Origin of the sequence: Sphingomonas sp., from assembly GCF_035944535.1 — a bacterium.
In the GTDB taxonomy this organism is placed as follows: domain Bacteria; phylum Pseudomonadota; class Alphaproteobacteria; order Sphingomonadales; family Sphingomonadaceae; genus Sphingomonas_B.
Genome location: NZ_DASZBC010000006.1, coordinates 225,200 through 282,870, shown reverse-complemented (window position 1 = coordinate 282,870; position 57,671 = coordinate 225,200). Strand labels below are relative to the sequence as shown.

The following is a 57,671-nucleotide window of genomic DNA, read 5'->3' as shown; positions in this document are numbered from 1 at the left end:
CGACCCGCGCGCCGCGATCACGCTCGATCAGCTGCTGCGGATGGCAAGCGGCCTGCATAGCGACACCGCGGGCAACCGTACCGACGCGCTCTACACCGGCGCTACGACCGTCACCCAGGAAGCAACCCATTGGCCCTTGGAGGCGGCGCCCGGCTCGCGCTTCCGCTACGCCAACAACGACACGTTGCTAGCCGTCCGTGCGATCCGTGCCACGCTCAACGACGACCAAGCCTATCTGAGCTTCCCCCGTGCAGCGCTGTTCGAGAAGATCGGTATGCGCCACACGGTCGCCGAGACTGACTGGCAGAACAACTTCATCCTGTCCTCCCAGGTCTGGTCCACCGCCCGCGACCTCGCCCGGCTCGGCCTGCTGTGGCTGAACGACGGCGTCTGGGCTGGCAAGCGCCTGCTGGCCGAAGGCTGGGTTAAGTACATGGCGACGCCCTCTGGTCCGCAGCCGGCGCAAGGGGAGGGTTATGGCGCCACCCTCTGGCTGTTCGGCCCCAAACAGGGCCTGCCGGAAGGCAGCTATGGCGCACAGGGCAATCGCGGCCAGTACATCATGGTCGTCCCGTCCAAGCGCCTCGTCATCGTCCGCCGCGGCGAAGACCCGGCCGGCGGCGGCTTCGACATCGAGAAGTTCAGCGCGGATGTGTTGAAGGCGATTGAATAGGTTCACCCACTTCGCGGCGATCGATTGGTCGGGAGCGGCAGGGCCGCGCCAAAAGGGCATCGCGGCCGCGACTTGTTCGTCGGGCACCGGAGCGCCGGAGCTGGTGCGGCCGGGACATGTCTGGTCGCGGCTGGAGGTGCTGGAATGGATGTTGGCGCTCGAAGGAGATTGGCTGGTCGGCCTGGACCTCTCGCCTTCCCTTGCCTTTGCCGACTGCGGCGCCTTCTTCCCTGGCTGGGACCGGAGCCCCTCTGACGCAGCCGGCCTCTGGGCGCTGGTCGAGGACATCGCGCGGGACGAACCGCACTTCGGCGCCAACAGCTTCGTCGATCACCCCGAAGCGAGTCGACATTTTCGACGTCATGGCGGACGATGCGGCGACCTGTTCCCGCCCGGCGCGGGCCGCTTCCGCGTCGTGGAGGACGTCAGCCGCGAACAGGGCCTCTGCAATCCCTATAGCAACTTCAACCTGGTCGGAGCTGCGCAGGTCGGCAAATCGAGCCTGACCGGCATGCGGCTATTCTATCGCCTGGCCGGGCGGCTGCCGATCTGGCCCTATCAGCCGATCCCGGATAGCGGGCCGCTGGTCATAGAAATCTACACCAGCATCGCCGCAACCGCTGCCGGCCTGCCGAAAAGCCGGACCAAGGTCCGCGATGGCGCGAGCCTGGACGCGGTTCTCGCCGCATTGGGCAGCAGCCCGCACACGCCCCTCCACCGTTACGACGACCATGCCACCGACGCCATAATGGCGGCAGCCTGGCTCCGTGCAGTGGCGCACGAGCCGAGTTACTGGGCTCCGGAACGGCTCACGCCCGAACTCGCCGCCACCGAAGGCTGGACGTTCGGCGTTCGCTGACGCAATGGGGGAATCGGCGCCGGGTTAGCTCAGCTGGTAGAGCAGCGGTTTTGTAAACCGAAGGTCGCGGGTTCGATCCCTGCACTCGGCACCACGCCCCCTCAGGCCAGAACCTCGCCGTCGTCGCCGCTACCGCCGGTGATTGCTTTCGAGTTGCTCAGCCTTTCTTCGGCTTCCCCGATCATGCGGGCGCTTTCCGCAATGTGGTTCCGAAGCTGCTGATGCCCGCGCTCCATCTCGCCGAGCACGTCGCCTTCGCCGTCCATTTCCGTCACACCCGCCGTCTTCTGGTCCTTAAACGTCTATCCCTGTGTGCGGTCGCCGACATATGCGGCCAAGTGTCCGTTTGTGAAGCCAAAACGGAACAGTGAGCGGCTAAAAAATTGCGATGCAACCGCCATTTTCTTTGCTATCACCGCCATCCGGCCGGGGGGCCAGTACAGCTTTTGTCATGGGGCGGGGGGAAGCCAGGAGCCGTCCTTGAACATCCAGACTTCGCGCGAGTTCACCGATCGTCGCCAGCTTGTCAGCGCGCTTCGTGCCTTGAGGCGCGGAGATTTCTCCATCCGACTGCCCGAAGACGATCCGGACTTCGATCCGGAAGTCGCGACGCTGTTCAATGAGGTCGTCTCGCTCAATCAGGAGATGACGCAGGAATTCTCGCGCCTGTCGATGGTGGTCGGCAAGGAAGGCAAGATCACCCAGCGCGGGCGGCTGAAGAACGCGACGGGCGACTGGGACTCCGCGATCCGCTCGGTCAACGAACTAATTGACGACATGGTGCAGCCGACTGCCGAAGTCAGCCGCGTCATCGGCGCGGTGGCCAAGGGCGACCTTTCTCAGACAATGGCAGTCGAGATCGACGGCCGCCCCTTGCGCGGCGAGTTCCTGCGCATTGGCAAGGTCGTGAACACGATGGTGGAGCAGCTCGCCAGCTTCGCCTCTGAAGTGACGCGCGTGGCGCGCGAAGTCGGCACCGAAGGGAAGCTCGGCGGTCAGGCGCAGGTGCGCGGCGTCGCCGGCACCTGGAAGGACCTGACCGACAACGTGAACGCGATGGCGACCAACTTGACGGGCCAGGTCCGCAACATCGCCGAGGTGACGACCGCCGTGGCGTCGGGCGATCTCTCCAAGAAGATCACCGTCGATGTGAAGGGCGAGATCCTCGAGCTCAAGAACACCATCAACACGATGGTGGACCAGTTGAATTCCTTCGCTTCGGAAGTGACCCGCGTGGCCCGCGAAGTCGGCACTGAAGGCAAACTCGGCGGCCAGGCGCGGGTGGAAGGCGTTGGCGGCACCTGGAAAGACTTGACCGACAACGTGAACCTGATGGCCGACAACCTGACCGGCCAGGTCCGCAACATCGCCGAAGTGACGACCGCCGTGGCGTCGGGCGACTTGTCCAAGAAGATCACCGTCGACGTGAAGGGTGAGATCCTCGAGCTGAAGAACACCATCAACACGATGGTGGACCAGCTGAACGCCTTCGCGTCCGAAGTGACTCGCGTGGCCCGCGAAGTGGGTACCGAAGGAAAATTGGGCGGCCAGGCACAGGTGCCGGGTGTTGGCGGCACCTGGAAGGACCTGACCGACAACGTCAACTTGATGGCCGACAATCTGACTGGCCAGGTGCGTAACATCGCCGAAGTGACCACCGCTGTCGCCTCGGGCGACTTGTCCAAGAAGATCACCGTCGACGTGAAGGGCGAGATCCTCGAGCTTAAGAACACCATCAACGTCATGGTGGACCAGCTGAACGGCTTCGCCTCCGAAGTGACGCGCGTGGCGCGCGAAGTCGGCACCGAAGGCAAGCTCGGCGGCCAGGCGCAGGTGCCGGGTGTCGCCGGTACCTGGAAGGACTTGACCGACAACGTGAACCTGATGGCCGCGAACCTGACCGGTCAGGTCCGCAACATCGCGGAGGTGACCACGGCCGTCGCCCGCGGCGACTTGTCGAAGAAGATCACGGTCGAAGTGCGCGGCGAAATTCTCGCGCTCAAGGACACCATCAACGTCATGGTGGACCAGCTGAACGGCTTCGCCTCCGAAGTGACGCGCGTCGCGCGCGAAGTGGGTTCGGAAGGCAAGCTCGGCGGCCAGGCGCAGGTGGAAGGCGTTGCCGGCACCTGGAAGGACTTGACCGACAACGTGAACCTGATGGCGGGCAACCTGACCGGCCAGGTTCGCAACATCGCCGAAGTGACCACCGCCGTGGCCCGCGGCGACTTGTCCAAGAAGATCACCGTCGATGTGAAGGGCGAGATCCTCGAGCTGAAGAACACCATCAACGTGATGGTGGACCAGCTGAACGGCTTCGCGTCCGAAGTGACGCGCGTGGCGCGCGAAGTGGGTTCCGAAGGCAAGCTCGGCGGCCAGGCGCAGGTGCCGGGCGTCGGCGGCACCTGGAAGGACCTGACCGACAATGTGAACGCGATGGCGTCGAACCTGACCGGCCAGGTCCGCAACATCGCCGAAGTGACGACCGCAGTGGCCTTGGGCGATTTGTCCAAGAAGATCACGGTGGACGTTAAGGGCGAAATCCTCGAGCTGAAGAACACCATCAACACGATGGTCGATCAGCTGAACGGCTTCGCCTCCGAAGTGACGCGCGTGGCGCGTGAGGTCGGCACCGAAGGCAAGCTGGGCGGTCAGGCGCAGGTGCGCGGAGTCGCCGGCACCTGGAAGGACCTGACCGACAACGTCAACCTGATGGCCGATAACCTGACTGGTCAGGTCCGCAACATCGCCGACGTGACCACCGCCGTGGCGAGGGGCGACCTTTCCAAGAAGATCACCGTCGACGTGAAGGGCGAAATCCTCGAGCTGAAAAACACCATCAACGTCATGGTGGACCAGCTCAACTCGTTCGCGTCCGAAGTCACTCGCGTGGCGCGCGAAGTCGGCACCGAAGGCAAGCTCGGCGGCCAGGCGAACGTGCCGGGCGTTGGCGGCACCTGGAAGGATTTGACCGACAACGTCAATCTGATGGCCAACAATCTGACCAACCAGGTGCGCGGCATCGCCGACGTCGTGACCGCCGTGGCGCAGGGCAATCTGAAGCGGAAGCTGACGCTCGACGCCAAGGGCGAGATCGCCGCGCTTGCCGAGACGATCAACTTCATGATCGAGACGCTGTCGACCTTCGGCGACCAGGTGACCAACATGGCCCGCGAGGTCGGCATCGAAGGCCGCCTGGGTGGCCAGGCCCGCGTGCCGGGCGCCGCCGGCCTGTGGCGCGACTTGACCGACAACGTGAACCAGCTGGCCGCGAACCTGACCAACCAGGTGCGCTCGATCGCCGACGTGGCGACGGCCGTGACCAAGGGCGACTTGACCCGCTCCATCGCCGTCGAGGCGTCCGGCGAAATGGCGGCGCTCAAAGACACCATCAACGAGATGATCCGCAATCTGAAAGAGCAGACGCTCAAGAATGCGGAGCAGGATTGGCTCAAGACCAACCTCGCCCGGTTCAGCCGCATGCTGCAGGGCGAGCGCGATCTGACAACGGTGTCCAACCTGATCATGTCCGAACTCGCGCCGCTGGTGAATGCGCAGTACGGCGTCTTCTACGTCACCGAGCGCGAGGAGAATGAAACGCGGCTGAAGCTCGCCGCCAGCTATGGCGCCGAGAACAAGGGCGCGCTCAAGGATGAGTTCGAGCTGCGCGAAGGCCTGGTCGGACAGGCCGCCGCCGACCGCCGGCCGATCGTGCTGAAAGACGTGCCGTCGGACTTCATCCGCATCGGCTCGGGCCTTGGTCATGCCAAGCCGGCGACCGTCGCGGTGCTCCCGGCACTGTTCGAGGATGATGTGAAGGCGGTGATCGAGCTCGCATCGTTCGGCGAGTTCAATGAGACTCACCAGAGCTTCCTCGACCAGCTGATGGAGTCGGTGGGCATCGTGCTCAACACGATCGCGGCCACCATGCGCACCGAGGGACTGCTCAAGCAGTCGCAGCTGCTGACCCAGGAGCTGCAGGCCCGCCAGACCGAGCTCACCACCAAGCAGGAAGAGCTGCACGCGACCAACGAGGAGCTGCAGGAAAAAGCGCAGCTGCTCGAAAACGAGAAGAAGCAGGTCGAAGCGAAGAATATTGAGATTGAGATGGCGCGGCGCGCCGTCGAGGAGAAGGCGGAACAGCTCGCCCTCACCTCCAAATACAAGTCCGAGTTCCTGGCGAACATGTCGCACGAGCTGCGGACGCCGCTCAATTCGCTGCTGATCCTGTCGAAGCTGTTGGCGGACAATCCCCAGGGCAATCTGAACGAGAAGCAGACCGAGTTCGCGCGCACCATCCACTCGGCTGGCTCCGATCTTCTCAGCCTGATCAACGACATTCTCGATCTGTCCAAGATCGAGTCCGGCACCGTTTCGATCGAAGTCGGCGACATGCCGATGTCGACGCTCAAGCAGCATATGGACCGCACCTTCCGCCAGCTGGCGCAGGACAAGGGGCTGCGGTTCGACGTCGATTTCGACACCTCGCTGCCGCTGTCGATCCGCACCGACGAGAAGCGGCTGCAGCAAGTGGTGCTCAACCTGCTGTCCAACGCCTTCAAGTTCACGGCGCAGGGCGGCGTCACTCTGTCGGTCAAGACCGTCAAGCAGGGCTGGAGCACCAACCATCCTGTGCTGCGCGGCGTCGATCGGGCGATCGCGATCGCGGTGACGGACACCGGCATCGGCATCCCCGAGGACAAGCAGAAGCTGATCTTCGAGGCGTTCCAGCAGGCCGACGGCACCACCAGCCGCAAATATGGCGGAACCGGCCTGGGCCTGTCGATCAGCCGCGAAATCGCGCGCTTGTTGGGTGGCGAGCTGCAAGTGCAGTCCAAGCCGGGCGAAGGCTCCACTTTCACCTTGTTCATCCCGCTCGAGGCCGGCGCCGTCGCCAGCACCGGCGAAGGCACGCCGGCGCGTTATGAGAATAGCGGCGCGACCGTCCCGAGCGCGATTGCCGTCACTGCCGAGGTGGTCGATGACCGTGAGAACCTCGGCCACGACCCGTTCGTGCTGATCGTTGAGGACGATGTGACCTTCGCCTCCATCCTGCTCGATCTGGCGCGGGAGGCCGGATTGAAGGGCGTGGTCTCGACCGCGGGGGCCGGCACGCTCGCGCTGGCGCGTAAGCTGCAGCCCGATGCGATCACCCTGGACCTGGGTCTGAGCGATATCGACGGCTTCGTGCTGCTCGACCTGCTCCGTCACGATCCGCAGACGCGGCATCTGCCGATCCATGTGATCTCGGGTGCCTCGGACATCCAAGCCGTGTCGCGGCTGGGGGCGTTCAGCATCACCGAGAAGCCGGCCGACCAGTCGGATCTGGTGAGGGTGTTTGAGTCCATCCACCAGCACATCCAGCGCGCCGAGCGCCGGGTGCTGATCGTGGGCGGCACTGCCCCGGACCGCAAAGCCATCGGCGCGCTGATCGCCGATCCGCTGGTCGAGGTCGAAACCGCATCCAGCTTTGCGCGGGCGCAGGAGAAGTTCGGGCCTCAGCGGCTCGACCTGATCGTCGTGGCGGGCGGCGAAAGCGCGGCGGCGGCCAAGGAACTGGCCGCGGTTTCCGCCGCGCACACGCCCTTGCTGGTCGTCAGCCGCGGCGAGGAAAGCGCGGCGGTGCGGGGAACTGTCGCCAAGCTGTCGGACAAGGTGGAAGTGCCGGTCGTGCACAGCCTCGAGGCGCTGCCCGGCGCAGTTGGGCCTGCGCTGCGGAGAGCGACACGCGTGGTCCGGCAGGCCGAGCCGAACCCGCCGAGCCGTCAAGTGCCCGAGCTTGCCGGTGCGAAAATCCTGATTGTCGACGACGATATTCGCAACATCTTCTCGCTCACCAGCGTGCTCGAAAGCTATGGCGTCGAGGTGCTGCACGCGGAGCGGGGTCGCGACGGCATCCGAATTCTCGAGGAGGTGCCGGGCATCGATATCGCGCTGATCGATATCATGATGCCGGAAATGGATGGCTATGAGACGATGCAGCAGATCCGCAAGCGCCCGGCGCTTGCCGATGTGCCGCTGGTCGCGGTCACGGCCAAGGCGATGAAAGGCGACCGGCAGAAGTGCCTCGATGCTGGCGCCTCCGACTATATCGCGAAGCCCGTAGACCTCGACCTGTTGCTGGCCCTGCTTCGCGTGTGGATCGACCGCTCGCGCAGCCGGACCGGCACATTGCTCGCAGAGTCGCTGCCGGCCGGGGCGTGAGAGTGGAAACGCAGAACACGATCGTGATGGAAGTTGTGCCCGATACGGCGTTATTGCGCTCCACTGCTCTATCGGAGCCGGATCGGGCGCGCGTGCTCGTCGTCGACGACGACGAGCGCAATCTTCTGGCGATTGAGACCGTGCTGGAAGATGTCGCCGATATCGTTGTGGCGCGGTCCGGCGAGGAAGCGCTGCGGCACCTCCTCAAGGACGAGTTCGCCGTCATCCTGCTCGACGTCTACATGCCGGGTATGGACGGCTATGAAGTCGCGCAGATCATCCGCGGCCGCGAACAGTCCAAGCGCATACCGATCGTCTTCCTGTCGGCGGTCAACAAGGAAGCCGAGCACCTGATCCGCGGCTATTCGATGGGCGCGGTCGATTACGTGTTCAAGCCGGTCGAGCCGCTGGTGCTCCGCTCCAAAGTCGCCGTGTTCGTCGATCTTTACCGCATGCGTGGGGAAATCCAGCGGAAGGCACGCGAGCAGGAGGAACTGCTCGAAGCCAATCTGAAGACCACCGCCGAACTTATTCGCGCAGAACAGGAGTTGCGGGCGGCCGAACAGCGCCAGGCGGCGATCATCAACTCGCTGCCGATCGTGCTCTATCTGGAGCCGTTCGATCGGAGCCCCCGCTGGCCTGCTTTCGTCAGCGGCGACCTGGTGGCGATCACGGGTTTCAGCTTCGACGATATCGCCGCGAATCCAACGATCTGGCAGGACCGCCTGCACCCTGAGGACCGCGACTACGTCCTGGCGGCATTGGAGGAGCGCCGCCGCACGGGCCGCTTCTCGATCGAATATCGCTGGCAGGCAGGCGACGGCAGCTACAAGCATTTCCTGGACCAGGCGGTCCTGCTTCCGGATCCGGACGGCGGGCCAGGCAAGTTCGCCGGCACCCTGCTCGACGTGACCGAGCGCAAGGCGTTGGAAATGCAGCTGCTTCAGGCGCACAAGATGGACGCGATCGGCAAGCTGACCGGCGGCATCGCCCACGACTTCAACAATCTGCTCGCCGCCGTGTTGGGCGGCATCGGCCTGATCGAGCGGCGGATCACATTGGCGGAGGATCAAAAGAAGATCCTCGGCATGACCCGCCACGCCGCCGAGCAGGGGGCGGAACTGGTCCGCCGCCTGCTCGCCTTTGCGCGGCGGCAAAAGCTGCAGCCGGCCCCGATCGCGCTCAAGGACCTGTCCCATAGGCTGGACGACCTGCTGGCCCACACGCTGGGCGGGTTAGTCGAGATCCATTGGAACGGCATGGATCGAGGCTGGCCGGCCTTCGCCGACGAGACGCAGCTGGAGCTGGCGCTGATGAACCTCGTCATCAATGCGCGGGACGCCATGCCCGATGGGGGGACCATCAGCATCACTGCTGAGAACCGCCAAGTCCGCGCCGGCGAGCCGCTCGCGCTCGCGCCAGGCGACTATGTGACCTTGTCGGTCAGCGACACCGGCGAAGGTATTGCGCCCGCGATGCTCGAAAAGGTGATGGAGCCGTTCTTCACCACCAAGCCCGCAGGCAAGGGCACCGGCCTTGGCCTGTCGATGGTCTATGGCTTTGCGCGCCAATCGGGCGGAGCGGTCGAGATCGAAAGCGCAGTGGGGCGCGGCACCTCCGTCACCTTGTGGCTGCCCCGCGCCCCGTTCGGGTCCGACCTGCTGCCCGGCATCGGCGAGAACTCCGGCGAGGCGGAGCGCGGCGCAGCTTTGCGCATCCTCCTGGTCGACGATCATGAAGGCGTGCGGGCGATGACGGCGGCCATGCTCGAGGAGCTGGGGCATGAAGTCGTCTCGATCCGCGACGGCACGACAGTCGTAAAGCGGCTGAAAAACTGCGCCAGCGCCTTCGATCTGCTGATCAGCGACTATGCGATGCCGGCTATTTCCGGCTCTGAAGTGATGGGCCTGGCGCGCGCGCATGCGCCGAACCTGCGCGGTCTGCTGATCACCGGCTATGCCGATCCGGACTCGATCGGCAATCGGCCGAAGGATGTCGAAGTGCTGACCAAGCCCTTCACCATCGATCAGCTGCGCGCCGCTATCACACGCTGCACCGCTGGCTAGGCTTTGGCGTTCTTGCGGACGATCGCGACGATGATCAGCAGGAAGGCGACCAGCCGGATGAGGTAGAGCGGGCTGCGCTCCTCCACCGGAATGTTGGTCAGCACCAGCAGAGCCTGGGTGAGACCGAGCAGGGCGAAGGCGGCGGCGAAGGCTAGGAAAAGACCGTCGCCGGTCCGCCGCCAGAAACGGGCGAAGAACAGGCCGGCGACCAGAAAGCCCATGGTGATCGCGCCAGCCAGGAAAGCGTACAGCTGCTCGCTCATGCCTCTTCCCCGCGCCAGATGAAACCGAACAGCAACAGGCAGACGGCGGCAAGCGACGCCGCCACGCGCCAGGGCAGCAGGTCGGCAGACCGCACGATCAGCAGGTCGAAGATGACGATCAGGTTGTTCAGCGCCAGCAGGAGGAAGCAGCCTGCGCTCCAGAACAGCAGGCCGCTTCTAGACGCCAAATAGGCGCGCAGCAGCAGCCATGTGCAAGCCGCGCTGGTCAGGAAGCAGAGCGTGTAGACGATGCCGGGAAACCACTGATCAGTCATACCCCTCCCCCCTCAATCCCGCCGGAACTTGAATGCGTCGGCGAAGCGCTCGACGGAGTCCTGCGGACCGCCGACGATGAGCCGGCGCACGAATGTCGGCCGAGACTCGTACAATGCCACGGCTCTCCCAAGCTGCACCTCGTGTGGCGCGCCTGGAGCATAGCGCACGTTGTCGCCCTCTTCCTGGACCAGTTCCATCGCGCGAAGATCGGCAAGGCTTCGCGACAGGACATGATCGCTGGCCCTCAATGATGCGATAAGCTCGGCTCTCGTCCAGTCCCGATCCGGTGCCTCGCGCAGGATCAGCAGCAGCTCCAATGCCCAGACCGAGCCGAACGCCGCGCGAATGAAGGCTTCGGTCTCGCTATCGCTGCTCATGCGTCCCCGATCGCCCCATCGCGAGGGGGCCTACAAGAGCGGTCGGCGAAGTTCCAGCTATGCGGCCGCTCGATCGATGCGGCTCAGCTGCAACGGCAAACGGATTGTCGCGACAAAGCCGTCGTCAACCGCGCGCGTGTCGAGGCTTGCCCGCTCCCCATAGCTGATACGCAAGCGCTGGCGAATGTTCATCAGCCCGATGCCCTTTCGTCCATGCCCGCCTGCGCCCGCCGGGTCGGGCGAATCCCCGGTCGTGGCGCGGTTCACCACGCTCAGCACGAGCTCCTCGCCCTCCGCCACAGCCGAGACACGCAGGGTCGCCTCGCCGCGCTGCGCGGCGACACCGTGCTTGATCGCATTCTCCACCAGCGGCTGAAGGATGAAGTTCGGCACCATCGCGGCCATCGCCGCATCGGCGACGTCCACCTCGATGCTCAGGCGCTCGCCAAAGCGCGCGGCTTCAATGCCGAGATAGGCCTCAATCGTGTCGAGCTCGCGTGCCAGCGGCACGTCGGCCATCGGGTCGGACTCGAGCGACGCCCGCAGGAAGCCGGCGAGCTGGTCGATCATCGTCTCGGCTTCGGCCTTGCGATCCAAAGTCACGAGACTGGAAATGCTGTTCAGTGTGTTGAACAGGAAATGGGGGTTGAGCTGCAAGCGCAGTGCCGCCGCCTCGGCGCGTTGCTTCTCGGCCTTGAAGAGCGTCGCGCGCGCGGCTGCCCTTTCGGCTGCACCGCCGACGCCTGCCGCCCAGAGGAGAGTCAGCGCGAGACAGAAGGTCCAGAGATAGAGCAGGCCGACGGTGAAGATTCGCTCGGGCGTGATATCCATCGCCCAGCGCTGCCAGTCGGGCACGACGGCAATGGCGAGCCACTTGAAATAGTATAGGTCGAAGAACGAGTGCACCGCAGTCGCAAGCATCAGCGCAGCACCGAGGCCACCCCAGCGAATCCAGCTCGGCCGGTCCCGCAGTCGCTGACGCGTCCACTCCAGCAACAGAGTGTAGGTAACGCCGAGAATGAACAGTGGAATTGACGCGACGCTACTGACGCCGAGCGGCATTCGCCCCATCAAATAGACGAAGATATCGACCAGCAGATAGCCGAAGCCCCAGATGACCAGGACCGGCCGAAGGGCTGCGTTGCCGAGCAAGGCGCCGAGTGGCTTCATCAATCCCCTTCCTCACCCGTTCTAGCGTCGATCAAGGCGGGGAGCGAGGCGGTTTTCAGTCGATCAGCGCGCGGATTCGGTCCCGTACCGCCGCGATGCGGCTCGCTGCTTCCTCAAAAGTCTGGACGTCAGCGCGCTTGCCATTGGCGCGTGCATCCTTGGCCGCCTCGACATAGCCCTCTATATCGGTTTCGAGCGCATCGACCAGGATCTCAGCCTCATCCTCGGTCAGTTTCAACTGAATCGTCTTCGCCATGTGATCACGTCCATACCTTGCAAGCCCGCGCCATAGCGGCGCCAGCGGCAAGGCGGAAGTCAGTTCACCTTGGCGCTGTCCATGATCGCCTGCGCCTTGGGCAGGTGCGCGTCGAAATAGTGCAAGGCGGGCGCCATGTAGCTGATCAGATACAGCTTGCCGCCGATGATCGCGCCCCGCGCCTCGCCCTTGCGGGTGAGTTCCTCTTCCGGCTTGGTGAAGTGGAAGGTGAACTTGACGCCCTGATGCCCGGCAAAGGTCACCGGCTCCATGGAATCGACCGTGAAGTCCGGCGACCGGGTGATGATCCGCTGGGTCTGCTCATAGACTTGCGCGATGTCGGTCGGCAGCATCTTCGGGTTGAACTTCGGGAGCGGCTTGTCCTTCTTGTTGCGCTCCTTGGCGAGCGGCTCGCCGGCGGCAATGCCGCCGATGAACTCGATCTGGTTCAACACCGGCCCGTCATAGCTCCACAGCTCTGCCTTTTTGCCTGGACGGAAGGACCAGCTATTCCATCCGGCTCCGGGCACGACCTTCATCTGGCTCTTGGCGACCGCGACCGGCATGGTTTCCGGCAGCAAAGTCCATTTCGCGCTGGCCGAGGCGGCGAGGCTGGCGAGCGCCAGGCCAAGGATGAGCTTCTTCATTGTGATCCCCCACTGATCATGGCGAGCATCGCCTTGTCCGATGCCTGCGGATTGCGTTTCAGATATTCGTCGATGGCGGCGCGAGAGCCCGCCGCGTCGCCCGTGCGGGCAAGCGCCAGCCCGAGCCCTCGCCAAGCCGCGGACGGCGCATCGGGCTTGTCGATCGCTTCGCGATAGAAGGCGGCTGCCTTGGTGAAGTCGTCGCCGTGTCCCCGATACCGGTGCAGTTCGCCGCGCGCGTAGAGAAGCGGCCCGGTCCAGCCCCCGCTCGCCAAGCCCGTGAGCAGATATTCGCTGCCGCCAAAGTCATTGAGCTTCACCTGATCGTCGATCAGCGTCGGCCAGAGCGGCGAGATGGCCGCGCCGTATTCGGCGACACCGGCAGAACCTTCCGGATCGGACGCGGCGCTGCTGGTCAAATAGGCGAGCCGCTCGGCCGTCGCGGGATGCGTTTCGAACATGCCGCGCTTGTCCTTGCGGCTGCGGACGTTGCGCGCCGCGGCCGTGGCGTCCATCTCTGCGCGGAGATGACTCCACACCTCGCCGGCCGAGCGGGTGCGGTAGCCGGCGGCTCGCATCACCTTCAACCCGTCCATGTCGGCGTCGCGCTCCTGATCCTGTGAGAAGCTGAAGACGCTGCCGATCAGCGCCAGCTGCAGCGGCAGGCCGCCGGCTGCGCCGAGAAACGCCGCCAAGCCCGTCGCCGAGCGCGCCTTTTTCAAGAGCGCGAGCGAGTGGCGCCGCTCAAAATGCGCAACTTCATGCCCAAGGATCGCGGCAAGTTCCGCCTCGCTACGAATGCGCAGCAGCAGCCCGCTGTTGATCAGCATCATGCCGTTGGCGGTCATGCTGGCATTGAAGCGCGGATCGCGGACGACATAGATGCGGATCGTCTTGCACGGCCCTTCGGGCGCCACCCGGCAGAGCACCTGCCGCAAATAGCCAAGCAGCGCTTCGTCGCGCAGGATCAGCTTCGATGCCTTGAGCTCACGTTCGGCTTCTTCGAAGGCGTCCCAGAGTCCCTGCTCGTCAGCTCCGAGCGGCTGATAGCCAGCAGCAGCCGGAGAGCCGGTCGGCACAGTTTCGGCGGCTGGCGCGGTGCCGGTCAGGGTCACCGCGGCGGCCGCAGCCAGCACGGCACGGCGCATTACTTCGCCGCGGTGCGGGCCGACGCTGCCGAAGCGCCCGGCTGCGGAAAGTCTTCGAGCAGCTGGACGACGCGCTTGGTCGCGCCCTCCGCATCACGCACGTCGCCGCCCATCTTCAGATCGGCATTGAGCCAGACGAGGTCGCCGGTGCGCAGATCGACCAGCCCGGCATAGCCGGCATGGATGCCGGAGCTGACCATACCGCCAAAGCCGGTCGCGGCGCTCATCAGCAGCCCGAACACCTGCAGCGCCTTGCGGCCGGAGTCGCCGAACGCGTCGTTGGTGACGACGAAGAGGCCGTAATCGCCGCCGCCAATCTCACCGAGCTTCGCGGTACCCGATCCCAGCGTATATTCGAAGCCGGTGATCTTGGTCGGCAGCCGGTCGCCCTTGAACAGCCGGTGCTGCAGCACGGTTGCGGCCACGCCCTTGAACAGCGAACGATATTCATTGAGCAGAGTCGCGTTCTCGCCATCGAGTTCGGGCATGAATACGACTTCACTCGCGCCGCCGGGCTTGGCCAACACCAGAGCGTCGGCGAGGTGCTTGCGCGCGTTGGCCGTCCACTCGGCGTTGGGCGTGACGACGCCGCCCGCCGATTGCGAACCGACCTTCACGTCGGGCCGGAAGACGAGGATGCGGACCGGCCGGTCGACCGGCATGGTGAAACCAGGCTTCACCGCGGCCTTTTCCTGCCCGAGCGCCGGCGCGCTCGACAAGGCAACACTGGCCAATGCCAGCGCGTGCAAAATCTTCATTGGTAAGCCCCCGCTCCCCGATTGGTGCCCGAAAGGCTAGCCGGGGCGATGATTCCCGGCAAGCCAAAATCGGAGCGTTCTTCGGAGCTTACCTGTCGATAATCAGTGAACGCTCAGCGCGCCCGCGCCATGCCCCGACCGCGAAGCGTGTTGAGCAGAGCCATGCCGACCACGCCTGCCAGGGCAGCGGTTGCCCAGGGCCGCTGCTTGGCGAACTCGGTCGCCTTGCTGGCCATCTGATTGTTGCCGATCGCGTTCTTCAGCGACCCCATCGTGCTGTTTGAGCTGTTGGTGGTCGAACTTTGGTTCTGGGCGGTGCTCGCCATCCTGACTCTCCTTCATGCAAAGCTACGGGAACGAGGCCAGTTCAACGCCCGTCACGCGCTCCAGTGCCAGACGATTTGCTGTGGGCAAAGCAAGGAACGCCCTTGAAGCTGCCACAGGGGTGATTCAAAGCTGCCGTCGAGAGGGCGGACCCATGAACTATATGACGGCGGAACCGCGGCTGGCGCTGGGGGTCAGGCGCTCGATCCTGGGCCAGCCCTGGCATTGGCGGGGCGCTCCAGCGGACAATCTGGACGCCAGCTTCTCGCCCGACGATCTGGTCACCCGGCTTCTTCTGACCCGCGGCTGCCCGCGCGATGCACTCGATGCGCATCGCGCGCCCACCATTCGCGGCTTCATGCCCGATCCGTCGATCTTCCGCGACATGGACAAGGCCGCTTCACGGCTGGCCGACGCTGTGCAGGCACGGGAGCCCGTCACGGTCTTCGGTGATTACGATGTCGACGGGGCGACGTCCGCCGCGCTGCTGATCCGACTGCTGCGCCAGCTCGGCCTCTTGCCCGCTTACTACATCCCCGACCGGCTGATGGAGGGCTATGGGCCATCGGGCGAAGCGCTGGTGCGGATTGCGAACTCCGGCACGCGGCTGATCGTCACCGTCGATTGCGGCGCCCAGGCTTTCGAGGCGCTCGACACGGCGCGTGCTGCAGGGGCGGACGTGGTCGTTGTCGATCACCACAAATGCGCTGCCCAGTTGCCCGCCGCTTATGCGCTGGTGAACCCTAACCGCCTCGACGAGGAAGAAGGCGCGGCGCACGGCCATCTGGCGGCGGTTGGCGTCGCCTTCCTGCTCGGCGCGGCCCTGCTGCGCGAGTTGCGGCGGCGGGGCTGGTTCGCTGCCCGGCCCGAGCCTAAGCTGATCGAGCTGCTCGATCTGGTGGCGCTGGGCACCGTTGCGGACGTGGCTCAGCTGAGAGGCCTTAATCGCGCCTTTGTGGCCCAGGGGCTCAAGGTAATGGCGGCGCGGCGCAATATCGGCCTCGCCGCACTGGCCGAGGCGGCGCGGCTCACTCGCGCCCCGCTCTGCCACGATCTGGGCTTTGCGCTGGGCCCGCGCATCAATGCCGGCGGGCGGGTCGGCAAGTCCGATCTCGGCGTGCGGCTGCTGACCACCGAGGACGCGGACGAAGCGCGGCAGATCGCCGAGGAACTCGACCGGCTGAACGAGGAACGCCGGGCGATCGAGGCCGAAGTGCAGGAAGCGGCGGAAGCGGCGTGCCGAGTCTGCGCGAACGCGATGATCCATGTCGCGGCAGGCGAAGGATGGCATCCCGGCGTGATCGGCATCGTCGCCGGCCGTCTGAAGGAGCGCTTCAACCGCCCCGCCATCGTGATCGGCGTGGACGAGACCGGCATTGGCAAGGGTTCGGGCCGATCGGTGCCGGGCGTCGATCTCGGCGCCGCCATCCTCGCCGCAAAGGATGAGGGGCTGCTGATCGCCGGCGGTGGGCATGCGATGGCGGCGGGCCTCACCGTCGCCGCCGACCGGATCGACGCTTTGAAAGCCTTTCTCCACGACCGGCTCGCCGAGGGCGTGAACGCGGCGACCGCCTCGCGCGCACTCCAGCTCGATGCCGCCCTTGCGCCGCGTGGCGTAGCGCCCAGCCTTGTCGAGGCGCTGGAACTCGCCGGGCCCTACGGCATGGGCTGGGCGGCGCCACGCGTCGCTGCCGGCCTAGTACGCGTGGTCAAATGCGATGTGGTCGGCAACGGCCATGTCCGCGCCATCCTGTCGGGCGATGACGGCGCGAGCCTGAAAGCGGTGGCGTTCCGCTCGGCGGAAACGGAGCTCGGCCAAGCGCTTCTTGCCGCGCCCAAGGACCGCAAGCTCTGGGTCGCCGGCCGGCCCAAGCTCGACGACTGGGGCAGCCGTCCGGCCGCCGAACTGCATCTGGACGACGCCGCCTGGTGCGACTGACTTGACCACCGCCGCGCGACCGAATAGGGCGCCCGGACCCACGGACGGCCCCTTCGTCTAGCGGTTAGGACGCGGCCCTTTCACGGCTGAAACACGGGTTCGATTCCCGTAGGGGTCACCAAAACCGGCGGAAACGGCGGAAGTCCCGCAAAACTGCCATTTTCACGATCGCTTTACCCGTCCTTGCGTACAAAGGATGCGTACAAAGTGATCAGAATGTCAGCACCCTTCAAAGACCCTCGCACCGGCATCTACTACTTCCGGAAGGTCATCCCTTCAGAGCTTCGGGCCGCCTTCGGGAAGCGCGAGTACAAGGTCAGCCTGGGCACCCGCGATCCGGCCGATGCCCGCTCCAAAATGGCCGAGCCCGCGGCAGCATATGAACGGCTGCTGGCGCACGCCAAGGAGTTTGTACGCGGCGGGGTGACCGGCCAAGCTCGCCACTATGTAGAGCAGTGGCTCCAAGAGACGGACCGCGGCGGATCGTGGCTCTGGTATAGCTCTCGCTACGTAACATCTTACACACGCGTCGCCTCGGACCGGCAGATATCAGGCCCGCTCCCGGATTATGTTTTCGAGCCGGAAATCCGGCGTCAGGACGACGATCCGATCATGCTTCGCACCTTCCAGGGGAGTCGTCGTCTCCCTCTGCCCACCTGCCTGCAAACTGTAGCTCAGCTTCCGGCGACGGCCTTCGCGTGGCCGGCCGGACAGGTTCTCGAACACCATCAGCTCATTAGGGCCGAGAACATGTTCAAGGCGATCGCCCACTCAGTTCAGCGCCGGATGATGGAGAGCATCGTCGATTTCATGCAGGAGCAGAACTCTAAGACGGCACCTGAGCTTCCCAGCCCGCCTCTGATCGTTATCAACGGCGGTCTCAGTTCCTATGGGCCGAGCCGGCGTGCCCAGCGGGAGGTGCAGGTTGGCCTTACTATCACCCAGGCCTTCGAGGCTTGGCGAGATTATACCAAGGGCCGCGCCCGCAGCCCTCAGCTCGTACAGGAATGGGATCTCGCGGTTCGACGCTTTGTCGCCATGTTCGGCGACATTGACTTGGGGGACATCCTCCCGCAGATGGTGCGCGACTTCCGCGAGAAGCTTCTCGAACTGCCGGGGCGCACCAAAAAGTCCATCAAGGCGCTGCCCCTCGACGAGCAGGCGGCGATCGCGGCGAAAGAGGGACTTGCGACCCTCGCGCCCGCCACCGTCAACAAAGCGCTTTCGGCGCTCAGGTCCGTGACCGAGCATGTCATCGACAAGATGTCGAACGTGCCTCTCGAGATCAACGCCGCCAAGATGGCCAAGTTCGTCGAGGTCGAGGATAGCGAGGACAAGCGGCTCCCGTTCGACGAAGCGGACATGAAGGCCATCTTCCACGACCTCATCATCAAGGATGCAACGGGCATCAGCGAGGCGACCTTGTTCTGGATGGTCCTGCTCGCACCGTTCACTGGCTGCCGTCTTGAGGAGATCGGTACACTCCGCCCCATCAACGTTCGATCAGAGCAAGGAATCTGGTTCATCGCCGTCGAGCGGGACCGCGCTCAGGTACGCGCCGGTCAGGATCAGGCGCAAAAGAGCCTCAAGTCATCGAACTCGGACCGGGACATTCCCATTCACTCGGTCCTTATCGAAGCCGGCTTTCTCGACTATGTGGAGCGGCGCCGATCCGAGGGGGAGGAGTGGCTGTTTCCCGATCTGACGCCGAACAAATTCGGCAAAAGAACCTACCGCGTCTCGCGCTTGTTCGCGCGCTATCTCGAGGATCTCGGCATCACCGACGACGAGAAGGTCTTCCACTCATTCCGCCATTCCATCCGCCGCAATCTCCGCGGCCGCGCGAAAGAAGAAATGGTCGACCTCATCTGCGGCCATTCCGATGGCAAGGTTGGAAGACGTTACGGCCGCGGCGCCGACATGCGCCCGCTCCGGGAGGTCATTGAGCTGATCGATTATGGCGGCCCCAACTGGGCGGATGTGGTGGCACAAGCGCGCAAGATGAGCGGCTTCGGGCCAGAACGCGCTCAGCTTGCCCCGGATGTCCAGCTGCGCCCTCCCGTCTGATACGAGCTCCTGCCCCGGTGGCTGTGCCCACCGGGGCGACCGCTGTTGGCCCGTTGCGGACGGTCGGCTCTCTGGGAACGAAGGTTTAGAAGCAGACGAGCGCTCGCGTGTCAGGGCTTGGCCGCAAAATGCTGCGCGAAATAATCGATGACCTCGGCCGCCTGCGTACCCTGTCGGAATTGACGTTGGGCTTCGAAATCGACGTCCGGGATCAAGTGTATGAACTGCTCGTCCTTGTAGAGCGCGATCACCGCTTCGGGGTCGAGCCCCCCCGCCTTTAGCCCGGCGAACCGGTTGGCCGCATCGAGCGCCGCGCCGACCATAACATCGGCAAGCTGCACTGCCGCGCTGGCCTTCGAATCGACCTGCGTCACTGCAGTGAGCTTGAGCGGGAATTTGAAGCTCGCGATCGCGGTCTGGCGCAGCTCGATCGAATCTTCGTGGGCGATGAGGCGCTGCAGCAGATCATGATATTTCTCGAGGTTCTTGGATTTGTCGTGCTCAACCCGATAGGGTTCTTCGCTCATGGCTTCCATGCGGGAGATCAGCGACTGGAGCACCACAATCGCGATATCCGTGTCCACGCCGGGCGTTGCGATGGCGGTGAGGCATTCCGGCGCGGCATCGCGCGCCAGGGGACCGAAGGCCTCGGGTAACTCACGCCACCGTATGCGGCGGACGCCAGCGACGAGATCGGCGAGCGCCTTCGGAGTCTTTTCCTTCACCGCCCGCTGGAAGGCGGCCAGCATCGCCTCGAATTCCGCTTCCCCGAAAAGCGTCGGGCCGACTTTCGCTATCAGGGAGGCCATCGCGTAGTTCTGGCCGTCCGCATAGAAGTTGAAGCCCCGCTCATAATACCATGGTTCGACGGCATAGTCGCAGAACATCAAGATCAGGAGGAAACGCTTCTCGCAGACATAGGTGACGCTCTTATAATCCCGCAAAAGGTCGGTAAGGAGCGCCAGCAGCCGAGGATGATTGCCTGCCCGGCGCGATAGGGCACTATATTTGAGTTCGGTCGCCTGAAGCCGGGGGAAGTGTTCCTTAATGAGCCTCTTCGCGTCGTCGTTCTCTATGGCGATCGCCGCGGCGCCCTGAAAGCGCTGTTCGCGATTGAGGAGGTCAAAGCCGGTATAGCCGCTCTCGTCGATCCGGTAGCAGTCCATCGTCCGCTATTCCCATGGCGGTGCGCTGTCCGGCGCGGCGGTAACTACTATGGCGGGCGCCAACGACACATTGGCAGCCGTTATACCGATAATGGTCAGCTTTCGCGTCGCTGTCCAAACGCGTTCATTCGTTTGGCCGCTCCGCGCCCCTCGGTCGAGCTTGGCCGATAGGTAATGTGTCCCGAGGGCGCTGAGAAGGCGGTCGATGTCGTTCGTACGCTCAGCGTAGTGACACTGGCCACGAAGAACGGGCGCGCCGCCACGCCCGCCCACAGGCGCTAGAATGCGTGGCTGCGGCTGTCGACCAGCTCGCCCTCGACATATTCCTCGATGAGGAAGGCGCGCCCATTGATGTCGAGCTCGACATAATAGCCGAGCGTGTAACCGCAGACATATTCGGGAAGCGTTACGCCGTCGGCGGACCAGATGCCGTCATAGGATAAACGCGTCAGCGTGCGCAGCCGCAACCGGTCTTCCGCTTTTTCGCGCTCCGGCCGCGACTTGCGCTTCATCTCGACGGCGATGAGATTGTCGCGTGCCGGAATTTTACCGCGGCTGTGCAGGATCAGGTCGCAAGTGATGCGGACCTCCTCCAGGCCATTGGCGAGCATCACCTTCACGCGACGGTCCTGCATACGGTTGTAGTCGGCGTCAGCGCGATAGCCCTGGATGCCAGCCGAGATAGCGGAATGTTCCAGCAAAGGCGCCCAGCATGCGCAGAGATTGCGCTCGGCGGTGCCATTCAGGATGTTCTCCGTCTCCCGCTCGAGAAATTGCGCGAACGATGCGGCGAACACCACGCGCAGTGTTTCAATCATGGCGCATCTTCAAGTGGCATCACTCCGCTCGCGGCTGTCAGGCCGTCCCCCCGGCATCATGGTCACTTGATCGAGGCGATCAATGGGAAACGCGTCCACGATGTGCCGCACCCGCCGCGATCCCCTTCCACGGCCCTGCCGCAAGCAACGCCGAACGAGTTCTATAGGGTGGCAAACCGAAATCGGCCTGAACGAGCCGATGGCGACCCGGCTGAGCTTCGAATCCGATAGTATGGGCGCGATCGTGCACTCGTCCTGACGGACGCTAGAGAATGCCGCGCATAGTGCGCACATCGTCGTCGATACGGTCGGCGGTCAGCGCGTAAGTCCCGCGTGCGGACGAGACCACATCGACCGTGAATTCGGGGCGGGCCGCACGGACCGCGAGCGCTTTCTGGATCAGCGGCTCCGAGACTCGTGCACCTAGGACCACCCCTGCGATTAAGTCCGGATCGACAGTCTGGTACAGCGCGTCCTTGCCGGCCGGCCCCGACAGCACGACGCGGTGCTCGGCCTCATGCTTCCAGTCGGGCGATTTGGTGAAAATCACCGGGAGTGGGATCTCATGCGGTGGTGCTGAGCACCAGCGCAGCTCGGCGACGGTTTCGCTATAAATCACATCGCCTCGCATCCCGAAGTCGGGCAAGGCCTCCAGCGCGGCCAAGAGTTCCGGCTTGTAGCGGATGGCGAAACCGCGATGCATGTCGGCATAGTGCGACCACATCAGATGATTGTCCCACCGCCGGGCGAGGCAAAGGACATACAGACCCTGAAGCAGGTTCATCCGCGGCACCAGCCCCGCATTCCAGGAGGACTGAGCGCCGGTCAGCGACTCCCAGCCGCTCTCCAGTTGCTCCGGCGTCAAGTCCGGCATCCAGGTCCGGTGCCACGCGTCGAACATATCGCGGGTAGGCGCGACGGAAGTGAATTTGAATTCGAACGGGTCGTTGAATGTCGTCGCTGAGCTCAGTTTGATCGAGCCTAGCACGACGGCCTTGTCGAACACATCGAGCACCGCATCCCCGGCGGCCCCCACAAATTTGTAGAACATCACCCCTCCACCTCAAGACCGGATCATCTCCTGCATGAGCGACGGCTTCCAAGAGCGCCAAAGAGTTGGCAGAACCTGAACGATTAGGACACATTCCCGACCGGCAGGTTGCACTGAGAGCCGCCAAGCAGCTCAGGACCGTAAACGGAATGTCAGTTTAGAGTATTCGGACTAGAAAAGCTGCCGCTAGCTAGCCGCCCAAGAGCGCTGCACGCCAAACCGCTTACGAGAGGCCCGCGCCAGTCTACGGAATGTGGGTGCAATGACTAGCGGGAGAGAAACTCGTGTAGAGATGTCCGGCGCCGGGCAGGCCGACGCCGGACCATCGATCAGGCGGCCACTCGGACCTGCCGGTCATCGACCCATATTTCCAGGGTCCGCGCCGTCATCACCAACTCAAGGTCTAGGAGGAACCGGTCCAGCAAGCCCGTCCGGATTCGAACCTTGAACCAAGCGCCCGTATGCGCCCTCCGGTCGGTCCAGCCTTTCAGCCCGCCAAACCCGCAGCCGCGCTGGATCGCATATTGCGATTGCCATCGCGTCACTTTCGCCAGCATGCGATTGGTCACGCGGATGAATACCGTGTGCCGCTCCCGATTGTTGATGTGCACCCGGCGAATACGCGTGGGTGCCCTGAACGTAAGAACCTTTGCCATACTCAGCCTTTCTGCGGCGGATTGAGAAAGGTGAGGTTCGCAAGCCGCATACCGAGCCTCACCCGCCAAGACGGGTTCGGTCAACGGCCGCCATTTCGGCGGTTCTGCCTGCGCGCTGAAAGCGCGGGCTGCTCTTGTCGCGCGTTCCTGCACGACGGCTTCGATCCGCCAGTCACATACCAAACGCAGGCGCGAAAGTCACGCCCGAGGTACGCGGAATTCCAGCGCCGCGCAGCCGTCACGACCGGCGGTCGAGCTGCTCCCCCCTCTTGGTCAGTGCGTTCTTGCGCTTGACCAGGGCCTTCTCGATCCAGATCGCGAAAATCTCATCGAAGCCTTCGACGATCTCGCCGATCGCCAGTCCGTCGTTGTCCAGCTCAAGCAGATACGGGTCGACCAGGTCGACCAGAGCGTAGATGCGGGACCAGCGCCCGAGATGGTCTGCGTCGGCGAGCTCGCCGATGAGTACTCGGCCCCATCGCTCCGTCTCGGCCCGGGTTTCCGCCTCGAGCGCAGCATCGGACACCTCAGTCACCGGATCTTCGGCCAGCGCGGCGAGCAGCGCTGCGCTCTCGGGGCCCGGGATCCAGCCTAGCAACTCCGCCGCCGAGGTCCGCGCCGCGACCGAGTTCCGCCCTGCGAGCTGCCTGAGGCGCTCGATGACGAGCGCTCGATTACCATGCCAGCGCAGGGTCCTGGCGATCAGCCACCGGACCTCATGGCGTTGATCGTCGAGATAGGCCCGGATGAGGTGGTTGACGCCATCGGCGGCCAGTTCGAGGATCTGGCGGGCCCCGCTGGCCGAGGCCGCCTGGGCGAAGCGACGCTCGGCGATCGCCAGAGCCTCCTCCGGATCGAAAGCCTTGATCCGGTCGATCAGCCAGAAAGTGCAGTCGCTCGACACGCGCTTCGCCGAATAGGCGAGATCGATCATCGCGTCGTTCGAGAGCAGCTTGTTGTCGTGCAACCGGCGCGCGATGGCACCGATCGGATAGATGCCGTGGTGGCGATCGACGAACGGCAGAAGCCGGTTGCTGGCCGGCCCGCCTTCGGGTTCGTGTTCGCTCAGGGCATAGCCTGCGCGCAACGTCGCGCGGTCAAACTCGCCGACCGCGCCGGATGCTAGCGCGTCGCGCGCGGCTTCATGTGCTGCCTGGTCGCCATGTTCCGCCAAGTAGGGGAGCACGGCCTCTCGAATCCCCGGCGCCGGCAGAGCCAGCATCCGGCGCAGTTTCGGCAGCATTGTCGGCGCGTAGAGACCGAGGAAGCTGCTTATGCGAACGACCGTCAGGGCCGACGGATCGTCGTCCGGGCAGCGATCGAGCGTGTCGGCCAACAGGTCGCCGGCATCTTCGGGGGGCGCCATCGCCAGGGCACAGGCGGCTCCGCTGCGGGTGGAGCCATCCGGGCTGGCGAGATCTGCGCGCATGCGCGCGGCGACGGCCTCGCACCACGGGCCGTTCTTGCGCCTCACGTCGATGGCATCCTCATAGGCTGCCTGCGTATCCATCACGAGGGCGTAAAGAGCCTCGTCCGCACCATGGGCGGCGAGCGCGACCGTTAGGTCGTACCCTTCCTGCTTGTGGCGTTCCTCGCTTGCGGCGGCTGTGGAGAGAGCGGGCGCAGCGGTCCCGGCTGGGAGATGGATGGCCGCCTGATATCCGTCGCGCCGCGCGATCGTGCCCTTGCGCGTGATCGCGTTGACCACCGCGTCGCCAAACCCCTTCCCGCCGATCATGAGCAACAGCCGCTCGATATGATCGGCATGCGTGTCGACGCATAGGCTGTTGCGTCCGTCACCCCGCATCGCGCGATCGCGCAGAAGCCGCTCGAAGTTGCTCCCCCTATAGGTTTCGAGAATGGCAAGCAGATCGGGCCGTGTCGTCTCGGCGAGGAATTGCACCAGCGACCGATCGCGGCCTGGCTCCCATGACTTGCCCGCGAGCTCGATCAAACGCTGCTCGAGCGCTTCGATCATCGCGACGAAGGTCCGTGTATCGATCGCGAGCCGATCGAACCAATAGGTATTGGCCAATTCGGCCATGCCTTGCCACCCGGCCGGGTGGCGAGCGAGCAGCGCTTCTCGAACGCCGGCGCCCCCATTGCGGACCAGCCTTCGAACCGAGAAACGCGAAAAGGTGCCGAGTTGGTCCGGCGTCAGTACTTCGACACCTGCGGCTGCCCGGTCGGGCGCGATCCGGATCAGCGCGTCGAAGCGCTGGACGGGCTCAAAATACTCGGCGTTCTCGCTGGCGCGCTCAAGGCGTTCGGTCTCACTCGCGTCGCCGAAATGCTTGATGGCTTTTGGCAGGATGCTCTTCCCCGGAGTGATCCGCGCGAGGAACGCCGCCTTGCTCGCGGACCAGATGTTGCGACCGGCGCCGTGCTCGACCTCGAGCAGAAGCTCGAGCAGGAGAATAGCCGGCAATTCGCCGGTCGTTTGGCCGAGCTGGGCCTCGATCCATGCGGGAGCGGCGATGACCGCCGATTTGATGGCCCGGAAGCTTGTTTGCGCGCGGTCGGACAGCTGGAAGCGTTCATCACTATCCTTCTTGTCGACCGCCGCTTTGTCGGCTGCGGCCGCTAAAGCCTCCCGCCGCGCGAGATGAAGGCTCCACAACCGTTGCAGCACGTCCGGAAGAGGCATGTCGGCGGCGGCCACGAGGCCCGAGCGGATTGCCTGTTCGGAAGAGTCATCGGCCAACAGACCGATGATCGTGGCATCCGCCGCTCCCTTCTCGGCATTGCCGATCATGGCGATTGCCTTGGCCGCGTGCAGGGCGTTGATCCGGTCTTTCTCACCCGAGCGCCGCGCCAGCCGCGCCAATGCCGGCAGGATGGGCGCGCCGAGTCCCGCCAGATGCTCCTGGATGAAGCGGCGCTGATTAGATCGGTTCTCGGGCCGGGCCAGCCACGCGACAATGAACCCCGCCACGATATCGGGGTCAGCCGTCCGACAGATCAGCCAGAGAAAGTCGAGCAGCACATATCCCAGACGGTAGGACAACCCCGCCGCGACGTGACCCGCATCTTCGAGGTTCGAAAGGCGTTCGGCGGCCCGGATCGCGTCGATCGCGCCGTTACGCAGATCCGCTGCGACGGCACGGGCGATGACCCAGTTGAGCACGCGATCATGGATGACCACAATGCCACTGTCGCCTTGGCGAAGGATTCCGCTTTTCACGAGCCGCTGCCGGGCATCCTGCTTCAGGTCGGCGGCATAGGCTGCTTCGACCGGCCAAGGGTAACTGCCTTGGCTCCCGAGCAGAGTGCGTGCCAGTCGCTCCAGCGCCAGCGCATCGTCCTGATAATCCGCCATCCCCTTGGTCTGGTAGGTGGTATGCTTCCAGAAGCGGTCGATCAGCGCGTATTCGTCTACGGGGGCCCAGTCCGCCGCACCGACACGGCGGTACAGGTCCGCGAAGATTGGTGTCTGCAGCAGCTCGATGACGTCGTCGGGCAGGTCGCGAAGTCGCCGGTCGTGCGAATCGAGGAAACGGCGAAGCTGCGGCAGGTTGAACCGCTCGACGGGTATGATCGCGGGCGGCAGCGGTCCCTGCTTGGCCTCCTCGGCGAGCAGCTGCGGGACGGTTGCAACCACCCGGATCCCGTATTGAGCCCAATTGGCGGCACGCATCGCCTTCACGAGCTCGCGATCCTGGACGTCGTCGACGCCGACCGTCAGCCAAGCCCCGTCCGCATCGACGAACCGGTGGCCGAGGCGCCGCGCCAATCCCGGCACGCTCTGGTCGGAGTCGAAGGAGGAGTGCCAAACGAGTTCGACCACCCGCTGACGGATCGCGTCGACCGAAGTAGCGCCGGAAACCAGTATCGCGAGGTGGCCGGCACGATCGAGGTTGCTCAGCATCGCAGCCATGCGCCAGCTCTTGCCGTAGCCACTCTCGCCGGCGATCAGCACCAAACCGGCACCAGCCGATCGCGGCGCTTCGCGCACGTCATGCTCGGCCTGATACCCCAGCAGCGCCAGATCATGGTTGAGCGCCTTGCCGGTGACTGTCGGCACCTTGGCATAATGGAGCGCGCGTTCGACCGGCAGGTCAGCCCTTTGGAGCAGGTCCTCGACCGTGATCCTCGCGCCTCCTGCCGCCAGTTCCATCATGAGCAGGATGAGATGCGCGCGCTTCCCGGGGATGTCCTCGATGCAATCGACGATATCGAAGAGGAACGCGTCGATCTGCTCGATCATGTTCTCCTGGCTGAGATTGCCTTCGACCTCGAGGTTGGCGAGGAGGCGCCAGAACTTGTGCGGGTCCTCGCAGCCGGCGCGTTTCGCGAGCGCGGCGAAGAAGGCTCGCTCGGACTTCCAGCCACTGTAATGGAAGGCAACGGCATCGGTCTCGTCGAGCGCCGCAAGCGGGTCGGTCGGCACGGGCCGCCCCTGCAGACGCTGGCTCAGCTCGATCAGTGTCGCACAATTGAGCGCCCCGTCGGTCGCGAACCGATAGCGCGTTGGCAGCGCGTCAGCTTTCACGGCCCGCAGCAAATCGGGAAGAACCTCGCCTGCGATCTCGCCGCTAGTCCACGCGGCGTCATTGGTACGAATCTTTACCTGTTCGACGACCCGCTCATTCGCGGTTTCGGCCTGATGATCGCCACCGTTCGCGGGCTCGAGGGTGAGCGTTACCGATCTGAGCGCGTTGCCATCGAAGCGGCCATGATCGAGCACGAGTGCGGTGCCGTACGCGAGGCCCCGCAGCATCTGCTGCAGGATTCCCCTGACGCAGAGCTGGCCGCCTGTTGGCGTGTCGCCGCTCACCGATTAATCCTCATGGAGTCGATATAGTCGGTGGGCGATGGTAAAACACGCATGGACTATCGGCACGCGCGCCTAATTGCCTGCGGATCGCGCCCGACCTGAGCGGCGTCGGCCACGATCGACACCTACAAATGCTGCGAATGACGGCGTATGAACCCTCCCGTGCGCCATTCCCAGGGATGGTGCCGGCTCAAGCATATGCGCAACGAGGACAGCCTCTACGGCACTCGCATCGCCCGAGGCCAATGCCTCTTGGTAGATCGTCACAGCGAGAAGCGGAAGGTCACATTCAATATCGGCGCCCCGCAGGGAGCCTACTGTTATTGCTCCGCCCGAAATGCATTCGACTTTTCCGAAACCATCCATTTCATAGTGGCCGATCAGCAACCCTATGCAGCTCTCAAGAGAGTGGGCGACATTGTAAACAATGGCCGCGCTTCCGTATGCTTCATGCCTTTCAGTCAACGATGACTTTCGTGAGCTTTTCGCCAACAAGCCGCCACTTACGTGGACTATGTGAACGCCGCTTTCGGGCGGTGTAGGTGTTGCGCTGAACGACCGGATTTCGCGCTAAGCAGAAGGTACGTTTTCACAGGCGTGATCCGAACAGGGCCAGCGTTGATCCACGCTGCCCCCGCCCCTGGTCGACGGCTTCGGTCTAGAGCCGACCGGCCTTGAACGCCTCCCATGCTTTATAAGCTTCGAGACAGCCCGCATCGGATGCCAGCTCCCGTGCCGGAGAAACGAACCCAAACTTGCCGAGACGTTTAGGGAAAATCGCGGCGTGGAGATGCACGGGATTGTCGCTGCCAACGCGGCAGGGCGCATGCAGAATCGCAAGAACCGGGGCTCCCTTCCCAAGGACGTAGAATTCGCGGAGCCAAGTTCTAGCGACCTCATACGGATGATGAAGGTTCGCGATCGTGCTGGGGAAGCGAAGCGTGACCTGCGCGTAAGCGGTCGTCTCGTCCGCGGCGAGCGTCTCCTCGTAACGACGCGCCAGAAAATCGGGATCAGTGTAGTCCTCGGGAGCGTCCGAGGGGACCAAAGCCTCAACCCGCGCGGCGGTGTCGATCTCGGACTCGGCGGCCGCCGGCCGGCGCTTCTTAATAAGGCGGAGCAGGATGCTCTCCCTGGGCCCGGTGCCGACCGGCCAATAGAAGCGAGCGTAGCCGAAATCCGGCATTTGGCCGGCGCCGTCGTAGAACGCCTTGAGCTCGCGCACCTCAGAAGCAACGATTGTCGGCTGGGTGACCGCCTTCAGGCGGGGCTTCCGCGGCTTCTTCGTGCCGGCCATCAGAACCACCCCTTCGTGGCAATCGACAGGAATTGGCGGCCCCGGATCAGGCCGAGGCGGCGCTCGTCTGCGTCGGCAAACGGTGCCCGCTCGACGACTTCGAGGCCGAGCGGCGTCAGGCGCAGGAAGCGGTCTTCGCTCGCGCTGGGGATCAACCAAGCCGCTTCGCTCGGGCGCGGCATCCACATGCGGTAGGCGCAGAGGGGACGGTCGGCGCCCATGGCCTGGAAGTCGAAGCTCACCTGATCCGGGTGGTCGCCCGTCCGGACGATGAGCACGTCGAGCTCTGCGGCCGCGCTCATTTCGACCGCTTCGCGCAGGAGCAGCGGCCGGCCGCATCCGGTGCCGCCGATGAGCAGGCTGGCCTGCGGCATGTAGAGGCAGTTAGCCAGGCGCGGGTCGAACCGCTCGGGCTTGGTCTCCAGAGGACCGTCGACGACGAGCGACGTAGCGAGCATCAGCCGACGAATCACGGTGCGGGGCTCCGGCACCGGGTCGAGGGGAATGCCGGGCCGGAGAACGGGCTGGTAGTTCATGTTGTTACTTCCTGTTTCAAAGCGCGCGACGGCCGAGCTCGATGGTCGCGGGCGGACTCTTTCATCCTTCCGCTCAGCCAGTTGGCTTCTCTCGTTCTGTTGAGGCGCCGCTCCCCGGCGCCGTCACACGTGCTCGCCGTCCGAAGGCGGCGGCGCTTGCGCGATGATCCTTCGGATCTCGGGCGAGGCTGCATCGGGCCGCGCACGGAGGATCGCCAAGACTGCTTCTACCTGAGCGTCCGTGGGGATTAGTTCGGCGGGGCTTTCCCACCACCAGCCCAACAACCAGGCTCCCAACGTAGCTGCGGGGGCCTCAGCCACCTCGCCCCGGGTCGGCACATAACATCCGTCGCGCCATATGCCGCGATGCGCACGGATCACGTCGATGATGAGCTGGGCAGGGATGTCAAACCGATCCTCAAGATCGCTCTTCGTCATTTCATTCTCCATGCAAGCACTGCCTGCATGGCCACCCCTTTGGGTGAAGAGGGCCTCCGCTTTGCGTAACAAATCGCCTGCCGGTGCCGACGTCGAAGCGTTGGCTGGAGGCCCTGGCGCGTAGGCGTCATCGGCGTTCGGGTCGAACGACGCCTCCGCAATGCTAAGTTGCCGCCTTGCGGCAGCTTAGCGGTATTGCGCCTGACTCAACCTTGGTAACAAATCGCCGTATCTGTTACCGGCATTTCGCTGGAAATCGGTCGGTTTGTCCCCGATCTGTTACCGATCCAGCCTTCCGGGCCATCGGGCACAACAGGTAACAGTTCCGGACTTCGGGCGCCTCATCGGTTGGACTGGCAGCCCGGGGCCGCTGCGAACGCGAGCGGGAAGCGCATGCTAAAGTGGGTTCCACACTTTAGCGGTATTGCGCCTGACTCAACCTTGGTAACAAACCGCCTCATCTGTTACCGGCATTTTGCCGGAGATCGATCGGTTTGTCCCCGATCTGTTACCGATCCAGCCTCCCGTGCCATCGGGTACAACAGGTAAGAGTTCCGGACCTTGGGTGCCTCACCGGTAGGACTGGCAGTCCGGGGCCGCTGCGAACGCGAGCGGGGAGCGCATGCTTGACCTACTGCTCGGCCCGCGAATCCACAATGACGTGCTCGAGCAGAGGTATCATGGAGTGGCGAAGCGCGACGTCGGCGCGCATGCGTGCTCGATAGCCGTCCGACCAAGGGGAGCGCGCGACGCTCACGTCATGTTGAAGCGCCGCTGTGAAGATTGCGGCATCAAGTCCGGACGGTCCAACCAATAGGCACCGTTCGATCAGCGCGCCAAGTATTTCCGCGCGCTCAGTCGGCCCAAGGCTGTCGAGCAGCACCAGTCGCTCACCCAAGGCTGCATAAAAGGCTTCGCGCGGCTGCTCGGCAATCGCCCGTGGATCGAACGGAGCGCCGTCGAGGCTCGTGCGCACGGCTCGAGCTGTCTGCATCGCGTCACGAAGCGAGCCATTTGCTTCGGCCTTGGCTAACGCGGCTTCGATCGCTTGGCGGCGACCAATTGCCTCGGCAAAGGCAAGCGAGGCGAAAGTCCAATTGTGTACGATGACTCGGTTGGGCTCGGTAGGAGGCGGCAGTGCGAACCCGTTGAAGATGGCCGGCTCCCCAGCCGCTCTCGCCCAAAGTGCCACGATCGGTGCCTCCAGCGCCTGCATGCGCGCGAGAAGATGGGTCGGCTTCAGATTGGCCGTCCTTGCGATCTCTTCATGATTTCGGGCGAGCTGTAGCAGCGGATCATAAGCGTCAGCTGCGCCGAAGGCGAAACGCTGGCGAGCTGCGTTATCAAGAATGGCCGTGAGCCCATCGAGCGCGGCCTCGATACCGAGGGCGCCTGAGACGGCGGGCGCGACGAGCAGCGCTGATACGCATTCTGCGGCCCCGCTCGAGCTGACCTGGAGCGCCCCCTCAGCGAGTGTAGTGACGACCTGGTCGAGCCGCGAACGGTCTATAGGATCGTCGATCAGCTCCGGTCCGAGGAAGCGCAACAGGTACATCAGCCGGCGATGCTCCGCGCCTGTTTGGAGTGTCAGCTTCACCATAGTCCGCGCAACGCGGCGTCCGATGGGATCCTCGGGATTTCTCGCCATGGAGAGTATGCGGTTATGGCTGAGTAGGTTGAGAGCACTGCGGAGTAAGGGTGAGCCGTCGTTCGTCTCCGACCCCTCGCCGATCAACGCGAGAACTTGCTCAACCAGTGCCGTGAGCGTCTCGGGCGACAGTTCCGCGATGAAGGGCTCGGCTGCGTCTAATCCTTCCATGACGGTAAGCCATCCGGCATCCTTGAAATGCGGAAGCACCGCCTGGAGCACACACTCGGCACCCACTGGCGCGAATTCCGGGCGACGCCTGCCGATCAACCCCAGCGCCTTCGTAGCCTTCGTTCGCAAATCGCCACCTAACACCCGCGCGTGCCCGTCCCTTCCGGCGATCTCGGCGAGAATGCCGATGAGGCTGAGGGCCAAGTCGCTACGATCGGGCGCCAGTTGCTCTGCCCAACCGCGTGTCAGCGAGACCAGCACGCGCTGACGTTCGCCGCTCGCTCCTTGATGGCGACTCGCTATTGCCCTGGCAGTCTCGATCAGCGGTGCCGTGACGTACGTCTCGACTAGCCGCGCGTCCCATGGCACGGCGTCAGCTGCGCGTTCGCGCCCGCTTTCCAGCAGCAGCCGCACTGCCAACGCGAAATTCTCCTCGCTATGGTGTTTACCTAATTCCGTCGTGATCTCGTCGAGCAACGAGCGGGCGTAGGCCGCCTTGGTATCGCGGCTGACCGCCGCCGAGCCTAGTGCAATCTGGCGTCGCAGCACCGCCCAAAACCAACGATGCGCATCACGGTGACGGCCCTCCAAGGCATTCCCTAACCCATTTCCAGGTTGGTGTGCGCCGATCAGCTGCGGGGCCAGCAGCACTGAGCCACGCTCAAGTCGAAGCGCGCCGATGTTATCAGCGGCCAAGTGCGCAGCCAGCGCGTCGAATCCGGCGTTCAGCATTGGTAAGGGATTGCCCTTATCGGCCGCCGCGATCAGCTGATCGAGCATGGCCGCTGCCGCGTCGGGGCCTTGCGTCATTAACACCGCCGCGGCCTGTGATTGCCCGACAACGGTTTCCATCGAGGTGAGCAGCATTTCCCAGCCATCTTGCTGGTTCGCATGAATCAGATCGCCGGCGCGCTGATAAAGCGCTTCCGCGACCTCCCACCGATCGGCATCTCCTGCGAGGTCGCCCAGATGCTTGAGCACCAAGATCGCAAGCGGCGAGTCTTGATAGGCCCCAAGCGTCGCCTCGACTGCGGCAATGTCCGAAACCGACGTTTGACTTGCCACCACCTGCATCGAGTGCATGATTGGCGCGAGCTCGTCGCCGGGTGAGAAGCGTTCGCCCCATAGCTCGATTCTCGTCAGATCCTGATGGCTGAGCAGCAGGGCGGCTTCGAGCGATGCTAAATCGTGCGGATCCTCGCCAGACTCGCCCAGCGTCGGTGATAGCGTCTGGTCGCCCTGCCAGACAATCAGCTGGATGAACTGCTTGAGCGCGCGCGGCAGTGGTTCAACTTGGGGGTGCGGGAGGAAAGCGAGGCTGGCGAGCACCGGCTCGCCCGCCGACATTCTGAACTCCGCTAGGTCATTGAGCGTCAGATTATCTTTGCTCCAGCGGGCCACGATAGCCCCCATGAGCTCGAGCAGCAGCCCTGCAGGCAGCAAGTGCCGCACGACTAGCCAGGCGAGCGCATCGCGCTTGAAGGCCTCTCTGCGCATCTGCTGGTTATCCATAGGACGCTCCTTGTCGCCGGAAGGTGAGGACACCGTCGCTGAGGCGGACACTTTCACGTATTTCCAACTGGCCAAGCGGCGCCGGACGTTCCCAAGGCGACGCTTCGCGCGGGAGGCGTTGGATCGCGAATCCGAAGATTCGGGCCGCGTTCTGCCCATCGGGCTTAAGGCTGGCTAGAAAACCGCGCGCCTGCCAATCCTTCAGGCCTGCTTCACCGGCCCGCGACCAGCGGTTGTCAGGTTCGTCCTTGCTGGGCCGGCCCCATAAAGAGACCGTCACGCCGGGACCGAGATCGACCGGGTCGGCGGGGACCGGCAGGAACACGCCCGACAATCCGGCCGGCTTTGTTCCGATGCCCTGAAAATTCGCGAGCACGATCGCAGCGAAATGGTGCCTTGAGCAGGAAGGTTCGCGTGCTGCCGCGATGAAGGAGGTGCGGAACCGCTCATGCCAGATCCGCGCTTCCGTCTTCTCGCTCAGCGCGATGACCGGTTGCGGGGTGCAAGTCGCGACGGAGACCACGTCTACATGATCGGGCGGTGCTTCGCCCAGACAGTCAGCGAAGCGGCCAACTGCTGGCATTGGCGCATCTCGCCCACTGTCGGTTTCCAAGGTAAGGGCATCCGAGCAAATGAGCGGCTGGAGCGTGATCGTGCCAAACTGCTTCTGCCGCGGCTCCAGCGTGACGAGTGTAAGCAGGTTTGCTTCACACAGGCTGTCTTCCCGAAACGGACTTGTTTCGAATTTTGAGCGAACCAGCTTTGGATGAAGGCAAATACGAGTGCGACCCTGAGCGTCGTTCAGGAACAGGCAGCCCAAATTGAAGCCGTCGCGAGGGTCCTGTTCGGCAAGCCAGGTTGTGAAGGCGGTGAGGTCCTCACGGGCCGCAGGGACCGCCGCTTCGAGAGCCGTCTTCAGCGACCTGACCTCTTCGAGACGGAATAGATGACGCTTGCCTTCGTCCGCGCGCGCTCTGAGGCCAGTGTGTACGCAGCCTGACGGGCCGCAGAGCTGGAAGCTTTCGAGCGCCCGGCACAGCGTCTCCCCATCAATGAATGCTTCCGGAAAGGTGATCAGGTCAAATTGGCGTGGCTCGGGCATGAACGCCGCCGAGGCGTAGGGGTCCAGCGTTTCCCGTGGTCGCTCGATCATTGCTGTCAGCGCGGCGTTGAACAACTCCGTATGGGCTTTGGGCTCATACGTTTGCGGCTCTACTACCCGCACGACGAAAGGCCTTTGATGCCGGCTAAAGGACCAGCGAAGATGCGCGCCTCGGAACGTCTGTGCTGTCACTTAATGTCTCACGATGCGCCTACCACAGACCCGCTGCGATTTCGCGGCTTTGGCACGCATGCCCTTCCCCACATAGCGAGACACTAGTCGCGCTGATTCAGCAGCGCCAGCTCATCTCCGCTTATGGCTACCTCGGCATGCATATGTCGTTTGGCGAGGGCTTTGGTGTTCTTCTGCGTCCCCGGCCCCCGCACCGTATGTTTCGCTTATGCCGAAGCCCAGGTTCTACCGGACGATCAGGACGCTTGGTGACGAAATCCGGATCATAAGCCCTGATCGACCCAGCAGCCACCTGCCCCCGGGGCGATGCCGGGCAGCGGCATGCCTCCACCTTCCTCCCGGCGTCGCGAAGCCCATCAGGAATGGGGGTTCTGCGCCGAGGGAACCGCAGCGGCCTCGATCTGTCGTTCGATCTCATGGGCTTCGGCGATGCCGGCCGACACCAGCTGCCCGATCACACCGTCGATGCGGGATCTATAGGGATGCGCCGGCTCCAGAATCGCCGGCTCCTGCAGCTTGGTCGCCTCGAACCATTGGACCACCATCCTTCCGACCCCTGCGGTCACCCACAGGCTTGCGTCACTGGAAGACCGCTCGAACCAGGCCTCGACGGCCGTCAGCACGAAGTCGAGGTGGCGGGATCGGGGCGCGACGAGGAGCATGTTCATCGTGCACATCGCCACGAACGTCGTCGGCCCGCCCATCTGAAGCGCGCGCAACGGATCGAGGAGCGGATCTAGGCGGTCGGCGACCGCAGGGACGAGGTAGCTGCGCGTGCCGGTAAACGGATTGTGCGTGTTGAGGAGCATCCTCGCCACAACGCCTCCGGTCTCGTAGTCGATCGAGAGCTCTCCCGGCGCGTAGTTGTTTCGCCACCGCCGCAGCGCCATCGTGCGGGCGGCCAACTGCTCGCGCAGCTCAACGGGCCGGACGGGCGAACGGGTCGCATCGTTGAAGTAGAGCACGTCCGCCGCGAGGATCAGCGTCTCCGCCACGTCACCGAACGACTTGTCGGGAAGACCGGTGACCTGCTCGACAAGTGGCCCGAACTCGGCGGGACCCGCATCCAGCAGAACGGCCGCAAAGAGCGCGTAGAACTGGTCGTTCCACTCGCTCGGCGAGCGATCCACCTCGGCATCGGCCGAAAGCCCCGCGCCGTTGATCCTTCCGCTCCAGCCGGCGTAGGCTGAGACGACCTCCCCGCCCCAGTCCAGATCCTTCGCCTGGGGGTCGTTCAGCAGCTGCAACCAGGCTGCCGCGGCATTGCTGTTGACGTGCAGGACGGAGCCGTCACCGGCGTTCTCGTCCGCGATCGCCTTGTCGTCTTGGCCCTCGTCATACTTCGGGACGCGGATGCGATGGGTCCTCCGCAATATCGGCTTCTCGTCAGGGAAGGGGGGCCAAGCGGGTTCAGCGCCGCCGTCAAGCCATGCGAGCTCGGCCGCGACGGCCGCGCGCGTCGTCGCGTCGCGCTCCTTCTCGAACGCCTTCTGCAGCTCCTCGTCCTCGTCATACCGGTGCCAGCGCCATACCATCCCGGCAAAAGCCGCGCGCATGCCCGCCTTCAGCAGACGAGGATCCGTCTGCGCGAGCATCGCGACCGCGGCAGCGAAGGCTGGGACCGCTGCGCGGTCCCGGCGCGCTGCGATCGCGACGAGCTCGTCCCGGTCGGACTTCAGACCGCGACGACGCCAGAGATGAAGCAGCGCGAGCGCGCCGAGCGCCGGTCGATTGTAGCCTAGGTTCTCATTCGAGACCGAATAGCGATCCACTTGCTCGGCGAGTGCCCGCCGCACCACCTCGCGGACCCATTCCTCTTGCGCGTTCAGAAGGGCATCATCACCATCGCGCGCGACCAGCAGGGCCGTCCTTATCAACCGCGTGGAGGTGGATCCAGGATCGTCGGCATCGGTGCCGTCCGGAAGTGCGCCTGAGGCATGCTCCACAGCGTCCCACGCCGTCTCCGGCGTGGCGTGCTCGCCGCCGCCCGTTGCCAGATGGATGCGCGCGTCCATGTTGCTCGCGCGGGCGAATGAGGCGTGCCGCTCCCCAAGCCGTCGCAGATGCTCCTCCTCTTCGGCGGGTGCCCGATACATCCGCCCGCCCTCCACCTCGACCCAATTCCCGGGTGTGACGAGGTTGAGTGCATGGCGGCCCATGAAGGCAGGATCGCCGAAGTCGGCGCGGTCCCCGTAGGGTTCCATGCCGTCGATCACAGCTTGAAGACGTTCGCGCAGCTTCGCGGAAGCAGCGTCGTCATAGATGTAGCGGGGAAGCGCGTTCTCCAGCATCACGCTCCGCGACGGCCTGCCACGCAGGTCGGCGAGCGACACAGCGCCCTGCGGCTCGTCGCGCATGGCGAAACGGCCGGTGTCCATCTGATCGTAGCTGGAGCGGCCCCGCTCGGTCGCAAGGAGTTCCGGATTGGCCAGGAATGGGACCATGGCCGATCGGGTCGCCGGGAAGTGTGAGAGCAGAATGTCCACGGCGACGAGAAGGAACGCGGCCGGCGTGCCGGGCGGACCCAACACGTCGGCAAGCACCTCCTCGAGGGGCTCGCCCGCGTCCAGCCGCCGGTGGCCCCATGCCTCGAGCGCCTTCAGGCCTGACGCCGCCGAATACTCGCGGGCCTGATCCCGCGACCAGAAGTAGGTGTTCTTCCAGGGAAAGAAGCGCGGGCCGTCGTCGAAAACGATGGTGTATCCGTTCTCTCCCGGATCGCGCCCGTCGCTATGCACATCGATCGCGGCGGCGACGAGGCGCCGCACCAATCCGAGCCCGACCTCCTTCGCGTGCACCAGCAGGTCGAAGAACGGAGGCTGGGCGGGCGACGCCGGAAGATAGTCGCTGTCCGCATGGCTGAACGCGCGGCCGCTCGAAACGCCGTAGGAGGACTCCCGCCGGCGGCGCGGTTCAATCAGGCTGTTCGCCACGAGATCGGCCAGCTCCGTTGGCACGACCTGCGCCAGGACCGTGCCGAACTGGCGAACCGCCTTAGCCTTGTAGGAGTCCCGTTCGACATCAATGTCGCGGAGGTATCGCCTTGCGGCCTCGGGCGCCTGGGCGGCGAGCAGAAGCGCCATTGCGCGAAGGTCCTCTATCATGCGTCGCCGTGCGCCGCCGTCCAGCCGTTCGGACCCAGGGTCCGAGGGGATCGTGACGGCCGCATGGCGCACGTCGAGCTGGCGAAGCCAGCCGAAGAGCATGTCCGCCGTGGCGGTGCCGAGCGCAGGAAGAGCTAGAAGGACCTGAAGCTCGATCTGGACGAGATTAACGACGGCGTCGAGCGCCTGGAGGGGGATCGTGTCCCGATGGGCGAGCGCCCAGCGGAGCAGCCAAAGGCCCGTCCCATTCGTGTCGGTCCGCAGGGACTTCGGCAGCGGCTTGTCGGTCTTCACCTCCAACTTCGCGTAGAGCTCCGCGATGGAGACGGTGTCGACGGCGGCGATCGTCGTCACCAACTCGACGAAGAGCGCACCGCCGCGTCCCAAAAGCGCCGCGCTGCAGCGCTCTAGCAGGTCGCCCGCGATTTCGGACCGCACGATCGCCAGAAGGGCGTTCCTCCGCCACGAGCCATGGGCCCCCGGCGCGGAGAGCCGCCCCAAAAGTCTCAGCCAGGAAGCGCCGTCGTCCGACCTTTCAAGCGCCAAGCGCGCGGCGAACTCGATCCCACGGGCGACGCGCGGTGACGCCGGGACGGTCAGGTCGACCCCCGAGAGCCTTTCACCGTCCTCGTGAATCAGGCTCCCGATGCCCCAGTCCCGCAGGACGTCATGGTAGAAGGCGAACTGGTCGCGCCGGACCTCAGTCAGCGTCAGAGACCGGGCGAGGTGCGTCAGCGCGTCAGAATTCTCCCGGACGTCCAACGTCGATCCGCCCGTCAGGGCGATGCGCGCCAGCTCGGCGATGATCCTCTGGCCCGCGCGGGGATCGCCGGGCGAGTAGTCTGCCGTCTCCCACCACCGTGTCGCTAGCTCAGCCTCCGTGCGAATGTCGGCGGATCCCGGCAGCTTCACCAGACGCGAAAGCCGGTAGAGGTTTCGCGCGATGCTTGATGCCGGATGACCAGGCGCTAGGAGCGCCCTCAGCTCCGGCGTCTGCTCGGAAAGGACCTCGACCTCGTCTTCGGTCAGCTCACCGACGGTCACGGGGTGAACACCCCCGAAGGCCTCGATCACATCGTCGCGGATCCACCGGTTCCCGCCGTCCGCCTCGGCGCCCCTCGCGGTCGCGAGCACCGCGAAGCCGGGGACTGCCGCCGCCTCGCGCAGCAGCTGATTGACGGTCAGCTGCGTGCCGGGATCGGTGAACATCTCCAGACCGTCGACGACGACGAGGCCGCCGCCGCTGGCGGCGAGGTCGTTGAAGAACTCGCGCGCCGTTCCGGGAATGCAGTGCCTCTGAGCGAAGGCGGCCCACCCGCCAGCAGGCGTTGACACCTGCTCCAGCACAATCAGCACGGATTCGCGCCCGACGCGCTCCGCGATGAGCTTCAGGACGCCCGACTTTCCGACGCCGGGGCCGCCCCGAAGCTCGACGAACCGGTTCTCCTCCAAGGCCGCGTTCAGGGCCTCGACCGCGGCGTGCCGCACGAGCGTGACGCCCCCGACGGTCGTGCCGATGCCGGCGAGCGTGTGACGCGCCTGTTGGGCGAGAAGCGCGCGAGCCGCGCGGTAGTCACGGTCGCCCGCGAGACGGAAGCCGCGCCCCACCAGCTTGGCGCGCAGCTCCTCACGATCAATCGCGCCACCGACCTTGGCTATTGAGACCGAAATCTCGATCAGTTCGCTCCACAGGCTCTCCGCTCTGGAGACGTCCTGATCGCCCAAAACCTGACGCGCGAGAGCAAGCCCGTGGGTGCGCGCCAGTGGCGCCGTGGACTCGAAGTCGAACACCAGGATGGCGAAGCGTCGCAGAAAGCCCCAGATCAGATCGTCCTCGTCCGCGATTCCGACCGCCACGAGATTGGCGCGGAACGTGGACACGAAAGACCGCATCTGCTCGCTCGCGACTCCCTTGGCGGCGATGCGGCCGAAGAACTCGCTGCTTGTCTTGGCGACCCGCGCCCAAATCAGAACGTCCTGATAAGGGCCGGAGATGGCCTTGCTCTGGCGCTGCGTTGCGACCGCAAGCAGGTGTCGGTCCTCGGGCATTTCTCGTAAGCTGGTTCGGGCGAGCTGGCCCGCCACCTCCGCAAATATCGAGTCCTTCGGCGAGAAACTCACTTCCCGCTTGGACTGGATCTCCAGCAGCGCCTCTCCCGCCGGCCCAACCCCCTCTAGGATCAGGTCGTCCAGCGCATAGCCCTGATCGATGCCTTGGAACCGAACGCGGGTCAGCTTCACGCCCGGCAGTCCGCGCGGCTCGGTCGCCGCGAGCATTGTCAGCAGGTAGAAGGCGCCTAGCTGACCCTCGATATACACACCGGCCCCGCCCCGCGAGGCTGGGCTCGATGGCCTTTCTGCATCGGCTTCCTCTGCCATGGCCAGGATGTGAAAGCCGGCGAAGCGACCGTCAAGCCGAGGGCCGGCTCACATCGGCGGCGTGCGAATGACAGGACGAAACTCGCGGCCTGTGCCTGAAGCATTGAACTGCTGCTCCGCTGGCAGCTTTCGAGCATGTTTTTTTGGCGGTCTGAACGCCCGAAATGGGGGCGCGAAGCGGTACTAAAGGGAGCACACATTCGACGATGGCAAGGGGCGCAGAGTTGACTTGACGCACGTGCAAAGGCGATCGAAACGAAGCTCAGCCATTCCGGCGGACGCATACAAGCTATGCGTACAAACCACGGGCTGGCGGTCGAGAAAGAACGGCAGTTTTCTAACGGATCTTGTTTTCGGTGTCGCCTCCCGTAGGGGTCACCACTTTTGCGGCAATGCAGCTGGCTCAGCCGTGGCCGAAGCTCACCAGCATCGCGGTGAAGACGAGCGTGAGTGCGCCGATCAGAACCAGGTCACGCAAGACGGTAAACTCCCGAGTCAGCAACTTGCCAGACCCGGTCCCCTTAGCGTGACCCCGTTAACGGTCTGTGACGTGCTGCACTCGCCGTCCGATCAACGGGCGCCCCGATCGCGAGCGCCGCTGCGCCGCGCCCAGCAGCCCGAAGCCCGCGATCAGCATCGCCCAGCTTGCCGGCTCCGGTACATAGGTCGGGGCGCCGGAAATCGTCAGGACGCCGGTGATCCGTCCATCCTGAAAGCTGCCGAAATAGGTGCCGTTTGTGTCCAGTCTCGCCGTCTTGAAGATCACGCCTTGAGTGATCAGCGGCGTCGCGATGTCCCCGGTAACCCAATATTCGCCGGTGAAGGAGGGAACGGCGGCCAAAAAGACGCGAGTGCAATCGGCGATCCCGTTCACCTGACACGCCACGTTGCTGCCGGGCTCGAACTCATACTGCCTGAACGCCGGGGGATCTGGTTGAACCAGGTAGCGCGGGAGTTCAACGCTCGCACTTCCGTCAAATCCGCCGAACAGGTCGGTCTTGATGCTGAGCGTATAGGTGACCGCAGCCCGGGCGGGTGCTGGTAGTGCCGCAAGAACAAGGGCCAGCAGCAGGACTCGCATGAGCTTCTCCCGTCAGTGCCCACCCACGACCGATCATAAGCCGAAGTGGAGCAGGATGCGATACCCTCTCTGCTTCCGCGCGGTCATCGGAAAACGACCGTTCGAATTCCGTTCAAGAACACGCGCCGCTCCGCCGTCCAGCGTACAGCGCGGGCGAGCACCCTGGCCTCGATGTCGCGCCCTATCCTCACCAGATCCTTTTCGGTGGATCGGTGATCGACCCGCTCGACATCCTGTTCGATGATCGGACCCTCGTCGAGGTCACTGGTGACGAAATGCGCGGTGGCGCCAATCAGCTTCACGCCGCGATCATGTGCCCGTTTGTAGGGCTGCGCGCCCTTGAAGCTAGGCAGAAAGCTGTGATGGATGTTGATACATCGCCCGGCCAGCCGCTCGGCCAGGTCCGCCGACAGCACCTGCATATAGCGGGCGAGGATGAGGTATTCGGCTCCCACCTGCTCGAACAGCGAGAGAAGCTCCGCCTCCTGTTTCTCCTTCCGATCCGGCGTCACCGGAAGGTGGTGAAACGGCACATCGTTCCACTCGGCCAAGGCACGCAGGTCCTGGTGATTGGACACGACGCCCACAACCTCGACCGGCAGCCCGCCCGTTTTCCAGCGATGCAGCAGGTCGTTCAGACAATGGCTGCCCTTCGACACGGCGATCAGCATCTGGGGCCTATGCGCCGCCGGCATCAGCTGCCACTCAAGCGATAGCCGATCCGCCACTTTGTTGAACCCGGCGCGCAGATCGTCGAGCCGGAGCGACTGATCGCCTTTAAGCGTAAACTCGACCCGCATGAAGAATCGCCCGGCATCCAGATCGGCATATTGCTGACTGTCGACGATGAACCCGCCGAGGCTCGAGATATAGCCACTGACCGCTGCGACGATGCCCGCGCGATCCAGGCAGGAGAGCGTCAAGATATAAGCGTTGCCCGACTCGTTCATCGAACCCCCACAACCCTGTCTTGTTCGATGAACTAGATGCGTCTGCAGCCGATCTCCACAGACAGGTTTCAGGGGATCGCAACGAAATGCTCGGGGATGTACCTTGAGCCAAACATGGGCCCGATATGGGCATCGTGCCCGCTGAAATCGGGCAGTGGCGACAGGTGAGGAAAGGCCGGGTCGAGCGAATCTGCCCTTACGCCAATGACATCCGAGGAGATTGCGGACTCCTCGAGTCCGCTGAAATCAAGCGTTTCGCTCAGGCTGGCTCCGCCGATCGGTGTGCCGAACAGCGCACCCAGCGAGTTGCCCGCGGCCGAGGACACCGGTGCAGCCGATTGTACAGCGGCACTGCCATAGCCCACATCGGAGCGCATCAGATGGGCGACTTCGCTCGGCGAGATCAGGTTGAGCCCTGCCTTTTCCCAAGGCGTTACCTTCAGGTTCACGTTGTCGACCAGGGCGAGCTTGGTTACGCCGGTCAGCACGACAATGTCCTCGGTCAGATTGTTCTGAACCAGGACGTTGTCTGTATCCTGCAGGCGGATCCAGAAGGAGGCGGCGTCGCCTTCCTTCGACAGGACAGTGTTGTCGACGATCGCCACGCCGCGACCGCCCTTCACCGTGATCCCGTTATACTGCTCGTTGCCATACAACAGGTTGTTCTTCACCAGGACATTGGTGAAGCCGAATGTGCCAGGGTCAGAGATGAAAATGCCTTGCGGTCCCTTGCCAGCGGTCTGCAGCATCACGTTGTTCGTGATGGTGATGTTCGACGAACCCGTCGGCATGTTGGTGTTGAAGAGCTGGATGGCGTCCGGATGATCCCCGGCTAGAGGGAAGAATCGATCGAACGTGTTGCCGTCCACGACGAGATTATTCGTGCCGGCAATCTCGAACCCATCAAGGGCAATGTCGTGCACGTCGTTACCGACGATCTTCACCAGGTTCGAACGCTCGACGATAAGGCCGATCCGAAGCTGCTCGAACGAGGAGTCCTTGAGGACCAGGCCGGTGACATTCGAGACATGCAGCCCGCGCCCGTCGTTGGTGGGATCGCCATCGAGAGACCCATGGAACCGGATCCGATCAAAGGTGATGTTCGTGGAGTCGAAGGCGGCGGCCATCTTAGTGAAGTCAGGCTCACCCGCGGCAAGTGGCCTGCCGACGTCGAGCGAGACGAGCGACAGGTTCTTCGACGACCGCACTTCAAGATTGTTGAACGATGCGAGATTGCCCGCGTCTTCGGAAATGACAGTGACTGGCGATGTAAAGTTGTAGTTCTTGAAGCCGAAGGAGCCATAATTTCCCGAAGCCAACTTGATGATATCGCCGCCCGTCGCCTGCGAAAGGGCTGATGAAAGCTGGGTCGCGTTTGTAACTCTGAACTCGGCCACGACGGACTCTCCGGCAACTCGTTGTCGGTGTCCGCACTAGGGTCCTGAGTGTTGCGACGTGGTTCGTGCCATTGGTTAACGGCGGAAGAAGCGGTTCTCGCGGCTCACGGCCGGCCCACTCTTCGGAGCGACAGGGGTTGAAAGCGAGGCCCGACTGCGCTTGGGAAGCTGAGGGCGGCTGAGACCGTCGGCAGTCGCTACGCGCGTAAATCGGGGGTGAACATGCTTGACCGTGCGATGCTTTGGCCCAGGCTTCTCGCCACGGCCGAGCGATTTCCCGACCGCCCTGCGGTCGAAGCCGGCGCAGATCGTCTCACCTACGCGGAACTTGTCGCGCGTGCGAAGGCGATCGCGTCAGCGGTGCGGGGCCTGCCCACCGAACAGCTCGACCGGGTCGCGGTGGTCGGCGGCAAAGTGCCGGACACCTATGCCGCGATTGCCGGGATCCTGCTCTCTGGCGCCGGCTACGTGCCGCTCAACCCGACCTTTCCGATCGAGCGGAACACCGCCATGGTGGAAGCGGCAGGGTGCAAAATCCTGATCGCCGAAGCATCTCAGCTGGATCTTGCCCGCCGCATCGCGGAGCGAGTGACCGGCCTCACCATTCTTGATCTTGCGGAGCCGATGCCCGACACCGCGGCGTGGACGCAGTCCGCCCTCGCAGAAGATGCGCTAGCATATATCCTGTTCACCTCCGGCAGCACCGGCAAGCCGAAGGGCGTTGCCGTCGCTCAACGCAACGTGACGGCTTTTATCGACGCCATTCTGCCTTTTTACGACCTCAACGAAGCGGATCGCTTCAGCCAGGTATTCGACTTCACCTTCGATCTATCGGCATTCGATATCTTCATCGCCTGGCAGGTGGGCGGCACCATTTGCTGTCCGGGCCGGAAAGACAATCTGCGCCCTGACCGCTACATCCGGGACAATGGCCTCACCGTTTGGTTTTCGGTTCCTTCCACCGCGATCTTCTGCAAGCAGGCAGGCATTCTGAAGCCGGACGCTTTCCCGGGCTTGCGCCTAAGCCTTTTTTGCGGAGAGCCGCTGCCCGCGTCCGTAGCAGAGGCCTGGGGTGTCGCGGCGCCGAACGCGCCGGTCGAGAATCTCTACGGTCCTACCGAACTTACAATCGCATTCACGCGCTATCGCGTCGACCCGGCTACCCTGTCGGACCTGGCGGAGAACGGGATCGTGCCGATCGGTGCCGCGCTCCCGGAGATGCGGATCAAGGTGGTCGATGAAAGCGGCGCCGAAGTCGGTCCCGGAGAGGTCGGCGAACTGATCGCTACGGGACCGCAGCTGACGCTCGGCTATTGGCAGGATCCGGAGCGCACCCAGGCTGCCTTTTTCGTGCCCGAAGGGGAGACGGAGACCTTCTACCGCACGGGCGACCGTGTCCGAAGTGCCGCCGGCGATCGGCCGATGACGCATCTCGGCCGGCTCGATGGGCAGATCAAGGTCCGCGGCTATCGGGTCGAACTCGGCGAAATCGAAGCCGCCGTCCGCAACGCGTCAGGCCGCGACGGCGTGGTGGCGCTCGGCTGGCCGCGCAGCGAGAGTGCATTCGGTGGCATCGAGGTCTTCGTGCAGGGGCAAGAACTGGGTGCGGAGGTGGTCGAACGCCTTAGCGCCACCCTGCCCGACTATATGCGCCCGCGCCGCATTCATTATCTGGACGCACTGCCGGTGAACGCAAACGGTAAGTTCGACCGGAACGCCCTCACCCGTATGCTGGAGGCGATGGGCTAGCTCGATCTCAGAGCGGCCGCATCTTGCGGGCAAAAGACTTGACGGAGTTGAAGCCCAGCGGCTCGGTGCATCGTGCGATCGGCACGGCCGGATTGCCTTGAACCACAGTGAGCGGCGGCACCGACTTGCTGACGACGCTGCCGGCCGTGACCACGGCGCCTGCGCCAATCACGACATTAGGAAGGATGATCGAACCAACACCGATATAGGCGCCCTTCTCAATCTTCAGGCCTTCGGTTCCGCCGAAATGAGCAATCAGCGTCGTGCGAACGCCGATCATCACATCGTCTTCGATCTCGATCAGCCACGGACGGTTTGTTTCCAGGATCGAGTCATAGCCGATGAAGACATTGTCCCCGATCTTCACTCCCCTCGCCCGATGCAGACGCACACGGAAGGACGGTCCCCCAGGCGACAGCCGGGCGATGAGCTGGAGCAGGCGGATCTTGAGCGATTGCCATTTGCTCGGCTCGTAGTAGCCGTATCTGAGCTTTTCGTCGGTCATCGAAGCTTCCGGTTCGCCAGGCGGCAGTTGGTCTGCCCCGATTAGGCTGTTGCGCGTTCCGCCACAAATCGGCTGAGCGGACCGACGATGGTCATGTCGTCGGGATCCAATTCTTCGAAGTCGATATTTTCGCCGAAGCGGCTTTGCAGGTCCTCGATCAGCCCGAACACGCCAAGGGAGTCGATCAGGCCGCTGGTGAGCAGGTCGAGATCATCGGATACATTCTGGCTGTCGAGCGCATGAGCCCCATTCGACTGGGCATTCACATAGCTCACGATCGCCTGCTTGACCTCGTCAGCGGTCACAACTCACTCCCTGTTGATTTTCGGACTTGCTGCGGAGAGCCCCGAGCCGTCCGGAGCGCGGGGTGCTTATCCGAGCGCTGTACCTGATTCAATCCACGCGTTGGCCTGCAACATTGGACCAGGAATGGTTTACCAATGCTCAACCGAGCCTAAGGCAAGAACGCGGCATTGAAGCCGGGCCGCAGCCGCTGCTAAATCCGATCAAGAATGCGTTTAGCGATTCATGGTCGGCCGCGAACAGGATGAATATGGGCACGTTAGCAGCCGCAAACGAGTTTTTCGCCAGGCTGTCGAGCCGACCGGCGGTGCTTCCGCCCTATACGCAGCCGAAAAGTACAATTCAGAAGCTGATCCGCAACACGTTCCTTTATGGCGTGCTGATCGCCATGGGCCTGTTTTACGGCCTCAGCGTTGCGCTCCTGCCTCCGATCCTGTTGATGTATTTCAGCCTTCCTATCGCACTGATCGCGCTTGCGGTGGTCTGGGCCCTCCCTGAGCGGGACGACCGCGCCCCCACGAGAATGGTGCAGCGCCTTTTTGTCCTGCTCACGCTCGCGCTAATGCTGTGGCCGGATTACCTGGCTATGCAGATTCCCGGATTCGCGTGGATTTCACTGCGCCGGCTGGTTGCGATCGGGCTCGCGATCGTGTTCTTGATCTCACTGTCCTCCTCCCCGCAGCTTCGTACCCAGATCAAAAGCGTCGTCGCCACGAACAAGGGATTCTGGCTGCTGATGGCCGGCTATGTCGCCATTCAGTTGCTCACGATCCCGATGAGCGACCAGCCGCCCCGCTCTTTCAACCTTGTCTTCAACCAGTTCTTCGTGTGGACCCTGCCACTGCTGGTTGGCGCCTGGTATTTCAGCAAGGTCGATAATCAGCTGCGCTGGACCAAGGTGTTTTTCGGTGTTGCCGCCGTCCAGTTGGTGATCGGCACGCTCGAATATTTCAACGGACGCCTGCTCTGGGCCGATCATATTCCCACCTTCCTGCAGGTGCAGGACGAGGTGATCAGCCGCATTCTGTCGGGCGCGTGGCGGGACGGCAAATACCGCGTCACTTCGACCTTTTCGGTATCGCTCAGCTTCGCGGAATATCTGGCCTGCGTGGTTCCCTTCATTCTCTGGAAAATCTTCAACCAGAAGAACATGTGGAAGGTCGTCCTGTGGGCGGCGTTCGACATCGCGTTGCTGACGATGATCGTGCTGACGCGGTCTCGGCTCGGGATTGTCGGCTGGCTGACCGCTCATGCATTGTTCGTGTTCTTCTGGGGGGTCAGGCGCTGGGCTCGGGAGCGTAGCGACATCATTGGGCCAGCCGTCTCGCTATTCTATCCGGCTATGGTGGCAGTCTTCGCCGTTGCCATGTTCACTGTCGATGCGGTGCGGGTGCGGACGATCGGCGGCGGCTCCACGGGTTTCTCGGACGACGGCCGGAAGATCCAGTTCGAGATGTTCTGGCCCAAGCTCTTCGACAATCCGATCGGCAATGGCGCCGGCCAGAGCGCCGTTACATTGGGTTACCGACAGCCGGGCGGACTGCTGACCGTCGACAGCTACATCATCACGCTTGGCATGGACTTCGGCGTGGTCGGAATCCTGTGCTTCTATGGCATGCTGATCCTGGCGGCGACCGCGTGTCTGAAGGTCTATATGGACAACAGGGCGAGCGACGACGGCCTGGCGCTGGCCGCAGCCGCGGCAATCGTGTCGTTCGGCACGACCCGCTTGGTCCTTAGTCAGGTCGATACCGTCCCGATCCTGTTCCTGCTCCTCGCCTTTGCCATGGGCGTTTGTTACCGCCACCGCCTGCCAGCAGGTTCGCCGGCCGTTGGCACCCCCATCTTCAGGTCCCCTCAGCGGATCGTGCCGGCCTGATCTGTCGTTCGCCGCGCTGTGGTGCCGGCGGAAAGGCGTGGGCGCGGGCGCCCTCGCTTAAACGTGCAGCAACCGCTTTTGGCGGCGGCCAGCCCATCGTTCCGGCAAGCACGGCATAGGCTTCCTTGCGGCCGACTTTGACCAGCACCTGCGCGGCCTTGGCTGCTCCCCAGAGCCGGCCGGAAGCGACGCTCTTCGGAAAATGGCGCTGCAAGAACCAGACACGATTACGGTGGTTGAAGTAATTAGCGAAGCTCGATGCCGCTTTGGACAATGTGCCAGAGCCGATCGACGTGCCGCCAATGTGCAGGACCTCTGCTCCCGGCACCAGCTCGATGGGCTGGCTGCCGCGGCGAAACGCCCAGTCGACTTCCTCATAGTAGAGGAAATAATCTTCGGTCATGAACCCTACTTCGGCAAGGAACGCCGGAGAGACCACGAAGTTTGCGCCGGAGACATAGTCCAGCTGGTTGGCGTTGGGCAGTGGAGTAGTGCCGGCCGCTTTGCCGCCGTTCAGGGAGGAGCAGACTCCCGACCTGCGGTTGACCTCGCCCCCGTCAGTCTGAATGATTTCGGGATTGTCTGCGAAAAGGCAGCGGCTGCTCAACAGCCCGAATGGGCCGGCACATGCACGCTCCATCAGCCGGCGCGGGGTGGCTGGCGGCACCACCACGTCAGGGTTCAGCACCCAATAGCCGCTGAGGCTCTGATCCTGCGCCAGGAAAGCGAGCCCCTGATTGACCCCGAACGCATAGCCGCCATTAGTGCCTGACCGGATCACTGTGAGCCGCAATGGCTCGGCGTCTGAGGCTCCGCGGTTTACGACCTGTATCTGATCCGCGGGAAGCGACCGCGCGGCCGCCACCTCGATCATTCCGAGGGTATTGTCCGAAGACTCATTGTCGACGATCACGATCCGCAGCCGCTCGCTCCCTTCGGCGGCGAAGAGGCTCTGCAGGCATTTGTCGATTACTGTTTCGGAGTTGAACGTCACGATGATGACGCCGAGAGTGGCTTGCTTCACATATGCTCCGCTGGTGAACAGCAAATCGGGGCCAAGGCGCTGAAAGTGGCGGCCTTGTGAGAGAAGATCGCGCCGCGGGCAAGTTCGCGGCCCCAAGAAAGGGTATCGTATGGCCGCAACGGTCGGCTCGATCACCAAATGGTGCGCCCTGGCTCTAGCTGGGCTGATACTCACCTATGCAGTTGCATGGACTGGCTACCGGTCGATGAAACTGAGTAAACTTCGTCCAGTCGAACTGCCGGATATGGCCTCTTGGCGTGGGTCTGAGACAGCTTCCTGCCGTGCACTGTTCGTCGGCGACTCGCGGGTGGCGCACTGGCCGCTCCCCTCTCCATCTGGTTGGACAGTGGGAAAGCTCGGATATCCAGGGCAGACCACAGCGAACATCCTGCGCGCAGGGCTTAAGGAAGTGAACCGGACGCGGCCTCATGCCGTTATTCTGCTGCTGGGTGGGAACGACGCCGTCGCGGCTAGCTTCATGCGCGGAGAGCGGCGTGACGCCCAGGTGAGAGCTTCGCTTAAGGTGTTCGATTCCTTCGTAGGTGAAGTCAGAAGACGCGGCACGCGAGCTATCATGATCATGACGATCGTTCCGTCGATTAAACCGCCCTGGTGGAAGCGTTTACTACTGGGTTCAGCTCCGACCGAACTCAGCCACACCATCAACCTCGGCCTCAAGGCCCTCGCCGCGCGGCGGGGAGCACTGATGCTCCATCCAGCTGATGTGCTGCTGACGGAGAGAGGCACCCTGCGCCCCGGATACAGGCGCGACGACGCGCACTGGACGCCTGCGGCATACCGGGCTCTGGACCGCCAGGTGCTGGAAGCACTCTCCTCCGCGAGAATAGGCTGCCAATTGCCCCGTTGACAGTTTGGTCCCTAGCCGCTGTTGCGCGGTCCGAGCGGCGACCGAGAGGGCGTTGCTAAACGACTCTGTAACTCTATGGTGCCAACGCCTCACACCTCCATGGCCGGCTGCCGAAGAGCGTGAGCGACAATCTCGATCGGAACGGGTGAAGCCTTCGGGCAACACCAGGCATGACATGAAAGGACCTGTTCTTGGACAAGCTCCACGGCCTTGTGGCCAAGGCTCTGATGATATCCGAAGACAAAGTCACCGACGCGCTCGAGTATAACAGCATTCCCGAATGGGACTCGGTGGCGCACATGGCGATGGTGACCGAGCTTGAGGATGCGTTTGAGGTGATGCTGTCGACCGACGATATCGTTGCCATGTCCTCGGTCGGCAAAATCCGGGAAATTCTCCGGCCTTACGGTGCCGATGTCTGACGATCTCAGCGGCCGGGTTGCGCTGGTCACCGGCGGCGGCCGCGGCATCGGCCTTGCGACCGCCCGCGCCTTAAAAAGGGCTGGCGCGGATGTGTGGGTGAATGTCCGCAGCCCTTCGGCTAAGATGGCAGCTGAGTTTCCGGATCGGATCGTCCAGTTCGACGTGACTGATTCAGCCGCAGTGCGCGCGGGCTTTGTCCAGATCCAGGGAGCCACCAAGCGGCTCGACATTCTTGTCAACAATGCCGGCATCTTGAAGGATGCCGTCATCGAAATGGCGGCCGTCGACACGATCGATGAAGTGCTGCGCGTCAATGTGCGCGGCGTGATCCTCTGCTCCCAATATGCAGTACGGCTCATGGGCCGCGCCGGCGGCGGCTCAATCATCAACGTCGCCTCGATCATCGGCCGGTTCGGCAATGCAGGCCAGTCGGTCTATGGCGCCAGCAAGGCAGGTGTGATCGGCGCGACGCTGAGCCTGTCGAAAGAACTGGCCAAGCGCCAGATTCGGGTGAACGCGGTCGCGCCAGGCGTAATCGACACCGACATGATCGCGGCGCTGCCGGCAGAAAAGCGTGAGGCGCTGGTCGCCGGGATCGGGATGGGCCGGGTCGGCACGGCCGAGGACGTAGCCGATGTCTGCCTGTTCCTGGCGTCAAACGCCGCCAGATACGTAACCGGTCAGGTGATCGGAGTGGATGGCGGCCTAGTAATATGAACGCCTGGGCGCAGTTGATCGAGAGCCATGGCGGCCGACCTTTCGTCGATGACGATGAGGGCCGCTCCTTCAGCTATGCGGACGCCCTGTCCTATGGCCGCGCACTGCTTGCTCCAGTCGGCGACCAACGCGCCTTTGTCGTCCTCCTTTGCTCCAACGCGGCACCCTCGATAGCCGCCTACCTTGCTCTGCTCGCTTCCGATCATGCCGTATTGTTGGTCGAGCGGGATCTGGCGGCCGAACGGCTGACCGCCTTGCTCGGCCTTTACAGTCCCGATGCCGTTGTCGATCCGCTCGACGAGACGCCGGTTCGCAGGTTGAGAGGCGGCACGGAGCTCCATCCCGACCTGGCGCTTCTGCTTTCTACTTCGGGAAGCACGGGATCGCCGAAACTTGCGCGGTTCACCTCATCTGCAATCCGGGCCAACGCCGCGTCAATCGCCGAATATTTGAACCTCACTCCCGACGAACGGCCGCTGCTGCACCTGCCGACCAGCTATTCCTATGGCATGTCGGTCATCAATTCCCATCTGCTGGTCGGCGCACCGCTTTCGGTCACCGCCTGTTCGCCGATGCAGCCGGGCTTCTGGGACCGCCTCTCGGCCGTGGAAGCGACATCCATCGCAGGCGTTCCGTTCCACTACGACATGCTGCGACGGTTCGGAACTGCGAAGCTTGAGCTGCCGCACCTGCGCACCCTCACCCAGGCCGGTGGAAAGCTGGCACCTTCGCTCGTGAAGTTGTTCGGCGGCTGGGCGCAGCAGACCGGGCGACGCTTTTTCGTCATGTACGGCCAGACCGAAGCCGGTCCGCGCATCTCCTATTTGCCGCCGGAACGCGCGGCGGAGGCCCCCGAAAGCGTCGGCATCGCCATTCCCGGCGTCGAGCTCAGCTTGCTCGACGATGCTGGCCAGCCGATCGAGGAAGCCGGGGTCGCTGGCGAGCTCGTCTGCCGATCTCCGGCCATCATGATGGGCTATGCGCTGTCGGCGTCCGATCTCTCGCGAGGTGACGAGCAATGCGGGCTGCTCCGTACCGGCGACGTGGCCCAGCGGAGCGAGGATGGTCTCATTACCATTGTGGGGCGGAGTGCGCGCATGGTGAAGCTCTACGGGGTTCGCGTGAACCTGGACGATGTCGACGCGCTCCTGCTGTCGCGGGGCTATCGTGCGGCCGCCTTCGGCGGAGACGACCAGCTGAAGATCGCTGTCGAGGGTGCCGATCCGAAAGTCGTGAGGGCCCTGATCATCGAAAGCTTCTCCTTCCCGCCGCGGGGCTTCGATGTGCGCAGCCTTCCGGCGATACCGCGCGCTGCATCCGGCAAGGTCCTGTATGCAGACATTGCTCGCCACTGGGACGACGGGCTCGCAGCATGATGGGCGGGCAAGAATTATTTGGCGGCCCCGCCTATGGTCTGGATCGTGCGGCCAAAGGTGCGGCTCTCGCTGCGGTCCTGCAGGAGTTGACCGAGCATCACGCCCGCAATTGCGAGCCCTATCGCAACATCTTGCAAGCCTATGGGCCCCGGCCCACCGGCGGCGTCGAGGACATTCCCTTCATTCCGGTTCGTCTTTTCAAGCAGCTGGATCTCCGCTCCATTCCGCAGGAAAGCGTGTTTAAGACGCTGACTTCGTCAGGCACCACCGGCCAAACGCCGTCCCGCATCTACCTGGATGCCGAAACCGCCGGCGCGCAATCGCGCGCCTTGGCCAAGATCGTCACCGATTTCATCGGCCCGACCCGCCTGCCGATGCTGATCATCGACCATCCGAGCACGGTCAAGGATCGCCGTACCTTTTCGGCGCGCGGCGCCGGCATTCTCGGCATGATGACCTTTGGCCGGCAGCATGCCTATGCGCTTTCGGACGAGACAATGGAGCTCGATTTCGATCAGCTGGACGGGTTTGCCGAGCGCCATGCCGGCCAGCCGATCGTCGCGTTCGGATTCACCTTCATGGTCTGGCGCTATTTCCTGCAGCAGCTCGAGCGGGCCGGACGAAAGCTCCCGTTCGAAAATGGTATATTGTTCCACAGCGGCGGTTGGAAGAAGCTCGAGGACGAAGCTGTTTCCAACGAGCGCTTCAAGGAAGCGGCCGCCGAGCTGGCCGGCTTCAGCCGTGTGCATAATTTTTATGGAATGGTCGAGCAGGTCGGCTCGGTCTTCATGGAATGCGAGGCCGGGCGGTTGCACACGCCCGCCTTTGCCGACCTTATTGTTCGCGATCCGCTCAATTGGGCGCCGCTTGCCATTGGCCAGGAGGGGATCATCCAGGTCCTCTCCATCCTGCCCCGTTCCTACCCGGGCCATTCGCTGCTGACCGAAGATCGCGGCGTGATCACGGGGGAAGACGATTGCCCGTGCGGCCGGCTGGGCAAGACCTTTCGAGTGCAGGGGCGCATTCCGATGGCGGAGCTGCGCGGCTGCTCCGACACCCACGCGGCGCAGGCATCGTGAGCGCACCCGCCCCGATGAACGCGATCCAGGTCGTCGCTCCGGCAGGTGGCAGCGTCGAGCGGGTGTTCGCTGCGCGCTCGGCGGCGCCGTTTTCCCCCGAGCGACTGGCCTTCGTGCACGAGCTTGGCCGTGCGATCATGCGCAGTCCGGAAGCGCGAGCGATGCCGGAACTCGTCGCGCTCGGCTTCTGGGCACGCCCGGCAAACGTCCAGCAGATGATCCCGCAGGCGAACGACACCGGGCTGCTTCGCCTCGCGCGCGGGCTCGCCTTTCACATCGCGCCGGCCAATGTCGACACGATCTTCGTCTACTCGCTGCTGCTTTCGGTGCTCGCCGGTAACCGCAACATCGTGCGGATTTCCAGCAAGGAATCCGAACAAACCGGTTTGCTCCTTCGCTTGATCCAAGACGCGCTGGAGCAGGTCGGCCCGGATACTCGCGAAAGCCTGGCCATTGTCCGCTATGAGGCGGACCGCGCTATCAATGATTATCTGTCGGCTCGGTGCGACCTGCGCCTTGTCTGGGGCGGCGACGCGACCATCGCGACGCTGCGGCAAAGCCCACTTGCGCCGCACGCGACCGAACTCAACTTCCCGAACAAGCTTTCCGGTGCGGTAATCGATGCCGCCGGCTGGCTCGCGCTGGCGGATCGGGACGAGCAGGCGCGGCGCTTCTCCAACGATGCGCTCTGGTTCGGGCAGCAAGCCTGTTCATCGCCGAGGTTCATCTTCTGGCGCGGCCCTGAAGCACTGGTGCAGCAGGCAGCCGAGGACTTCTGGACTAGGGTCGAGAGTGCGGCCGCCAAAGCGGACTTGCCGTGGTCACCGCGCGCTGCGGTCGACAAGCTTGTGGCCGAGCAGCTCCAGGCATCGCGCGGCGGAACCCGGATCCGGTCGACGATGAGCAATCGGGTGCGCGTGATCCAGGCCAGGAGTTTCGAGACGGACGACTGCCTGGGTGCCGCGGAAGGGTTTTTCGTCGAGGCCCGCATTGATGCACTGCACGACCTGCTGCCGCTGGTGCAGCGGCTTTGGCAGACGATCGTATCGATCGGCGTACCTGCGGCGGACTGGCAGGCATTCCTAAGCGAAGTGCGTCCACATGGTATCGACCGGATCGTGCCGGCGGGCGCGGCGCTCGATTTCAGCAAGGTCTGGGACGGTCAGGACTTGTTGGACGCGATGACCCGACGAGTCGATCTCTCCCGCCTATGACCGCTCATCCGACCGCCAAAGCACGCAGCGTCGACAGCTTCCGCGGCGACACGCAGGCTCTGTCCGAGCTTATCCGAACCAGCTGGGCAGAGAATGATCAGGCGCTGATGTACGAACCGGAGTTCCTCGAATCCGTCCTTCGCTATCCCGGAGCGGGTCCGGAGCTGGCGCCGACAATGTATGAGGGGGAGCGGCCACTGGCCTTCGGGGCGGCCTTTCCCCGTCGTGCCCTGATGAACGGCCGCGAGCTTCGCCTGGGACTCGGCGCAATGATAACCGTCGCACCTGAGCTGAAGGGCTTGGCCGGCGGCCTCATTCTCCGCGAAACCGCCCGGCGCGTGCGGCAGGCCGGGCTCGACGGCATGATCCATTATGCGGTCGAAGGCGATCCGATGGCGCCGATGCTGATCCCGCTCTGCCGGGCGATGCGGCTACCCACCGCGAAGGTCTTTACGGTCGGCTATTATACGCGAATGCTGTTTCCAAAGCCGGCCATCGATCACGGCGGAGACCCGGATGCGGTCGAGGCGCTGCTGACCCTGTCAGACACCGTTGACGCGCCGTTTCGACGTGTGTGGACCCGCGAAGAGGCCGAGTGGCAGTGCTGCCGGCGTGTTGGCGCCGTATCGCTACGCTATTCCGTCGAAGACAGGTTCGGAGTGGCCGCCGGATACATCCAGAAGCTGGCCGATCCGCCGCAGCCCGCAGCCTTGTTCATCGACGATCTCCACTGGGGAACGCTGACGGAAGACGAGCGGCTGGATATGATACAGGCTTTGTTGGCGAAAGCGGCGGCACGGGGTGCCCGGCTTGCTGTCGTGCCACGCCTGCGCTTCTTCGACGAAGCCCCGCTCCTTGCCGCGAAGTTCAAGCCTTCCAACCGGGCTATCCATGCCTTCCTCTCCCTTTGGCACAGCGAGCTCCCGCAAGAAGAGTTCAAAGCCTATTATATGGACGTTTGGTAGCCGCGCCTGAACCTACCGCGTCGACACGCGCGCCTTGTAGGCAAGAATGTCGCGCACCTGCAGGAGAGCATGGGCGCGAGGAGATGGGTGCGAACCGTCTTTCGAGAATGCCTCGATAATTGGCGCACCCGCTGCCGCTGGCAGCGCGCCACTTCCGATCGTGGCGATGCCGTTCTCTACCCCGAGCACGATCACGCGGGCGAACCTTCCATCCAGCAGGGACGACCGATACTGCAAGACCATGCCCGCTTGAGGGGGCGCCGTGAGCGACAGCGTTCTGGCCCCCTGCTCCACACCAGAGCTCAACTGAGCCCGGTAGGATGAAGGCGGCTGCGGAGTGCCGAACTCGGCGCCACCGTTCGATGAGGCAGAGCCCGTCCACTGGGTGAAGCTGTCTTCGATCAGTCCTTGCTTCCGCAACCATGCGTTCTTGGACGGCACCCCCTTGTCGCTGACCAGTGTGCGCAATCGCGGGACCATGCCGTCAGGGCTGCGAAACGCCGGCAGCAGCACGAACCTTCCATCGGAGTTGAAAGCGCCGCCATTATTCCCCTCATTATAGACGATCGGTCTGCCCCAGCGCGCCTTCAGCTCGGTCAGGAGCTGAGCAAGCGATCTCTTCCCAGTCTCGAAGTCACGGGGAATCGAGTTCAGCAGGGGTTCGACGATCACCTTGTCGAACGGCCAGTCACCAGTCTCCGCCTTGACGAGATCCAGCGCAGCCCATTTGCCGTCGTTATACGGGCTGACATTCACAAGGCTCTCGAAGTTGCCGCGTTTGTTGAGGAAATAAGCGCCGGGCACGCCGAAGTTGCAGATGGCGAAGCGTTTCGTGGGCCGGCCTGAGACCGGCTCTACCGTGCTATTGTCGTCCAGCGCCCGATCGATTGCGCCAAAGGCACCGCGGTTGCTCCAGTTTCGAGGAGCGAGGTCGTCATCGGAGCCGTACATGGTGCCCGACGGGCCAAGCCCGAGATAGGCAACTGTATTGCGGGCGCCTTGCCCGATCATCATGATTGGCGCGAGAAATGGGCCTCGGCCATTCGCCAGGCGCGGCAAGGGATTCTCCGGTGCTCCGCTGGCACGGTCGTGCCAGGCGGGACCCTCTGCAGAGTCTTGATCCTGAAAAATGCCGGCGGCTCGCTCGAACGATTTCGGATTTCCTGCGACATTGGCCGCCAGGGCTCCCGATGGAACCTCCAAAGCCTCGCCCGAAAAAGCATAATAGACGCGGCCGATTACATGCGTGTTGGCCGGAATTTCGACTCCGATCGCCGGGCTCAGCCAGGCGGAACGGGAACCGTCGAGAGCGGCCATGCCCGAGAAGGACGCGCCCGGCACTTCGATCCACCTTGGGTCCTTAAGCCAGGACGTGTAGATCAGCACTGAACGGATCGTCACACTCCCGCCCCTGATGAACTGGTCTCCGTCCGGGGTCGACCAGAAGCCGGGGAAGAGAAAGCGGGGATTACGCAGGATGTAATCCGGGCTCCAGGTCTGGAACTGCGACGCGCCGGCCCTGACGATGCTGCCGTCTACCGGCAAAGATCTCACCGGGAGCCTGAACCTGGTCGACGCACACCGATATGGTCCCCCACCTTTCAGCGCCGGGGCGCTAGACACCGGCTTGGGCTGGGGTGATTGCGTTCGCGCATAATGGCCATAGGCGAAGAAGAGAAGAATGGGTGCGCTCAGCGCCAGTGCCAGTTTCATCAGCCTGTCCATTCTTCGGGCGCTCGACGCAGAGCCCGATCATTAGGTCGGGCCCGTGCCCAAGTCGATTCAGCCGATGTCCGAAAGGTTGGGCTCAGCGCACGCCAGTCGAATTTCCGAACGGTTCCGTCGCTTCATCGCGACAGCATCGCACTTGATCGCTAAGTCATTACGGCCCTGTATTCGATTAGGGTTTCGGTAGGCGAAGGGTTGGCTATGAGGCCCAGGCTTTCACGAGCGGGGACATAGCAGATGCCGAGATTTACCGCGGGCCGCGTCGAGCGGTTCGACGTGCTGACCACACGCACCTTCAGCGAAGTGACCGAGGAGCTGTCGCTCACTCCCTTCGCCGAACGCGTGGCGGCGGCGGCAACCGTAACGGTGGATGCGATCAGCAACGACACCGACTATCTCGCCGGCAAGATGTGGGGGATGTACGGCGACAAGACGACGCCGGTGAACATCTATGGCAGCCAGGCCGGTGAGGCGTGGGCCGCCGGCCATGTCGGCTCGATGAAGGTGGCGATCGGCGTCATCGACAGCGGCGTCGATTA

General features: G+C 63.8%; 43 protein-coding genes, 2 tRNA genes and 1 pseudogene (2 of these 46 running past the window's edge). 18 read left to right on the top strand and 28 right to left on the bottom strand.

The window, feature by feature from the left end:
- From VGT77_RS06200 to VGT77_RS06190, 3 genes are all read left to right on the top strand, one after another.
- A protein-coding gene (locus VGT77_RS06200) for a serine hydrolase (RefSeq protein WP_327460636.1) crosses the window boundary here: on the top strand, positions 1 to 673 show its 3' portion. Its footprint begins 551 nt before the window's first position; 673 of the gene's 1,224 nt are visible here — the last part of the coding sequence; its start codon lies off the left edge, out of view; its stop codon occupies positions 671 to 673.
- Positions 666 to 1,532, top strand: coding sequence for a hypothetical protein (locus tag VGT77_RS06195; protein ID WP_327460634.1), 867 nt, complete (start codon positions 666 to 668; stop codon positions 1,530 to 1,532). The genes VGT77_RS06200 and VGT77_RS06195 overlap by 8 nt, the downstream gene beginning before the upstream one ends.
- 18 nt (positions 1,533 to 1,550) lie before the next feature.
- Positions 1,551 to 1,626: transfer RNA gene (locus VGT77_RS06190), tRNA-Thr, on the top strand.
- A 7-nt stretch (positions 1,627 to 1,633) separates the two neighbouring features.
- Here VGT77_RS06190 and VGT77_RS06185 read toward each other — a convergent pair.
- Entirely contained in the window at positions 1,634 to 1,798 is a 165-nt protein-coding gene (locus tag VGT77_RS06185) for a hypothetical protein (protein ID WP_327460632.1), read from the bottom strand.
- Positions 1,799 to 2,012: 214 nt separating this feature from the next.
- Between VGT77_RS06185 and VGT77_RS06180 the strand changes: the two genes are divergently transcribed.
- Together VGT77_RS06180 and VGT77_RS06175 are read left to right on the top strand one after the other, a co-directional pair.
- On the top strand, positions 2,013 to 7,736 hold the full coding sequence (locus VGT77_RS06180; RefSeq protein WP_327460630.1) for a HAMP domain-containing protein: 5,724 nt from the start codon (positions 2,013 to 2,015) through the stop codon (positions 7,734 to 7,736).
- A 2-nt stretch (positions 7,737 to 7,738) separates the two neighbouring features.
- The gene (locus VGT77_RS06175) at positions 7,739 to 9,802 is read left to right on the top strand and encodes a response regulator (protein ID WP_327460628.1); all 2,064 of its coding nucleotides are present in this window, start codon (positions 7,739 to 7,741) and stop codon (positions 9,800 to 9,802) included.
- On the opposite strand, the gene VGT77_RS06170 is transcribed toward VGT77_RS06175, so the two are convergent.
- From VGT77_RS06170 to VGT77_RS06130, 9 genes are all read right to left on the bottom strand, one after another.
- Positions 9,799 to 10,065 (bottom strand): DUF5985 family protein, encoded by a 267-nt coding sequence (locus VGT77_RS06170; protein ID WP_327460626.1) that lies wholly within the window; start codon positions 10,063 to 10,065, stop codon positions 9,799 to 9,801. The genes VGT77_RS06175 and VGT77_RS06170 overlap by 4 nt on opposite strands.
- A complete protein-coding gene (locus tag VGT77_RS06165; RefSeq protein WP_327460624.1) occupies positions 10,062 to 10,340 on the bottom strand; it encodes a DUF5985 family protein in 279 nt (92 codons plus the stop codon). The genes VGT77_RS06170 and VGT77_RS06165 overlap by 4 nt, the downstream gene beginning before the upstream one ends.
- Positions 10,341 to 10,352: 12 nt before the next feature.
- Positions 10,353 to 10,718, bottom strand: a complete 366-nt coding sequence (locus tag VGT77_RS06160; RefSeq protein WP_327460622.1) for a hypothetical protein — start codon at positions 10,716 to 10,718, stop codon at positions 10,353 to 10,355.
- Between the two features lie 57 nt (positions 10,719 to 10,775).
- On the bottom strand, positions 10,776 to 11,888 hold the full coding sequence (locus tag VGT77_RS06155) for a sensor histidine kinase (RefSeq protein WP_327460620.1): 1,113 nt from the start codon (positions 11,886 to 11,888) through the stop codon (positions 10,776 to 10,778).
- Positions 11,889 to 11,943: 55 nt separating this feature from the next.
- Positions 11,944 to 12,144 carry a hypothetical protein gene (locus VGT77_RS06150; RefSeq protein WP_327460618.1) on the bottom strand — a complete coding sequence of 67 codons (201 nt, stop codon included), beginning with the start codon at positions 12,142 to 12,144 and terminating at the stop codon, positions 11,944 to 11,946.
- Between the two features lie 59 nt (positions 12,145 to 12,203).
- Positions 12,204 to 12,791 (bottom strand): hypothetical protein, encoded by a 588-nt coding sequence (locus VGT77_RS06145; protein WP_327460617.1) that lies wholly within the window; start codon positions 12,789 to 12,791, stop codon positions 12,204 to 12,206.
- Positions 12,788 to 13,939 (bottom strand): M48 family metallopeptidase, encoded by a 1,152-nt coding sequence (locus VGT77_RS06140; RefSeq protein ID WP_327460615.1) that lies wholly within the window; start codon positions 13,937 to 13,939, stop codon positions 12,788 to 12,790. The genes VGT77_RS06145 and VGT77_RS06140 overlap by 4 nt, the downstream gene beginning before the upstream one ends.
- Positions 13,939 to 14,697: a hypothetical protein gene (locus VGT77_RS06135; RefSeq protein WP_327460613.1), complete on the bottom strand. Its 759-nt coding sequence runs from the start codon at positions 14,695 to 14,697 to the stop codon at positions 13,939 to 13,941. The genes VGT77_RS06140 and VGT77_RS06135 overlap by 1 nt, the downstream gene beginning before the upstream one ends.
- 113 nt (positions 14,698 to 14,810) lie before the next feature.
- Entirely contained in the window at positions 14,811 to 15,023 is a 213-nt protein-coding gene (locus VGT77_RS06130) for a hypothetical protein (protein ID WP_327460612.1), read from the bottom strand.
- Between the two features lie 161 nt (positions 15,024 to 15,184).
- Between VGT77_RS06130 and recJ the strand changes: the two genes are divergently transcribed.
- The 3 genes from recJ to VGT77_RS06115 all read left to right on the top strand — a co-directional run bounded on the left by recJ (position 15,185) and on the right by VGT77_RS06115 (position 19,027).
- A complete protein-coding gene (recJ, locus tag VGT77_RS06125) occupies positions 15,185 to 16,960 on the top strand; it encodes a single-stranded-DNA-specific exonuclease RecJ (RefSeq protein ID WP_327460911.1) in 1,776 nt (591 codons plus the stop codon).
- Positions 16,961 to 17,006: 46 nt separating this feature from the next.
- Positions 17,007 to 17,081: transfer RNA gene (locus VGT77_RS06120), tRNA-Glu, on the top strand.
- Between the two features lie 95 nt (positions 17,082 to 17,176).
- Entirely contained in the window at positions 17,177 to 19,027 is a 1,851-nt protein-coding gene (locus VGT77_RS06115; protein ID WP_327460610.1) for a site-specific integrase, read from the top strand.
- Between the two features lie 110 nt (positions 19,028 to 19,137).
- Here VGT77_RS06115 and VGT77_RS06110 read toward each other — a convergent pair whose 3' ends face one another.
- The 14 genes and pseudogenes from VGT77_RS06110 to VGT77_RS06045 form a co-directional block, all read right to left on the bottom strand.
- A complete protein-coding gene (locus VGT77_RS06110; protein WP_327460608.1) occupies positions 19,138 to 20,193 on the bottom strand; it encodes a DUF3800 domain-containing protein in 1,056 nt (351 codons plus the stop codon).
- A gap of 278 nt (positions 20,194 to 20,471) precedes the next feature.
- The gene (locus VGT77_RS06105) at positions 20,472 to 21,011 is read right to left on the bottom strand and encodes a hypothetical protein (protein WP_327460606.1); all 540 of its coding nucleotides are present in this window, start codon (positions 21,009 to 21,011) and stop codon (positions 20,472 to 20,474) included.
- A 265-nt stretch (positions 21,012 to 21,276) separates the two neighbouring features.
- Positions 21,277 to 22,062 (bottom strand): DUF2971 domain-containing protein, encoded by a 786-nt coding sequence (locus VGT77_RS06100; RefSeq protein ID WP_327460604.1) that lies wholly within the window; start codon positions 22,060 to 22,062, stop codon positions 21,277 to 21,279.
- Positions 22,063 to 22,391: 329 nt separating this feature from the next.
- Positions 22,392 to 22,718: a hypothetical protein gene (locus VGT77_RS06095; RefSeq protein WP_327460602.1), complete on the bottom strand. Its 327-nt coding sequence runs from the start codon at positions 22,716 to 22,718 to the stop codon at positions 22,392 to 22,394.
- Between the two features lie 238 nt (positions 22,719 to 22,956).
- On the bottom strand, positions 22,957 to 27,495 hold the full coding sequence (locus tag VGT77_RS06090) for a HEAT repeat domain-containing protein (protein ID WP_327460600.1): 4,539 nt from the start codon (positions 27,493 to 27,495) through the stop codon (positions 22,957 to 22,959).
- Between the two features lie 658 nt (positions 27,496 to 28,153).
- Positions 28,154 to 28,792, bottom strand: coding sequence for a hypothetical protein (locus VGT77_RS06085; RefSeq protein WP_327460598.1), 639 nt, complete (start codon positions 28,790 to 28,792; stop codon positions 28,154 to 28,156).
- Positions 28,792 to 29,328 carry a hypothetical protein gene (locus VGT77_RS06080; protein ID WP_327460596.1) on the bottom strand — a complete coding sequence of 179 codons (537 nt, stop codon included), beginning with the start codon at positions 29,326 to 29,328 and terminating at the stop codon, positions 28,792 to 28,794. Before VGT77_RS06080 ends, VGT77_RS06085 begins: the two co-directional genes overlap by 1 nt.
- A gap of 123 nt (positions 29,329 to 29,451) precedes the next feature.
- Positions 29,452 to 29,766 (bottom strand): hypothetical protein, encoded by a 315-nt coding sequence (locus VGT77_RS06075; RefSeq protein WP_327460595.1) that lies wholly within the window; start codon positions 29,764 to 29,766, stop codon positions 29,452 to 29,454.
- A gap of 631 nt (positions 29,767 to 30,397) precedes the next feature.
- Positions 30,398 to 33,097 (bottom strand): hypothetical protein, encoded by a 2,700-nt coding sequence (locus VGT77_RS06070; protein WP_327460593.1) that lies wholly within the window; start codon positions 33,095 to 33,097, stop codon positions 30,398 to 30,400.
- Entirely contained in the window at positions 33,090 to 34,274 is a 1,185-nt protein-coding gene (locus tag VGT77_RS06065; protein WP_327460591.1) for a hypothetical protein, read from the bottom strand. The genes VGT77_RS06070 and VGT77_RS06065 overlap by 8 nt, the downstream gene beginning before the upstream one ends.
- A 473-nt stretch (positions 34,275 to 34,747) precedes the next feature.
- On the bottom strand, positions 34,748 to 39,874 hold the full coding sequence (locus tag VGT77_RS06060; RefSeq protein WP_327460589.1) for a hypothetical protein: 5,127 nt from the start codon (positions 39,872 to 39,874) through the stop codon (positions 34,748 to 34,750).
- 535 nt (positions 39,875 to 40,409) lie between these two features.
- Positions 40,410 to 40,535, bottom strand: a pseudogene (locus VGT77_RS15595) (PEPxxWA-CTERM sorting domain-containing protein); the annotation flags it as partial.
- A gap of 503 nt (positions 40,536 to 41,038) precedes the next feature.
- Positions 41,039 to 41,905: a formyltetrahydrofolate deformylase gene (gene purU / locus VGT77_RS06050; protein WP_327460585.1), complete on the bottom strand. Its 867-nt coding sequence runs from the start codon at positions 41,903 to 41,905 to the stop codon at positions 41,039 to 41,041.
- 68 nt (positions 41,906 to 41,973) lie between these two features.
- Positions 41,974 to 43,302 (bottom strand): right-handed parallel beta-helix repeat-containing protein, encoded by a 1,329-nt coding sequence (locus VGT77_RS06045; RefSeq protein ID WP_327460583.1) that lies wholly within the window; start codon positions 43,300 to 43,302, stop codon positions 41,974 to 41,976.
- A 222-nt stretch (positions 43,303 to 43,524) separates the two neighbouring features.
- Here VGT77_RS06045 and VGT77_RS06040 point away from each other — a divergent pair, with 222 nt between their 5' ends.
- A complete protein-coding gene (locus VGT77_RS06040; RefSeq protein WP_327460581.1) occupies positions 43,525 to 45,051 on the top strand; it encodes an amino acid adenylation domain-containing protein in 1,527 nt (508 codons plus the stop codon).
- A gap of 7 nt (positions 45,052 to 45,058) precedes the next feature.
- On the opposite strand, the gene VGT77_RS06035 is transcribed toward VGT77_RS06040, so the two are convergent.
- Both VGT77_RS06035 and VGT77_RS06030 read right to left on the bottom strand, forming a co-directional pair.
- On the bottom strand, positions 45,059 to 45,556 hold the full coding sequence (locus VGT77_RS06035) for an acyltransferase (RefSeq protein WP_327460580.1): 498 nt from the start codon (positions 45,554 to 45,556) through the stop codon (positions 45,059 to 45,061).
- 41 nt (positions 45,557 to 45,597) lie between these two features.
- A complete protein-coding gene (locus VGT77_RS06030) occupies positions 45,598 to 45,861 on the bottom strand; it encodes a hypothetical protein (protein WP_327460578.1) in 264 nt (87 codons plus the stop codon).
- A gap of 62 nt (positions 45,862 to 45,923) precedes the next feature.
- Here VGT77_RS06030 and VGT77_RS06025 point away from each other — a divergent pair, with 62 nt between their 5' ends.
- Entirely contained in the window at positions 45,924 to 47,738 is a 1,815-nt protein-coding gene (locus VGT77_RS06025) for an O-antigen ligase family protein (RefSeq protein ID WP_327460576.1), read from the top strand.
- Here the strand turns inward: VGT77_RS06025 and VGT77_RS06020 are convergent.
- Positions 47,707 to 48,762 carry a glycosyltransferase family 2 protein gene (locus tag VGT77_RS06020; RefSeq protein ID WP_327460574.1) on the bottom strand — a complete coding sequence of 352 codons (1,056 nt, stop codon included), beginning with the start codon at positions 48,760 to 48,762 and terminating at the stop codon, positions 47,707 to 47,709. The two genes, VGT77_RS06025 and VGT77_RS06020, sit on opposite strands and share 32 nt — an antisense overlap.
- A 109-nt stretch (positions 48,763 to 48,871) precedes the next feature.
- Here VGT77_RS06020 and VGT77_RS06015 point away from each other — a divergent pair, with 109 nt between their 5' ends.
- The 7 genes from VGT77_RS06015 (at position 48,872) to VGT77_RS05985 (ending at position 55,404) form a co-directional block, all read left to right on the top strand.
- Complete coding sequence (locus VGT77_RS06015; protein ID WP_327460572.1) at positions 48,872 to 49,630, top strand: SGNH/GDSL hydrolase family protein; 759 nt, start codon at positions 48,872 to 48,874, stop codon at positions 49,628 to 49,630.
- A gap of 191 nt (positions 49,631 to 49,821) precedes the next feature.
- Positions 49,822 to 50,052, top strand: a complete 231-nt coding sequence (locus VGT77_RS06010) for an acyl carrier protein (protein ID WP_327460570.1) — start codon at positions 49,822 to 49,824, stop codon at positions 50,050 to 50,052.
- Positions 50,045 to 50,770: an SDR family NAD(P)-dependent oxidoreductase gene (locus VGT77_RS06005; RefSeq protein WP_327460568.1), complete on the top strand. Its 726-nt coding sequence runs from the start codon at positions 50,045 to 50,047 to the stop codon at positions 50,768 to 50,770. Before VGT77_RS06010 ends, VGT77_RS06005 begins: the two co-directional genes overlap by 8 nt.
- Positions 50,767 to 52,146, top strand: coding sequence for an AMP-binding protein (locus VGT77_RS06000; protein ID WP_327460566.1), 1,380 nt, complete (start codon positions 50,767 to 50,769; stop codon positions 52,144 to 52,146). The genes VGT77_RS06005 and VGT77_RS06000 overlap by 4 nt, the downstream gene beginning before the upstream one ends.
- A complete protein-coding gene (locus VGT77_RS05995; RefSeq protein ID WP_327460564.1) occupies positions 52,143 to 53,225 on the top strand; it encodes an acyl-protein synthetase in 1,083 nt (360 codons plus the stop codon). The genes VGT77_RS06000 and VGT77_RS05995 overlap by 4 nt, the downstream gene beginning before the upstream one ends.
- The gene (locus VGT77_RS05990; protein WP_327460562.1) at positions 53,222 to 54,439 is read left to right on the top strand and encodes an acyl-CoA reductase; all 1,218 of its coding nucleotides are present in this window, start codon (positions 53,222 to 53,224) and stop codon (positions 54,437 to 54,439) included. Before VGT77_RS05995 ends, VGT77_RS05990 begins: the two co-directional genes overlap by 4 nt.
- The gene (locus tag VGT77_RS05985; protein ID WP_327460560.1) at positions 54,436 to 55,404 is read left to right on the top strand and encodes a hypothetical protein; all 969 of its coding nucleotides are present in this window, start codon (positions 54,436 to 54,438) and stop codon (positions 55,402 to 55,404) included. Before VGT77_RS05990 ends, VGT77_RS05985 begins: the two co-directional genes overlap by 4 nt.
- 12 nt (positions 55,405 to 55,416) lie before the next feature.
- Here the strand turns inward: VGT77_RS05985 and VGT77_RS05980 are convergent, their stop codons facing one another.
- Positions 55,417 to 56,958, bottom strand: a complete 1,542-nt coding sequence (locus VGT77_RS05980; protein ID WP_327460558.1) for a hypothetical protein — start codon at positions 56,956 to 56,958, stop codon at positions 55,417 to 55,419.
- 411 nt (positions 56,959 to 57,369) lie between these two features.
- Here VGT77_RS05980 and VGT77_RS05975 point away from each other — a divergent pair, with 411 nt between their 5' ends.
- Positions 57,370 to 57,671, top strand: the start of a protein-coding gene (locus tag VGT77_RS05975) for a S8 family serine peptidase (RefSeq protein ID WP_327460556.1). The gene runs 1,969 nt beyond the window's last position; the window shows 302 of its 2,271 coding nt (coding positions 1-302); the start codon lies at positions 57,370 to 57,372; its stop codon lies beyond the right edge, outside the window.

Coding starts and splice junctions, on each gene's coding strand:
- VGT77_RS06185 (WP_327460632.1), bottom strand. CDS start 1,798: ATGGACGGCGAAGGCGACGTGCTCGGCGAGATGGAGCGCGGGCATCAG.
- VGT77_RS06170 (WP_327460626.1), bottom strand. CDS start 10,065: ATGAGCGAGCAGCTGTACGCTTTCCTGGCTGGCGCGATCACCATGGGC.
- VGT77_RS06165 (WP_327460624.1), bottom strand. CDS start 10,340: ATGACTGATCAGTGGTTTCCCGGCATCGTCTACACGCTCTGCTTCCTG.
- VGT77_RS06160 (WP_327460622.1), bottom strand. CDS start 10,718: ATGAGCAGCGATAGCGAGACCGAAGCCTTCATTCGCGCGGCGTTCGGC.
- VGT77_RS06155 (WP_327460620.1), bottom strand. CDS start 11,888: ATGAAGCCACTCGGCGCCTTGCTCGGCAACGCAGCCCTTCGGCCGGTC.
- VGT77_RS06150 (WP_327460618.1), bottom strand. CDS start 12,144: ATGGCGAAGACGATTCAGTTGAAACTGACCGAGGATGAGGCTGAGATC.
- VGT77_RS06145 (WP_327460617.1), bottom strand. CDS start 12,791: ATGAAGAAGCTCATCCTTGGCCTGGCGCTCGCCAGCCTCGCCGCCTCG.
- VGT77_RS06140 (WP_327460615.1), bottom strand. CDS start 13,939: ATGCGCCGTGCCGTGCTGGCTGCGGCCGCCGCGGTGACCCTGACCGGC.
- VGT77_RS06135 (WP_327460613.1), bottom strand. CDS start 14,697: ATGAAGATTTTGCACGCGCTGGCATTGGCCAGTGTTGCCTTGTCGAGC.
- VGT77_RS06130 (WP_327460612.1), bottom strand. CDS start 15,023: ATGGCGAGCACCGCCCAGAACCAAAGTTCGACCACCAACAGCTCAAAC.
- recJ (WP_327460911.1), top strand. CDS start 15,185: ATGACGGCGGAACCGCGGCTGGCGCTGGGGGTCAGGCGCTCGATCCTG.
- VGT77_RS06115 (WP_327460610.1), top strand. CDS start 17,177: ATGTCAGCACCCTTCAAAGACCCTCGCACCGGCATCTACTACTTCCGG.
- VGT77_RS06110 (WP_327460608.1), bottom strand. CDS start 20,193: ATGGACTGCTACCGGATCGACGAGAGCGGCTATACCGGCTTTGACCTC.
- VGT77_RS06105 (WP_327460606.1), bottom strand. CDS start 21,011: ATGATTGAAACACTGCGCGTGGTGTTCGCCGCATCGTTCGCGCAATTT.
- VGT77_RS06100 (WP_327460604.1), bottom strand. CDS start 22,062: ATGTTCTACAAATTTGTGGGGGCCGCCGGGGATGCGGTGCTCGATGTG.
- VGT77_RS06095 (WP_327460602.1), bottom strand. CDS start 22,718: ATGGCAAAGGTTCTTACGTTCAGGGCACCCACGCGTATTCGCCGGGTG.
- VGT77_RS06085 (WP_327460598.1), bottom strand. CDS start 28,792: ATGGCCGGCACGAAGAAGCCGCGGAAGCCCCGCCTGAAGGCGGTCACC.
- VGT77_RS06080 (WP_327460596.1), bottom strand. CDS start 29,328: ATGAACTACCAGCCCGTTCTCCGGCCCGGCATTCCCCTCGACCCGGTG.
- VGT77_RS06075 (WP_327460595.1), bottom strand. CDS start 29,766: ATGACGAAGAGCGATCTTGAGGATCGGTTTGACATCCCTGCCCAGCTC.
- VGT77_RS06070 (WP_327460593.1), bottom strand. CDS start 33,097: ATGGATAACCAGCAGATGCGCAGAGAGGCCTTCAAGCGCGATGCGCTC.
- VGT77_RS06060 (WP_327460589.1), bottom strand. CDS start 39,874: ATGGCAGAGGAAGCCGATGCAGAAAGGCCATCGAGCCCAGCCTCGCGG.
- purU (WP_327460585.1), bottom strand. CDS start 41,905: ATGAACGAGTCGGGCAACGCTTATATCTTGACGCTCTCCTGCCTGGAT.
- VGT77_RS06040 (WP_327460581.1), top strand. CDS start 43,525: ATGCTTGACCGTGCGATGCTTTGGCCCAGGCTTCTCGCCACGGCCGAG.
- VGT77_RS06035 (WP_327460580.1), bottom strand. CDS start 45,556: ATGACCGACGAAAAGCTCAGATACGGCTACTACGAGCCGAGCAAATGG.
- VGT77_RS06015 (WP_327460572.1), top strand. CDS start 48,872: ATGGCCGCAACGGTCGGCTCGATCACCAAATGGTGCGCCCTGGCTCTA.
- VGT77_RS06005 (WP_327460568.1), top strand. CDS start 50,045: ATGTCTGACGATCTCAGCGGCCGGGTTGCGCTGGTCACCGGCGGCGGC.
- VGT77_RS06000 (WP_327460566.1), top strand. CDS start 50,767: ATGAACGCCTGGGCGCAGTTGATCGAGAGCCATGGCGGCCGACCTTTC.
- VGT77_RS05995 (WP_327460564.1), top strand. CDS start 52,143: ATGATGGGCGGGCAAGAATTATTTGGCGGCCCCGCCTATGGTCTGGAT.
- VGT77_RS05985 (WP_327460560.1), top strand. CDS start 54,436: ATGACCGCTCATCCGACCGCCAAAGCACGCAGCGTCGACAGCTTCCGC.